General features: G+C 70.1%; 27 protein-coding genes and 2 pseudogenes (1 of these 29 running past the window's edge). 17 read left to right on the forward strand and 12 right to left on the reverse strand.

Annotated elements, in window-relative coordinates; all coding sequences use genetic code 11:
* Positions 1-51 precede the first annotated feature (51 nt).
* The 4 genes from ACWFRB_RS04060 to ACWFRB_RS04075 form a co-directional block, all read right to left on the reverse strand.
* Positions 52-621, reverse strand: a complete 570-nt coding sequence (locus ACWFRB_RS04060) for a hypothetical protein (protein WP_452639033.1) — start codon at positions 619-621, stop codon at positions 52-54.
* Between the two features lie 107 nt (positions 622-728).
* The gene (locus ACWFRB_RS04065; RefSeq protein ID WP_452639035.1) at positions 729-1445 is read right to left on the reverse strand and encodes a hypothetical protein; all 717 of its coding nucleotides are present in this window, start codon (positions 1443-1445) and stop codon (positions 729-731) included.
* Between the two features lie 1333 nt (positions 1446-2778).
* On the reverse strand, positions 2779-3735 hold the full coding sequence (locus tag ACWFRB_RS04070) for a LysR family transcriptional regulator (RefSeq protein WP_452639037.1): 957 nt from the start codon (positions 3733-3735) through the stop codon (positions 2779-2781).
* 50 nt (positions 3736-3785) lie between these two features.
* Positions 3786-4832, reverse strand: a complete 1047-nt coding sequence (locus ACWFRB_RS04075) for a tocopherol cyclase family protein (RefSeq protein WP_452639038.1) — start codon at positions 4830-4832, stop codon at positions 3786-3788.
* 249 nt (positions 4833-5081) lie between these two features.
* On the opposite strand from ACWFRB_RS04075, the gene ahpC reads away from it, so the two are divergent.
* Positions 5082-5645, forward strand: a complete 564-nt coding sequence (gene ahpC, locus ACWFRB_RS04080) for an alkyl hydroperoxide reductase subunit C (protein WP_027503297.1) — start codon at positions 5082-5084, stop codon at positions 5643-5645.
* 159 nt (positions 5646-5804) lie between these two features.
* Positions 5805-7403: an alkyl hydroperoxide reductase subunit F gene (gene ahpF / locus ACWFRB_RS04085; RefSeq protein WP_452639040.1), complete on the forward strand. Its 1599-nt coding sequence runs from the start codon at positions 5805-5807 to the stop codon at positions 7401-7403.
* A 33-nt stretch (positions 7404-7436) separates the two neighbouring features.
* Here the strand turns inward: ahpF and ACWFRB_RS04090 are convergent, their stop codons facing one another.
* The gene (locus tag ACWFRB_RS04090; protein WP_027503299.1) at positions 7437-7838 is read right to left on the reverse strand and encodes a PaaI family thioesterase; all 402 of its coding nucleotides are present in this window, start codon (positions 7836-7838) and stop codon (positions 7437-7439) included.
* A gap of 52 nt (positions 7839-7890) precedes the next feature.
* Between ACWFRB_RS04090 and ACWFRB_RS04095 the strand changes: the two genes are divergently transcribed.
* Positions 7891-8532, forward strand: coding sequence for an isochorismatase family cysteine hydrolase (locus ACWFRB_RS04095; RefSeq protein WP_452639042.1), 642 nt, complete (start codon positions 7891-7893; stop codon positions 8530-8532).
* 7 nt (positions 8533-8539) lie between these two features.
* On the opposite strand, the gene ACWFRB_RS04100 is transcribed toward ACWFRB_RS04095, so the two are convergent.
* Both ACWFRB_RS04100 and ACWFRB_RS04105 read right to left on the reverse strand, forming a co-directional pair.
* Complete coding sequence (locus ACWFRB_RS04100) at positions 8540-9400, reverse strand: class II glutamine amidotransferase (protein WP_452639043.1); 861 nt, start codon at positions 9398-9400, stop codon at positions 8540-8542.
* Positions 9401-9447: 47 nt separating this feature from the next.
* Positions 9448-10536, reverse strand: coding sequence for an agmatine deiminase family protein (locus tag ACWFRB_RS04105; protein WP_452639045.1), 1089 nt, complete (start codon positions 10534-10536; stop codon positions 9448-9450).
* A 216-nt stretch (positions 10537-10752) separates the two neighbouring features.
* Between ACWFRB_RS04105 and ACWFRB_RS04110 the strand changes: the two genes are divergently transcribed.
* Both ACWFRB_RS04110 and ACWFRB_RS04115 read left to right on the forward strand, forming a co-directional pair.
* The gene (locus ACWFRB_RS04110) at positions 10753-11868 is read left to right on the forward strand and encodes an agmatine deiminase family protein (protein WP_452639047.1); all 1116 of its coding nucleotides are present in this window, start codon (positions 10753-10755) and stop codon (positions 11866-11868) included.
* A 101-nt stretch (positions 11869-11969) separates the two neighbouring features.
* Positions 11970-12548, forward strand: coding sequence for a TetR/AcrR family transcriptional regulator (locus ACWFRB_RS04115; RefSeq protein WP_452639048.1), 579 nt, complete (start codon positions 11970-11972; stop codon positions 12546-12548).
* Between the two features lie 83 nt (positions 12549-12631).
* Here ACWFRB_RS04115 and ACWFRB_RS04120 read toward each other — a convergent pair.
* A pseudogene (locus ACWFRB_RS04120) lies at positions 12632-13790 on the reverse strand (DUF4436 family protein).
* Here ACWFRB_RS04120 and ACWFRB_RS04125 point away from each other — a divergent pair.
* From ACWFRB_RS04125 to ACWFRB_RS04145, 5 genes and pseudogenes are all read left to right on the forward strand, one after another.
* Positions 13732-15045 (forward strand): protein kinase domain-containing protein, encoded by a 1314-nt coding sequence (locus tag ACWFRB_RS04125; RefSeq protein ID WP_452639049.1) that lies wholly within the window; start codon positions 13732-13734, stop codon positions 15043-15045. The pseudogene ACWFRB_RS04120 and the gene ACWFRB_RS04125 sit on opposite strands and share 59 nt — an antisense overlap.
* A 108-nt stretch (positions 15046-15153) precedes the next feature.
* Positions 15154-15978 (forward strand): alpha/beta fold hydrolase, encoded by an 825-nt coding sequence (locus ACWFRB_RS04130; protein WP_452639051.1) that lies wholly within the window; start codon positions 15154-15156, stop codon positions 15976-15978.
* Positions 15979-16007: 29 nt separating this feature from the next.
* A complete protein-coding gene (gene mshA / locus ACWFRB_RS04135) occupies positions 16008-17363 on the forward strand; it encodes a D-inositol-3-phosphate glycosyltransferase (protein WP_452639052.1) in 1356 nt (451 codons plus the stop codon).
* Positions 17360-17869: a YbjN domain-containing protein gene (locus ACWFRB_RS04140; protein WP_452639053.1), complete on the forward strand. Its 510-nt coding sequence runs from the start codon at positions 17360-17362 to the stop codon at positions 17867-17869. Before mshA ends, ACWFRB_RS04140 begins: the two co-directional genes overlap by 4 nt.
* A 133-nt stretch (positions 17870-18002) precedes the next feature.
* A pseudogene (locus ACWFRB_RS04145) lies at positions 18003-19594 on the forward strand (AMP-binding protein).
* A 12-nt stretch (positions 19595-19606) separates the two neighbouring features.
* Here the strand turns inward: ACWFRB_RS04145 and ACWFRB_RS04150 are convergent.
* The gene (locus tag ACWFRB_RS04150; RefSeq protein ID WP_452639054.1) at positions 19607-20668 is read right to left on the reverse strand and encodes a DNA polymerase IV; all 1062 of its coding nucleotides are present in this window, start codon (positions 20666-20668) and stop codon (positions 19607-19609) included.
* A 48-nt stretch (positions 20669-20716) separates the two neighbouring features.
* Between ACWFRB_RS04150 and ACWFRB_RS04155 the strand changes: the two genes are divergently transcribed.
* Positions 20717-21484: a phosphoglyceromutase gene (locus ACWFRB_RS04155; RefSeq protein WP_452639208.1), complete on the forward strand. Its 768-nt coding sequence runs from the start codon at positions 20717-20719 to the stop codon at positions 21482-21484.
* Positions 21485-21560: 76 nt separating this feature from the next.
* On the opposite strand, the gene ACWFRB_RS04160 is transcribed toward ACWFRB_RS04155, so the two are convergent.
* A complete protein-coding gene (locus ACWFRB_RS04160) occupies positions 21561-23042 on the reverse strand; it encodes a cellulase family glycosylhydrolase (protein ID WP_452639055.1) in 1482 nt (493 codons plus the stop codon).
* Positions 23043-23406: 364 nt separating this feature from the next.
* Here ACWFRB_RS04160 and ACWFRB_RS04165 point away from each other — a divergent pair, with 364 nt between their 5' ends.
* The 4 genes from ACWFRB_RS04165 to ACWFRB_RS04180 all read left to right on the forward strand — a co-directional run bounded on the left by ACWFRB_RS04165 (position 23407) and on the right by ACWFRB_RS04180 (position 54165).
* On the forward strand, positions 23407-24726 hold the full coding sequence (locus ACWFRB_RS04165; protein ID WP_452639057.1) for a sensor histidine kinase: 1320 nt from the start codon (positions 23407-23409) through the stop codon (positions 24724-24726).
* On the forward strand, positions 24723-25412 hold the full coding sequence (locus ACWFRB_RS04170; RefSeq protein ID WP_452639058.1) for a winged helix-turn-helix domain-containing protein: 690 nt from the start codon (positions 24723-24725) through the stop codon (positions 25410-25412). The genes ACWFRB_RS04165 and ACWFRB_RS04170 overlap by 4 nt, the downstream gene beginning before the upstream one ends.
* 230 nt (positions 25413-25642) lie before the next feature.
* Positions 25643-53152 carry a non-ribosomal peptide synthase/polyketide synthase gene (locus ACWFRB_RS04175; protein WP_452639060.1) on the forward strand — a complete coding sequence of 9170 codons (27510 nt, stop codon included), beginning with the start codon at positions 25643-25645 and terminating at the stop codon, positions 53150-53152.
* Between the two features lie 2 nt (positions 53153-53154).
* Complete coding sequence (locus tag ACWFRB_RS04180) at positions 53155-54165, forward strand: alpha/beta hydrolase (RefSeq protein WP_452639061.1); 1011 nt, start codon at positions 53155-53157, stop codon at positions 54163-54165.
* On the opposite strand, the gene ACWFRB_RS04185 is transcribed toward ACWFRB_RS04180, so the two are convergent.
* Together ACWFRB_RS04185 and ACWFRB_RS04190 are read right to left on the reverse strand one after the other, a co-directional pair.
* Entirely contained in the window at positions 54162-54506 is a 345-nt protein-coding gene (locus ACWFRB_RS04185; RefSeq protein WP_452639062.1) for a hypothetical protein, read from the reverse strand. The genes ACWFRB_RS04180 and ACWFRB_RS04185 overlap by 4 nt on opposite strands.
* Positions 54507-54574: 68 nt before the next feature.
* Entirely contained in the window at positions 54575-55366 is a 792-nt protein-coding gene (locus ACWFRB_RS04190; protein ID WP_452639210.1) for a hypothetical protein, read from the reverse strand.
* A 66-nt stretch (positions 55367-55432) separates the two neighbouring features.
* Here ACWFRB_RS04190 and ACWFRB_RS04195 point away from each other — a divergent pair, with 66 nt between their 5' ends.
* Positions 55433-56386: a Ppx/GppA phosphatase family protein gene (locus tag ACWFRB_RS04195; RefSeq protein ID WP_452639063.1), complete on the forward strand. Its 954-nt coding sequence runs from the start codon at positions 55433-55435 to the stop codon at positions 56384-56386.
* Positions 56383-57671 carry the 5' portion of a hypothetical protein gene (locus ACWFRB_RS04200; RefSeq protein WP_452639065.1) on the forward strand. 88 nt of this gene lie beyond the right edge of the window, so 1289 of the gene's 1377 nt are visible here — the first part of the coding sequence; the start codon lies at positions 56383-56385; the stop codon falls past the right edge of the window. The genes ACWFRB_RS04195 and ACWFRB_RS04200 overlap by 4 nt, the downstream gene beginning before the upstream one ends.

Consider the following 57671-nt stretch of genomic DNA (forward strand, 5'->3'; position numbering starts at 1 on the left):
CACGAGGGCTGGGCGCCGAAGCCCGCAGTGTGGTTTCTGTCGCGAGCCGGCTCAGGAGCCGAACAGGGAGCCGAGGCTGCCGGCGCCGCCGGCCTTGACCGTGATCTGGGGGCCCTTGCTGCTGTAGTTACCTGGCCCGCGGGATCCGATGTATTCCATGCCGGAGTTGAGCTTGGCGCCGATGACGCAGTTCTCGCCGACCTTGTACTGGGCGGTGAAGGTGACGGGACTGGCCTGCGTGACGGTCGCCTGGTAGCTGGTGGCCATGAAGTCGGCGGCGATGAAACCGGGCTTGATATCGAGGTGGGGCTCGACCGGCTTGCCGTTCATCTTGGCCGAGTCGTAGACGTAGGTCAGACAGGCGTCGTGATAGTCCTTGACCCAGTTGAGTCGTTCCTCGACAGCCTTGGTTCGCTCGAACTTCGTTGTGACCGTGATGGTGTCGCCCACAGCGGGGGCGGCGTTGCTGACCCCGCGGGTGAACCGGGTGGACCCTTCGTCCCAGGTGACCGAGGCAGGGGCGGCGCCGGCGATGCCACCACCGAAGAGGGCCAAAGCGCCGACCGCGAATGTGGTTGCCGCGCCGGCGGCGACGCCGCGCGTGAGTGTTCGATGTGCCATGGGTATTCCCTTTCGGTGGCGCGGCGCCACGACGCCTACGCGTTCTGTTTTCAGGGGTGGTGCTCCGGCGCCGCGCTCGACCGCGGCGCCGGAGCGGGAGGCCGGCGCTAGCTGCCGGCGAGGTTCTTGATGATCTTCGTGAGGGTGTCGGCGGCGAAGTCCGAAGCCGAACCGGTGGAGCTGAGCTGGCCGCCGGAGGAGCCGAGACCGGCGCTGTCCGCGCTGCCGGTCGCGGCTTCGCCCGGGTTCTTCTCCCGCACGGTGAAGCAGGCGGCCAGGTCGGGTTTGGTCGTCCCGACGCCGACGGTGCCGCCAACAGCGGCGCCGCCGCTGAGGACGGACGCGCCGGTCTGGACCCCTGCCGGAACCGTGTAGGTGAACTCGGCGGTCACCGGGTTGCCGGAGTTGACGAACCACCCGGTGCTGCTCACGCGCCAGCTGCCATCCCCGTTCGGCTGCGGGGTGACGTTCTCGGTCTTCTGTCCCCCGGGGAGGTGGTAGGCAGTGACCTTGGCCGTGGGCGTACCGAAGCCGGCCGGCGGGAAGTCCGCGATGGAGTTGACGTACGGGTTCCCGATGCTGGTGGTTCCGACCACGATCTTGTAGGTGACCTTGGTCCCGGCGGCGGCCTCGGCGGCCGAGACGGACTTGTCGTAGGTGTGGGTGATCCCGACGGTGCTCCAGTCATTCTTCTGCGAGTGACTGGACTGCTGGCAGTCCGGGTTGGCGGCGTTCGCGGTGCCGACACCGACCCCGAGGAGGGCTGTCGGCAGTGTGGCGACCGCCGCGAGAGCTGCGATACGACGAGCGGATTTCGTCTGCATGGGGATTTCCTGACTTCTCTTCTGGTGCGGTCGGGCCGGCGGCCGACCGGGGTGGTTGTCACGGTGGCCGGGCGGTCCAGCCACCGTGTTCAACGGGTTCTCGACCACTCCGTGTCGCCGGTGGGGCAATGGCGATAGATCAAGAGAGGGGAGGTGGCGGCGCCGGTGCACCCTCGGGAGTGGCACCGGCGCCGAGCCGTCAGCTGAGCGAACCCAGCGTCTTGATGGCGTTGATGATGGTCGTGATCGAGTCGATCGCCGCAGACAGGTTGCCCATGATTTCTCCTTGATGATGTTGTGATTCCCTGTGACCGCAACGTGATGTGTTGCGGCGGAGTATTTTCTATCACACCGAATTGGCCTGTGTAAGGGGTTTGATCGGGAGGTTTTTCGGCCCGTGCATTTCGTTCTGTAACGTCGCGTATCAATAATGGCAATCGTTGATTGGAATTCATCGAGCGTTCATGGTTGCGCCCGGCGGGCTCGCTGCACGCCAATGGGACCGACGCCCCGCGTGTGAGCGGGAGGTCGGCCTTGCGTAGGAACTATGTGTCGTTGTTGCAGTTAGATGCCGATGCGTGGCGTTGGGGCAGCGGTTGGATCGAGGCTCAGGACCGCTGGGGTGGCGTAGCTCTCGGCAGTCCTGAGCACTGCCGCGTCAGCCCGGTGAATTGAATTCTAGATCGAGTCGACGTCGTTTTTTATGGCACCACTCCGGTATAGGTGAAGTGAACTATTCGAGATTCAATGAATTAAAGAACGCTCCCTGTGGGCACGTGCGAAAGCGCTATCAATCCCGGTCTCCGTCGTCTGGCCGAGATAGTGCTGTTACCTTCGGGGAGCGTTCAGTTCCCTGTCGCTCGCACGCCGCCGGATGCAGGACTGCGGGCGAGCGTGCTGGCGTTGCCGTCGCGCACGGCACGCGGATCGCCGCAAGCTCATTCCAATGGCCACCGGGCGCAGTCGATTCGGTGCGTACCCGTGGTGCAGTGGCCGCTGCGAACAAGATCGTCATCGCAGGCGACGCGGGTGAGGTCTCGGCCTCGTGCTGCCATGTTCCACCTCTTCCGCTGGGCGGGCGCCCAGGACCAACCCGCGCACGGCGGGTCCGACCGTGCTACCCGATGGGCGATGCGCGAAACGTCGCGCGGGCCGGATCGGCCGTTCGCGGGATTCGCGCGGGTCAACGCGCGGTCGCCAAGCGCAGGTCAGGTGGGACCGGCGCGTTCATCGGGCTGGACGATCCATACGGACGTCCAGCACCAAGAACCCTATGGCCGGGTGGTTCGGAAGTGAAACATCCATTTCTGCATGGATTGACAAGGTCCCGTTGTCAGTAGGGGATGAGGGTGGGCATCGTCCGCTCGTCGAGGTCCGGTTCTTCCAGCCTCTTGACCAGGTCGGGGCGCCCGTCGCGCACCTGGATGGCGGCGTCGACGAACGAGTGCACCAGGGCCGAGTCGGTGTCGCGCGGCCACGCAAGCGCGACCTCGCTCGGCTCGGCATCGGCGATCGGCAGGATCTTCACCCCTGGATACTGAACCCAGCGCGCGGCCGCCACCGTCACCACGATGCCGACGCCGGCCGCCACCTTCTGGCACTCCTCGAGCAGTGCCGTCGAGCGGGAGACGATTCGCCCGGGCTTTCCGCCTCTGTGTGCGTCGAACTCCCAGAAGGCATTCCACACCGGGTCGGTGGTCACCGCCCCGAACAAGAGCTCGTCGATCACGTCGGCCACCTCGACGCTGGTGCGATCGGCGAGGTGGTGATCGGCCCGCACCATCGCGACCAGCGGCTCGGTGAACAGGTGCTCGAAGTCGACACCGTCAGTCGTCAGCGGGCGCCGCACGAACGCCACGTCAACCGACCGGTCGTTCAGTCCGGCGGACGGGTCGTCGTAGTTGAACTGACGCATCTCGATCGTCACCCCGGGGTGCCGATCGCGGAACGCCGACATGATCGGCTCGGTCAGGGTCAGCGCCGCGCCCTCGAGGAACCCCAGCACCAGTCGCTGGTTCTCGCTGCGGTCCGTCGCGCGGGCGCGCTCGGCGGCGTCGTCCAGGGCCGCCAGCAGCGCGCTGGTGTCGTCGAGGAACACGGCACCTGCGGCGGTCAGGGTCACGCTGCGCGTGGTGCGGACGAGCAGCGTCACCCCGAGGCTCTGTTCCAGCTGCTTGATCTGCGCACTCAGTGCCTGCTGTGCGATGTGCAGTTTCTGCGCGGCGCGGGTGAAGCTCAACTCCTCTGCTACTGCAACGAAATAGCGAAGTTGACGCGTCTGGAGCTCCATGGCGGGGGAGTGTATGACCGATCCAGGTCCGTGTCACAAAAAAACGAAGGTCAGCGCCCCCGCCGCGGGGGTAGGGGTGGGGCGTCGGTCGCATCCGGTCGTGCTCCCCGCCGGTCCGCCTCGGCCCTGGCGCGCGCCAACCCGCCGTGCTCCAGCGCCGCCACAGCCGACTCGCCGCACCAGACCGTCCGGTGCCCCCGGCGGACCGTCACCGACATCCGCGCGCCCAGGTGTTCCAACGCGCCGGGGACGTTGCGCCGCTCGGCGGGCAGCGGAACCGGTAGGACGTGCGCGTCGCCGATCGTCCCGTGGCCCTCGATGTCCACGCTCCAGCGCGGGCTCCGGCCGCGGAGCGTCCAGTGCTCGTCGGTCACCTGGGCCCGGACGGGGGAGACCACCGGATCGCCGAGGCGCAGCAACCGTCCGTCCGGCAGCAGGACCACGACAGCGGTCACCTCGGTGCGCAGCGGTCCGGCGCTGACCTGGCCGCCCGCGAAGGCGACGCACACCCGCGGCTCCGCGAAGCCCTGCGCCTGGCCCCACCACCAGGAGTCGGGGAATCCGGCTCGGCCCCAGTTCTTCTCGGCGTACACCTGGGCACCGGTGAGGTCCCACTCCTCGCCGCCGAGCACCGCGGTTCCCTCGGCGCGCCCACCGAGCAGCCACGGGTGCCAGTACTGGTCGAGCGCCGGGATCGTCTGGAAGACGCTCGAACCGCCGAGGACCCGGCGTGGCCACGGCCTCGGATGGGTGATCCGCACGTCGAGCCCGGCGTCGGGACCGAGGTCCACCCGTAGTCGGTCGGGTTCGCCGCGGAACGCCTCCCCGGCGGCGGCGCCGAGCCGGTGGGGGTCGGCGGCCGCGACCGGATGCGCGGCGGTCCGCAGGAAGGCGCCCGGGTGCGCGGCCAGGCCCAGGGTGGCCCAGTTGCCGTCGGCGGCCCGGTTGATCCCGCACAGCGCGATCACGACCCGGCCCGACTCGGGCAGGGTGAACCGCCAGAAGTAGCCCTCCATGGCGACGCCGTGCGCGGCCAGGGGATCACCGAACGGCAGGTCGGCCCCGGTGCGGCGGTAGGCGTCGAGCAAGCGCGACATCGCTCAACGGTAGCCGGGGCCGACCCGATTGGTGGGCGGGTTGCGGCCGGGGCCGCTCCACCGCTGGCACGACCGATGGCTGTGGCATCGCTCACATTTCGGTGCGGGCTCGCGCTCCCGGAAGCGGAATCCAGCCCTTATAGCCGTCCGCTATCAATGTTCAAACTATCTTTGATTGGTCTGATCAATCGACGGTCGATAGTGTCGAAAACGGACATACCAACACACCGTTCACGAATGAGGCTATGCATGTCGCTGATCAACAAGAAGATCAAGCCCTTCTCCGCCGAGGCGTTCAAAGATGGTGCCTTCGTTAGCGTTTCCGACGAGGACATCAAGGGCAAGTGGGCCGTCTTCTACTTCTACCCGGCCGACTTCACCTTCGTCTGCCCGACCGAGCTCGGTGACCTCGCGGATCACTACGAGGAGCTGCAGCGCCTGGGTGTCGAGGTCTTCTCGGTCTCCACGGACACCCACTTCACGCACAAGGCGTGGCACGCGTCGTCCGACACGATCGGCAAGATCCGGTACGCGATGATCGGCGACCCGACCCTGCAGATCAGCACCGACTTCGAGGTGCTCCGCGAGAATCAGGGCCTGGCCGACCGCGGCACCTTCCTGGTCGACCCGGACGGCGTCATCCAGTTCACCGAGGTCACCGCCGAGGGCATCGGCCGCAACGCCTCCGAGCTGGTCCGCAAGGTCAAGGCCGCCCAGTACGTCCGGTCGCACCCGGGCGAGGTCTGCCCGGCGAAGTGGGAAGAGGGCGACGACACCCTCGCCCCGTCGCTGGAGCTCGTCGGCAAGATCTGATTCGTCGACGGTTGTCCGCACCGGTGGCACGGTGCCTACATCCCGTGCCACCGGCACCGTCCCCTCGTGCGGCTCACCCGCGCCTCGGCTCGAGCTGAGAAGTTCGCCGACTCCCGTTTCTTCCGGTCACTGTTCTGCCAACTTTCGGAGTAGACCCTCATGCTCGAAGCCTCACTCGCAAACCAGTTGAAGACGTTGCTCGAGAAGGTGATCCAGCCGATCGAGCTGGTGTCCACCCTTGATGACGGCCCGAAGTCCGCGGAACTCGGCGGACTCCTCGACGAGATCGCCGGCATGTCGGACCTGGTGAGCCACTCCCGCACCGGCGGCGACCCGCGTCGGCCGTCCTTCGCGATCCGCCGCGTCGGCACCGACGTCGAGGTGCAGTTCGCCGGCATCCCTCTCGGACATGAGTTCTCGTCCCTTGTCCTCGCGTTGCTGCAGGTCGGCGGCCACCCCTCGAAGGAGTCCGCGGACCTGCTCGCCCAGGTGCGTGACCTCGAGGGAGACTTCTACTTCGAGACCTACTTCTCCCTCTCCTGCCAGAACTGCCCCGACGTGGTGCAGGCGCTGAACCTGATGTGCGTGCTGAACTCCAACATCAAGCACATCGCGATCGACGGCGCCCTCTTCCAGGACGAGATCGACAACCGGCAGGTCATGGCGGTCCCGACCGTGTTCCTCAATGGCGAGCCGTTCGGCTCGGGCCGTATGAACCTCGAGCAGATCGTCGGCCAGCTCGACAACGGATCGGCCGACCGTACCGCCGCGGCCATCTCCGAGAAGGACCCGTTCGATGTGCTGGTCGTCGGCGGCGGGCCCGCAGGCGCCACCGCGGCAATCTACGCCGCGCGGAAGGGGATTCGCACCGGAGTCGTGTCCGAGCGATTCGGTGGCCAGGTGCTCGACACCATGGGAATCGAGAACTTCGCCTCGGTGCCCTACACCGAGGGCCCGAAGTTCGCCGCCGAGCTGGAGAACCATGTCCGGCAGTACGACGTCGACATCATGAACGTGCAGAACGCCGCGAAGCTGACTCCCGCCGCCTCCCAGCAGGGCCTGGTAGAGGTCGAGCTCGCCAGCGGCGCGCGTCTGCTCTCTCGCAGCGTGATCCTGTCCACCGGCGCGCGGTGGCGGGCGATGAACGTGCCCGGCGAGACCGAGTACCGGAACAAGGGCGTCACCTACTGCCCGCACTGCGACGGCCCCCTCTTCAAGGGCAAGCGTGTCGCGGTGATCGGAGGCGGCAACTCCGGCGTCGAGGCGGCCATCGACCTCGCCGGCATCGTCGCGCACGTCACGCTGGTCGAGTTCGACTCCGAGCTGCGCGCCGACGACGTCCTGCAGCGCAAGCTCCGCAGCCTGCCCAACGTCGACATCCTGCTCAGCACCCTGACGACCGAGGTGCGCGGTGACGGCGCCAAGGTCACCGGCCTGGCCTACACGGACCGCACGACCGACGCGTCGCACGCCGTCGACCTGGACGGCGTCTTCGTGCAGATCGGGCTGCTCCCCAACACGGAATGGCTCTCCGGCACGGTCGATCTGACCCCGCGCGGCGAGATCATCGTCGACGACCACGGGCGGACGTCCGTTCCCGGCGTATTCGCAGCGGGAGACTGCACAACCGCCCCGTACAAGCAGATCATCGTCGCCGCAGGAGCGGGCGCGACCGCGGCGCTCGGCGCATTTGACCACCTCATCCGTACCAGCGTCCCCTCCGATGCGGAGGCGCCGGTCGTGGTGGCCGCCCAGTAACGGCGTCGCCTGTACCCGCCGGGCGACGCCGGCTCAGAAGCCGGCGTCGCCGACCACGGCGTGCGACTGGGTGACCTGTGAGACGAGCCTGCCGTCGTCGTCGGTGAGGTCGATGGAGACCAGGATCGTCTTGCGGCCGACGTGCAACGGGCGGGCGGCGGCGGTGACGACGCCGCGGCGCACCTGTCGCGCATAGACAGCGTTCGAGGCCGTCGTCACCCGCGCGGCGCCCGACGGGATGTTCAGGAACGCGGACACGGCGCCGACGCTGTCCGCGAGGGTGGTCAGCGCCCCGCCGTGCATGATGTGGTCCGCGGTGGTGAGGTCCTCGCTCCACGCCAGCCGGCCGACGACCTCGCCGGGGGTCGCGGAGACCAGCTCGATTCCCGACTTCACCGCGAACGGCATGGTCGCCAGCAGCTCGTCAAGCTCCATGAATCGATGCTAGACCCGCCGTCCCCCGCCCATGGGCAGATACGGTGATGCCGTGAGCACTCTCGAGGGGCGCCTCGACCCCTGGATCGCCCCGCATCTGGCCGCCTCCGCCCTGCTCGTGGTCGACACCCAACGCGACTTCGTCGACGGTGGATCGAGTCCGGTCCCCGGAACCACGCAGGTGCTGCCCGCGATCGCGCGGCTGCTCGAGGCCTACCGGGCCACGGGGCGCCCGATCGTGCACATCGTCCGGCTCTACGCGGGCGACGACGTCGACCTCGTCCGCCGGTCCGCCATCGCCGCGGGCGCGCGGATGGCGAGCCCGGGCACCGTGGGGTCGCAGATCGTCCCCGAGTTCGGCGTCGCGGACCTCGATCCGGACGTGCTCCTGGGCGGCGGGCTGCAGCAGGTCACGCCGACCGAGGTCGTGCTGTTCAAGCCGCGGTGGAGCGCGTTCCACCGGACGGAACTCGAGTCGCACCTGCGCGAGCGCGGCGTCGACACCGTGGTGGTGGCGGGCTGTAACTATCCGAACTGCCCGCGGGCCACCATCGTCGACGCGAGCGAACGCGACCTCCGCGTGCTCATCGCGGCCGACGCGATCTCGGGCGTCGACGACCGGCACCTCGAGGAGGCCGGGCGGATCGGCGCGGTGCACGCCACGGCGACGGAGATCGTCGCGGCGCTGGGCTGAGGTCGATTCAGCGGCTCGCCTGCGACGCGGCGGCCGTCGCGCCGAGGTCGGCCAGCGTGAGCGGATGCGCGGGCGGGCGGTCGAGGATCACGGCGCTGTCGATGTTGAGCTCCGCGTCGACGTGCAGCAGTTCGCCGGACGCCAGCGACCGCCACGCGGGGTTCTCGTCCATCCGCTCGCTGGCCACCACGACCGCAGGCGCCGAGGCCAATTCGCCCGACCGGACCCGGACGGTGCCCGCCGGGCTGGCGTGCTCCAGGTGCCTGCCGGTGTCCGGCCCGCGACTGAGCACCAGGAGCTGGTGGGTGTCGGGGTAGCGCAGCGCCCACAGCTCCGTCGCGGTGGTCAGCACGATGTTGATGGCGAAGATCGGCAGGTGCTCGGCGACCCAGCGGGCGGCATCTGTGATGCCCGCGGTGACGTCGCCGCCGCGGCCGTCGATGTGCTTGGTGATCAGCGCGAAGAAGCGCTCGGAGTCGGTTTCGCCCGCGACCGCCGATCGGTACGACCCGAGCTCCTCGTCCAACCGCGGCAGGTCCTCGATCACGCCGTTGTGCGCGAAGATCCGCCCACTCAGGCTGAACGGGTGGGTGTTGACCATCGCGAGCCCGCCGGTGGAGGCGTGCCGGATGTGGGCGACGAAGGTCTCGGACCGGCGTTCCCTCGCCTCCGTCGCGAAGCTCGCATCCGCGTAGGCGGGCAGCGGTTGTTTCTCGACGAGCGGTTCGCCGTCGGCGGTGAAGGTGCCGAGGCCGGTGCCATCGGGATCGCGTCGACTCTGCACGGCCAGACTGTCCGCGGCGTCGAGTAGCCAGAACGTGGCCTTGACCCGTGACGGTGCGCTGGTCATCCCGAACAAGCGGCACATGCACCCACGGTAGTGCGTTTCGCGCCTGTGTGACGCCGGCAGTGCTTCTAGTTCTCGGGCTCCTGCTGGGTGGTGCAGTGGATGCCGCCACCACCGGCGGCGATGCCGTCGATGTTGATCTGCACCACCTGGCGATCGGGGAACAGCCGCCCCAGCGTGGCCCTCGCGGCCGAATCTGCTTCGAGGTCACCGAATTCCGGGGCGATGACGGCGCCGTTGCAGACGTAGAAGTTGATGTAGCCGGCCGCGAAGTCCTCGTCGTCGTGCGTCGGCCGGACGTGCGTCGGGCCCTCGATCACCTCGACCTGGAGGGCCCTGCCGCGCGCGTCGGTTTCCGAGCGCAGGATCTCGAGGTGGGTGTGGGTGATCTCGTGATCGAACGAGTTCGGGTCGGTGTCCAGACCGGCAACGACCACGCCGGGCCGGGCGAAGCGGGCGTAGAAATCGGTGTGACCATCGGTGATGTCGAAGCCCGCGATGCCGGGCAGCCAGATGATCTTCTCGAGCCCCAGCAGATACTCCAGTTCCTCCTCGACGTCCTTCTTCTTCCAGCCCCGATTGCGGTTGTTGTTGAGCACGCAACTCTCGGTGATGATGGCCGTGCCCTGGCCGTCTACCTCGATGCCTCCGCCCTCGAGCACCAGATCGGTCGGCAGTGACTCCACCCCCGCGTGGCGCGTGACGAGGTCTGCAACGCCGCGGTCGCGGCGGCACTTCTGCTTCCCGCCCCAGCCGTTGAAGTTGAAATCGACGCCTGCCCTCGTGCCCTCGCCCTTGACGAACACCGGCCCGGTGTCGCGCATCCACAGATCGTCGAGTTGGGCCTCGATCAACTCGACGTCCGCGCCCCCGATCAGGTGGCGGGCGAGATCGATCTCGTGTGGGCGCACCAGCATGGAGACGGGTTCGAATTGGGCGATCGTCCGCGCGATGCGCGCCAGGTCGTGACGGGCCTGCGACAGCAGATGCCGACCCCAGACCTCTTCGCTGGCGCCGAATGCCATCCAGGTGCGCTCGTGTCGATCGCCCTCGTCCGGCATCGCCCAACGACGCCCGTCGTCCTCGCTGTTGCCGGAATCTCCGAGGAACAGGGCGGCGAGCGCGTCGCCCACCTGTGCGAATCGGCCCATACCCATTTCATCTCTCCTGATGTCGTGCGCCCTCGAGGCGATTTTGTCTGACCATCACACCCTAGCCTTGACTGAAATTTTGGTCAGGATAGGATGTGAAACAGCAGTCGCACGAACCCCCAGGCGGCGCGTCTACACAGGAGCGGGACCCATGCCGGGCACCCTCGACAAAGATCACAGGCCCTCGGGTCGTGGCTGGGGGAGAACAGGAAGATTCACGCGATGCTCAGACGACGATTCCTGCAATCGGGCCTGGCAGTGGCAGGCGGACTGCTGGTAGTGGGGTGCACGGACGGCGGGTCCTCGGCAGACGGTGGTGGCGACGACGCCGACCAGCGCGAGTGGTGGATGCCAGAAGAGGGCGACCCGCACAAGCGGACCTGGATGGCATTCGGTGCGAGCGAGGAAGTCTGGGGCGCCGAGTTGCTTCCCGAGGTTCGGCGCAACCTGGCGACGATCGCGCAGACCATCGCGCAGTTCGAGGCCGTCTCGATGCTGGTGCGCCCCGAGGAACTCGACATTGCCCGCGGACTCGTCGGTCCCTCCGTCGAGCTGATCGAGGCCCCGCTCGACGATCTCTGGATGCGGGATACCGGCCCGGTGTTCGTGAAGGGGAACGGGGCGAAGGCGGGAATCGACTTCAACTTCAACGGCTGGGGTGAGAAGCAGGACTTCGACCAGGATGCGGGCGTGGCGGCCCTCGTCGCCGCGCGCGCCGGGGTCGAGTCGTTGCCCACCGACCTGATCCTCGAGGGCGGTGGCATCGAGGTCGACGGCGAAGGAACCGCGATCATCACCGAAAGCTGTGTGCTCAACGACAATCGGAATCCCGGGTGGTCGAAGGAGGATGTCGAGGAGGAGCTGGGGTATCTGCTGGGGCTCGAGAAGATCATCTGGCTGCCCGGCATCGCGGGCAAGGACATCACCGACGGCCACACCGACTTCTACGCCCGTTTCGCCCGTCCGGGCGTTGTGGTCGCCGGATACGATCCGGACCCGGAATCGTTCGACCACGACGTCACCGCCCGCCATCTGGAGATCCTCAAGGCCGCGACCGACGCGCAGGGTCGCGCGCTCGAGGTCGTGGTCCTCGATGCGCCGGGCACGGTCAGGCCGGAGTTCGAATCCGACGACTTCGCGGCCGGTTACATCAACTTCTACGTCTGTAACGGCGCGGTGATCGCCCCCGAGTTCGGCGACCCCGAAACCGACAAGGTTGCGAAAGAGGAACTGGAGCGTCTCTTCCCCGACCGAAAGGTGGTGCAGATCAACATCGACGGCATCGCCGCGGGCGGTGGCGGTATCCACTGCACCACCCAGCAGGAACCGGCGGACTAGAACCGATCGAGGATCGCTGGTCGAAATCAGGGGCGCCGGTTTCGACGTGGTGTCAGTGCGTCGAACCGGGCGGCCCGAAGGCGTCCGTAGAGTGAGGTGTCGTGGCAGACCGTCGAACACAGATCATGGAAGCAGCGGTCCGCGTGATCGCGCAGGACGGAGTGCGCGGCCTGCGGGTCGAAAAGCTCGCCGCCGAGGCAGGTGTCTCCACCGCCCTGATCTATTACCACTTCCAGGACAGGTCAGGGGTGCTGCGCAGCGCCCTCGACCACATCAACGACCGGGCCGAGCGCTACGCCGGCGACGCATCCACCTCAGCGGACCCACGGGCGCAGCTTGAACAGATGCTCCTGCTCGAGATCCAGAGCGCGCCCGAGGTGCGGGAGAACAGCATCGCCTGGGGTGAGCTCAGGGCGAGCGCCGTCTTCTCCGACGACCTGCGGGAGCCGCTTCGCGCAACCACCGAGGCGTGGGCGCGCGATGCCGAAACCCTCATCCGGCACGCACAGGCCGCGGGTCTGGCGAGCCCCGCGGCCGACCCTGCCGACGCAGGCGAGCGCCTCACCGCCCTGGTCGAGGGCCTCAGTGAACGCTGGCTGAGCGGCTCGATGACACTCGAGCGGGCGCGACATCTGCTCGCAGGCGCGATCACCGTGGAACTCGGCCCGGCCGCCTCGTGAGCACGACCGGCGTCGTGGGTCGGTGAGGCGAGGCTCGCGCTGCCGGTGGCCTTCGCCGACGGGGTCACCCGCCGGGTCGGACCTCAGCCCGGCCTCGATGGCGGCGAGATCGGATCGGGAGTGGGCGACTCGGCGGGTGGTTCTGCCCGCGCCCCCGCGATGACGGTGGCGATGACGCAGAGCGCGATGATCGCCTCGGTCCAGAGGAAGGCCATGTAATCCAGCAGTGACCCGATGGGCGGGGCTCCTGGCGCGGTGTTGCGGAAGGCGGCGAGGGCGAACAGCGTCGCAGCCATCCAGCCGAGGGCGGGCCAGACCAGGCCAAGCCGCCGGGAGGTCAGGAACCGGGTGCCGATCACGACGGCGATCGCGAGCGCCCACATGGCGGCCATCATGAAGATGGCGTAGATCAGAATGCTGTTCGAGCGGCCGACGCTGACCTCGAAGGCGGCGGTATCGGCGGTGTCGGCGACCTCGACGGTGGGGTGGAACAGGGCATCTCTGTTCGACAGTGTCGGTGACCGGGACCGGGCGATCGCCCTGGCGTGCGGCGAATTCGATGTCGGTCAGGTAGCTGTCGAAGGGGTAGTCGGTGATGGAGCCGCCGGACAGCGCGACCGGGACATCGACGGTGGTGACTCGTGTGTCCGCCCGAAATATCAAGTCTTGCTGGATATCTGGCGAGGTCAGGAGTGTGAGCTCCTCGTTCGGGCTGAGTCCGCCGTCGTCGCTGAGCGCGCCACGTGGCGTGACGAGGACTCGAAGTGTGAGTTCTCGCGCGGCCGCGTCCACCCGCTGTACCGAGGCCTCGATGTCGATCCTGTCGGCGGGTTCGGACGTTCCTGCGGCATAGGCGGTGTCCGAGTCGTGCCGTTCGCCGATCTGGAGCCAGATTCCCGCGGCTATCGCGGCCACCGCCGCGGCTGCCGTCACCGGCAGGAACAGACTTCTGCGACCCGAGGGCGGTTGCTTCGTCCGCATGAGCAGTTCTCCGCATTGTGGTGCTCGGTGACGGTTGTCGTGCCCCTCATCCTCGAACGGCATCGAGGGGTGACGACCCCGTTCGACTGCTACCCTGCGAGGGCAGACTGAAAATTCAGTCAGTGGCGCATGAAACTGAAGGGACGCCGCTGGGCAGAAACCCGATGGGTGTCGGGTGCGCTCATCGAGAGGGAGAAAGTACGTGGATGGAACCTCTTTTGGGCGGTACCGCCTGCAGGAGCTGATCGGCGAGGGCGGCATGGGGAAGGTCCACAAGGCCTACGACACCCTCACCGACCGGATCGTCGCGTTGAAGGTGCTGCACGAGCACACCGCCGCGGACCCGGGGTTCCGGGAGCGGTTTCGCCGCGAAGCGCACGCGGCTGCCCGCCTGAGCGAGCCTCATGTCGTCCCCATTCACCACTACGGGGAGATCGAGGGTCGTCTGTACCTCGACATGCGCATGATCGAGGGCACCGACCTGAAGACCCTCCTGGCCCTGCACGGGCCGATGCCCCCGGCTGTGGCAGTCTCCGTCGTCGAACAGGTGGCGGCCGCATTGGACGCCGCGCATGCCGCCGGTCTGGTGCACCGCGACGTCAAACCCTCCAACATGCTGGTCAGTGCCCGAGACTTCGTGTACCTCATCGACTTCGGTATCGCTCGATCCGCCCAGGACAAGGGCCTGACGAGCACGGGGGCCACGATCGGCACCTTCCACTACATGGCCCCCGAACGATTCACCACAGGGCAAGGCGACGCACGGTCCGACGTCTATGCGTTGGCCTGCGTGCTCCACGAATGCCTGACCGGCGCGCACCCCTACCCGGGGGAAAGTCTCGAGCAGCAGATCTCCGGGCATCTGACCGCGGCCCCGCCGCGGCCCAGCCAGGTCCGGCCCGGGGTGCCCGCCGGGTTCGACCAGGTCATCGCACAGGCAATGGCGAAAAGCCCCGACGACCGGTACTTCACCGCGGGGGGCCTCGCTGCGGCCGCGAAGCGCGCCCTTGTCGCCGAACCGCACACGAACACTGCGGCCACAGCGGTCATCGACCCCGGCACCGCCAGAACCGTGAACATCGGCAATCCTCGACGACCGAGGTCGTTTCCTGCGACCGCGCTGCTGCCGGGGAGGGACTCGACTTCACAACCGGGCGGTGGTTCCGACACCTCTGCACCGACTCCGGGTCGGCGGACGAGCACGAAACGGAAAGTCGGCCTGCTCGCGGCGGCGGTGGCGGTCGTTGCCGCGGGTGCAGCCGCGGTCGGCTACGCCGCCGTCGACGTCCCACCACCAGCCATGCCGGTCAACGCACGCCCGGCGCCCGTCGGCGAACCGGTTCGACCCATACCGACCCGGTCGGCAGCGGCCACCCCCACCCAGCCGACGAGACAATCGGTGCCGATCCCCGACCCCGGTGGCGACGCAGGCACGGACAGCGGTCTGCCCGCGCCCACATCGCCCGAGGACCACTACTACGCCGATCCCTACGCCGATCCCTACTACTTCGAGTAGGTCGCGACGCCACGGCCGTCTCCTGCCACCGCGAGAGGCCGGCCCGTCGAACCCGCCACCCCCAGGGCCGAAGGTCGGACTCCGCGCGGGGGGCGCAGAATGGCCGGCATGGCTATCCGGGAAACCGTCAGCATCGACGGCACGTCCATCGTCTACCGCGTCGAGGGTGACGCTGCCGCCCGTCCGCTGGTGCTGCTGCACGGCTGGGCGCAGTCGCTGCGGTGCTGGGGCGATGGCGTGCTCGACGCGCTCTCCGCCAAGTACCGCGTGATCGCCGTCGACCTGCGCGGCCACGGCTACTCCGGCGCGCCCGCCGACGGATACGACGACCCGAAGATCTGGGCGTCGGACGTCGAGGCGGTGCTCGCCGCCGAGCGCATCGAGTCCGGCGCGGTGCTGCTGGGCTGGTCCTACGGCGGCCTGGTGATCTGCGACTACCTCGCCGAGTTCGGTGAGGCCGCGGTGGATGCGATCGTGCTGGTCGGCGCCATCACCAGCATCGGGCCCGGGCAGAAGGGCGGCCGCGTCGGATCGTCGATGCGCGCGGCCATCCCGGCCGCGATGTCCGAGGACCCGCGCGAGTCGATCCGTGCGCTCGGCAGTTTCGGCACCGCCCTCACCGGCCCGGCCGAGGGCAAGGGCGTCGCCTCGCAGGCGCTGTTCGGGGCCAGCCTGTCGACGCCCCCTCGGGTGCGCGCGGCGCTTTTCACCCGCGCGGTGGGGCACGACGAGCTGCTCACGGGCCTCACCGTGCCCGCGCTGATCCTGCACGGCACCGCGGACACCGTCGTCGACGTCTCCGCCGCCAGGCACGCCGCCGAGCTGATCCCGGCCGCCACCGCGTCGTACTGGGAAGGCTGCGACCACGGGCCGTTCGTCGAGGACCCGCAACGCTTCGTCGCCGAGGTCAGCGAGTTCGTCGACGCGCTGTGACGCGGCCAGGGGGCTCGGCTTCGCCGCGCGTGATCGCCACAGGGCAAGATGGAGCCGTGACCCCAGCGCAGAATCATCGGTTGCGGAGGGTGGCCGTTCTCTCGGTCCACACCTCTCCATTGGCGCAGCCGGGGACCGGTGACGCGGGCGGCATGAACGTATACGTGCTCCAGACCGCGCTGCAGCTCGCCCGCCGGGGGGTCGAGGTGGAGATCTTCACCAGGGCGACCTCCTCCGCGGACGCACCGGTGGTCGAGGCCGCGCCTGGCGTGCTGGTCCGCAACGTCGTCGCGGGCCCGTTCGAGGGTCTCGACAAGCACGACCTGCCCACCCAGCTGTGCGCGTTCGCGGCCGGGGTGCTGCGCGAGGAGGCGCACCACGAGCCGGGGCACTACGACCTGGTGCACTCGCACTACTGGCTCTCCGGCCAGGTCGGCTGGCTGGCCCGCGACCGCTGGGGCGTCCCGCTGGTGCACACCGCGCACACCCTCGCCGCGGTCAAGAACGCCGCACTGGCGGACGGGGACGTCCCGGAGCCGGTCGCGCGCCAGATCGGGGAGCAGCAGGTGGTGGCCGAGGCCGACCGCCTGATCACCAACACCGCCGACGAGTCCAAGCAGTTGATCGACATCTACGGCGCGGACCCCGGCAGGATCGACGTGGTTGCCCCCGGCGCTGACCTGTCCCGGTACCGGCCGGGTGACCGCGCGGCGGCACGGGCCGAGCTGGGACTGAACCCGAACGAGCTGATCGTGACCTTCGTCGGCCGGATCCAGCCGCTCAAGGCGCCGGACGTGCTGCTGCGTGCCGCGGCCGCCCTGATCGAGCGTGAACCGGCGCTGCCGCTGCGGATCGTGGTCGTCGGCGGGCCCTCGGGTACCGGGCTGGACCGGCCCGATTCGCTGATCGACCTGGCCGCCTCGCTCGGCATCACCGCCAGGGTCACCTTTCTGCCGCCGCAGCCGCCCGAGCGGCTCGCGCAGGTGTACCGCGCGGCTGATCTGGTTGCGGTGCCGAGCTATTCGGAGTCCTTCGGACTGGTCGCGATCGAGGCGCAGGCCTGCGGGACACCGGTCGTCGCGGCCGATGTCGGGGGACTGGGGGTCGCCGTACGGTCCGGAGAGACCGGGCTGTTGGTGCCCGGCCACCGCACCGACGACTGGGCCGGTGCCCTGCACTCGCTGCTCGCGGATCCCGGCCGGCTGGCCGAGATGGCGCGCCGCGCGCCGCTGCACGCGGAGGACTTCTCCTGGGAGCACACCGCCGACGGGCTGCTCCAGAGCTACAAGCGGGCGAACGCCAGCTACCGCAGGCTGCCCGAACACGCGCCGCGCCGCGGCCGCGGACTGTGGAAGCTGCGCCGAATGGGGGGAGTGCGGGCGTGACCGACATCGCGAAGCTCATCGACGCCGAACTGGCCGAGCGGGAGCTCGAGTACACCCGCAAGGGCGAGGGTCAGTTCGTCGTGGAACTGCCCGGCGAGCGCAAGCTCAAGACCACCTGCCTGCTCACCGTCGGTGCGCACGGGGTCCGGGTCGAGGCCTTCGTCTGCCGCAAACCCGACGAGAACTTCGAGGGTGTCTACCGGTATCTGCTCCGTCGCAACCGCCGGCTGTACGGGGTGAGCTACACGATCGACAAGATCGGCGACATCTACCTGCTCGGGCAGATCTCCACCCATGCCGTCACAGGGTCGGAACTGGACCGGGTGCTCGGTCAGGTGCTCGAGGCCGCGGACGGCGACTTCAACACCCTGTTGGAGCTCGGGTTCGCCACCTCGATTCGGCGGGAGTGGGACTGGCGGGTCTCGCGCGGCGAGCCGCTCACGAACCTGCAGCCGTTCGTGCACCTGATGTCCGCTGACCAGGTCCGGGCTGCCGGCTCCGACTGAGGCGGGGCGCCCCGGTTCGGGGTAGGGTTTCGGCGATCCTGTGACGGCTGTCACAGGTGTGATAACTGTTTCTATCTGTCACAGTTACCTGGTTCGTCAACCCTGTCGCCGCACCACTCGAGGAGAGGCCCCCGTGAGCTTCAAGAGCCCCTATCCCGACGTCGAGATCCCGAACCTGAGCGTCTACGACTTCCTGTTCGGTCAGGTCTCGGACGCCGACCTGGACCGACCCGCGCTCATCGACGGCGGCTCGGGCGCGGAGACCACCTACCGCACACTCATCGGTCAGGTCGACGCCGTCGCGGGCGCGCTGGCTGCGCGCGGACTGGCCGTCGGCGACGTCGCCGCGCTGCATTCGCCGAACGTCCCGGCGTTCGCGTCCGTGTTGCACGGCATCCTGCGTGCGGGCGGCACGGCCACCACGATCAACGCCCTCTACAACGCCGAGGACATCGCCAAGCAGCTCACCGACTCCAAGGCGACGTTCCTCTTCACCGTGTCGCCGCTGCTGCCGCAGGCACTGGCGGCCGCCGAACAGGTCGGTATCCCGGCCGATCGGGTCATCGTGCTCGACGGCGCCGAGGGGCACCCGTCGCTGCGGGACCTGCTCACCCAGGGCGCCCCGGCCCCCGAGGTCAGCTTCGACCCGGCCACCCACCTCGCGGTGCTGCCGTACTCGTCGGGTACCACCGGCCGCCCCAAGGGCGTGATGCTGACCCACAGGAACCTGGTGGCGAACGTCTGCCAGATCCACCGCGGATGGGCATCAGCGCCGACGACCGGATCCTGGCCGTCCTGCCCTTCTTCCACATCTACGGGCTCACCGTGCTGCTCAACGCGGCGCTGTTCGAGCGCGCCACCCTGGTCACGATGCCGAAGTTCGATCTCGTCGAGTTCCTGCGCAACGCCTCCGAGCGCAAGTGCACCTACATCTTCGTGGCGCCGCCGGTGGCGGTCGCGCTGGCCAAGCACCCGCTCGTCGACCAGTACGACCTCTCCTCCGTGCACACCATCTTCTCCGGTGCGGCGCCGCTCGACGAGGAGCTGGGCAAGGCGGTGGCGAACCGGCTGAACTGCCGCGTCCGCCAGGGCTACGGCATGAGCGAGCTGAGCCCCGTCAGCCATGCGATCGCGCTCGAGGACGACCACGTCCCGCTCAGCTCGGTCGGCAAGCCGATCGCGAACACCGAGAACAAGCTCGTCGACCCGGCCACCGGCGAGGAGGTCGCGCTCCCGTCCGCGGGCGTCAGCGCACCGGGCGAGCTGTGGGTGAAGGGCCCGAACGTGATGGTGGGCTACCTCGGCAACGACGCGGCCACCGCCGAGACCCTCGACGCGGACGGCTACCTGCACACCGGCGACATCGCGACCGTCGATGCGGGGGGCGTCGTGTACATCGTCGACCGGCTCAAGGAGCTGATCAAGTACAAGGGCTACCAGGTGCCGCCCGCCGAGCTGGAGGCGTTGCTGCTCACCCACCCGCAGATCGCCGACGCGGCGGTGATCGGCGTGCTCGACGATGAGGGCGAGGAGGTCCCGAAGGCGTTCGTCGTCCGTCAGCCCGATGCCGAGCTCTCCGGGGACGAGGTCATCGCGTTCGTCGCCGAGCGGGTCTCGCCCCACAAGAAGGTCCGCATCGTGGAGTTCATCGACGCGGTGCCGAAGTCGGCGGCGGGCAAGATCCTCCGCAAGGACCTTCGTGCGAGCGAAGCGACGCGGGGTTAGGCGCAGCGCGAGCTAGCTCCCGGCGGAGGGCGGGGTCATCTCGAGCCGGACGCCGAGGAGCCGGACCTCGCGGTCGTGATCGAGTCGCTCGGTCAGCGCCGCGGCGGCGTCGGCGATCACCACCGGGTCCAGCGTCGGCTCGGCCAGGGGTGCCCCGGTGGTGTGGGTGTCGAACGGTGCGTACCGAACCTTCAACGTGACCCGGACCGCCGCTCGTCCCTCCGCCCGCAGGTCCTCGGCGACCCGCTCGGCGAGCAGACGCACCTCGGCCGCCACCTGCTCGGGGTCGGAGAGATCGTGCTGAAACGTCGTCTCCCTGCCGTGGCCGCGGGCCACGTAGGCCTCGGCGGTGACCGTCTCGCCGCCGAGGCCGAGGCCGAGCCGGTGCAGCCACGGTCCGGTGGTCGGGCCAAGGGCGGCGGCGAGCTCACCGTCGGTGGCGTCGGCCAGCTCGCGGACGGTGTGAATGCCGAGGGCGGCGAGCTTTCTCGCCGTCTTGCTGCCGATTCCCCACAGCGCGTCCGTGCCGCGATCGCCCATCACCTCGAACCAGTTGTCCGCGGTCAGGAGGTACACGCCCCGTGGCTTGCCGAAGCCGGTAGCGATCTTGGCGCGCAGCTTGTTGTCGCCGATGCCGACCGAGCAGTGCAGCTCGGTCGCCTCGAGCACGGCGGACTGGGCGGCGCGGGCGAAGCCGACCGGATCCTCGGTGGCGACGCCGAGGAACGCCTCGTCCCAGCCCAGCACCTCGACGACCGCGTCCAGCCCGCGCAGGGTGTCCATCACCCGCTGCGAGGCAGCGGTGTACGCCTCGCCGTCGACGGGGAGGAACACCGCGTCGGTGACCTCGCGCGTGGCGAGCCTGCGCGCGGCGACCCGCAGCGGCATCCCCGATCCGATCCCGAACTCGCGGGCCTCGTACGACGCGGTGGAGACCACGCCGCGTTCGGTGGGGTCGCCGCGCCCGCCGACGATCACCGGCAGGCCACGTAGTTCCGGGCGGCGCAGGACCTCGACGGCGGCGACGAACTGGTCGAGGTCGACGTGCAGCACCCATCGGTCGCGTGTGCCCATTCACTCAGTCTGCGTCCGGAGCCTTCCCCGTGTTGGGCGCATGTCAGGATTGTGGGCATGAGTACCGGAACCCTTGTGCTGCTCCGCCACGGCGAGAGCGAATGGAACGCCATGAACCTGTTCACCGGCTGGGTGGACGTGCCGCTCACCGACAAGGGCATCGGGGAGGGCAAGCGGGCGGGCCAGCTCCTCAAGGAGCACGACGTGCTGCCCGACGTGCTGTACACGTCCCTGCTCCGCCGGGCGATCAGCACCGCGAACATCGCCCTCGACGCCGCCGACCGGCACTGGATCCCGGTCGTGCGCGACTGGCGTCTGAACGAGCGGCACTACGGCGCGCTGCAGGGCAAGAACAAGGCCCAGACCAAGGCCGAGTACGGCGACGACCAGTTCATGCTGTGGCGTCGCAGCTACGACACCCCGCCGCCGCCGATCGAGGCGGGTACCGAGTACAGCCAGGACGCCGACCCGCGCTACGAGGGCCTCGACGAGGTCCCGCTGACCGAGTGCCTGCTCGACGTGGTCAAGCGCCTCATCCCGTACTGGGAGGAGACGATCTCCGCGGACCTCAAGGCGGGCAAGACCGTCCTGATCACCGCGCACGGCAACTCGCTGCGTGCCCTGGTCAAGCACCTGGACGGCATCTCGGACGAGGACATCGCCGGGCTGAACATCCCGACCGGCATCCCGCTGCGCTACGACCTCGAGGTCGCGGTGGACGGCAGCCTCACCCCGCTCAACCGGGGTGGCACCTACCTCGACCCGGAGGCGGCCGCCGCAGGCGCAGCCGCGGTCGCCAGCCAGGGCGCGAAGTAGCCCACCCCGAGTCCCGATGCGGGCCCGGCTCTCACGAAGAGCCGGGCCCGCATCGCACTGCGGGGGTCGAACCTGCTCAGGCCGGGGTGGCCAGCACCGTGACCCGATCCGCTCCAGGTGCGCTGCGCACCTCCATGACAGGCGCATTCGGGGCCGAAACGACCGAACCGCCGGTCACTGTCACCCGGTATCCGGACGGGTACTCGATTCTCGGCATCGCGATCGATGTCACGGCTCCCTGGCGGAACTGCCCCCTGCCGTCGGCACGGGACGTCGAGTACTCCACCCGCAGAGTCGACGTCGCGCGATCGAACCCGTAGGACAGCGGCGTCCCGGACACCAGACGCGGATGCGGCACGGCCAACGTCTTCACCTTGTTCCACCGGACGTTGTCCCCGGTCGGGGGCTTGGCGGGGTCGAGCACGATGGCCTGCCCGGCCTGGTCCTGGGTGGTCGGGTCATCGCACCCGCAGTACGCCCAGTACTGCCAGCCGACCATGTTCTTCGCGGCGCGATCAAGCGTCGCGATCAGGGTCTTCTCGTCGTCGGTTGAGCCGAACTCGGTGAGCAGCAGTCCGGCGCCGGTGGCGCTGGCATGGGCCTCGGCATGGGTGAAGACGGAGTCGTCGAACGGCCCGCACACGTCGCCCGATGCAGAGCCGGAGCCGCCGCTGAGCGCCGCGAACGTGCAGTAGTCGTGGAAGGACAACGCCTCGTTGGGATCCCCTGTGGTCCCGGGGTTCGGCGGCACGCCGGCGTTGGACAGTGAGAACGGCTCGTAGAACACCATCGTGGCCGGGTCCTGGGCCCGGATCGCCTTCGCGAGCCGGTGGTGCATCGCGGTGAGCTTGGCGTTCGCGGCCGCACAGTCGCCGACGATGCACAGTGGATAGGAGCTGCCCGGCCAGGGCTCGTTCAGCAGGTCGTAGCCCATGACACCGGTCGTTCCGCGCAGGTAGCCGGCGGTGTGGGCCCATGCCGCCGCGAATCGGTCCTGGATGCCGATCCCGCCCGGACCTGCCTTGTTCGCGAGGAAGTTGTCGTAGTTGGCCAGGAGTGCCGGCATCGCGAACTGGTTGTAGGGGAAGCCCAACTTCGGGAACGCGGGAAGCCCGTCGTCGAGCACAGCCCAGTCGGGTTGCCACTCGCCCTGGAACTTCTCGTTCGCCAGGTCCTGGTGCATGTCGATCAGCGTGGTGATGCCGTGCGAAGCCAGCACACCGACGGTGTTCTTGATCCGCGCCAAGTAGGCATCGTCGTAGACGCCGGGATTCGGTTCGATGGCCTTCCAGATAAGGCCCAGACGCACACTGTCAAACCCGTTGTCCGCGAGAAATTGTGCGTCGTCGTCGCCGAATCCCAGTGCGTCGGGTGCGTAAGGCGCGTGTTTGGCCACCATGTTGACGCCGCTCGTGATCAGCACCCGTCCATCGGAGTCGGTGATCCACCGACCCGCGTGCGTGGTACCGGTCGGTACCGAGGCCGCGCCGTTCGCTGCGGGGGGCGCGGCCGAGGCAGGGTGGAGCGATGCCGAACCGAGGGTCAGTGAGGCGGCCACGGCAGCCACCGTCAGCGTGTTCGCGAATGTGGCTCGGGTGCGAGATCGGAAGGAAGGCATGGTGAGGTCGGTCTCCTCGTGACGGCGGCGGACGAATTCCCGGCGCGGACAGCAGGATGAGTCGCGATTGCCGCTGAGGGGTAGGGGCCACCCTAGCTTATTGATAACGATTTCTGTCGCCATTAAAGTGGTGGCCGGCCAGTGGGGACTGCGCGGCGGAGATCGTCGCGGCCTCGGGGGCTCCGGCGGAGCGACCCAAACACCGGGTGAACAGCCGGAAAACAGGGCGCCGCGGGGCCATGACGTGCGGTGAAATGCCTCCACCCTGCGTCCGCCTGGCTTTACGCGACCGTACGATTGCGCTGTGAGTGTTGTTCAGGCCGTGCTCCTGGCCGTGGTTGCCGCGTTCGGCGGGTACCTGGTCGGCGGGGTCCTCGTCCCGTTCCTGAAGAACCGATTCTCCAGGCGCGAAGCCGAACAGGCCGGCCTGACCATGTCCCAGGTCCTCGACCTCATCGTGCTCGCCTCACACAGCGGCATCGCGGTGGTGGACCGGTTCCACGATGTGGTGCTCTTCAATCCGCGCGCCGAGGAGCTGGGCCTGGTGCGCAACCGCACGGTCGAAGAGCGGGCCTGGCAGGCGGCGAATCAGGTGCTGACGACCGGGGTGCCGGTCGAGATGGACCTGAGCATCAAGAACCCGGCCCGCGGCAGGAACAAGATCGCGGTGCGCGGGGTGGCCCGGCTGCTCAGCGAGCAGGACCGCCGATTCGTCGTGCTGTTCGCGGACGACGACTCCGAGCAGGTCCGCATGGAGGCCACCCGCCGCGACTTCGTCGCCAACGTCAGTCACGAACTCAAGACCCCGGTCGGCGCGATGGGCCTGCTGGCCGAGGCGCTCCTCGAGTCCGCCGACGATCCGGAATCCGTGCGGCACTTCGGCGAGCGGGTGCTCAGCGAGTCGAAGCGGCTGGGGAACATGGTCAGCGAACTCATCGCGCTCTCCCGCCTGCAGGGCGCGGAGAAGCTGCCCGACCTCGAGGTGGTCGACGTGGACGAGGTGGTCGAGGAGGCCATGCGCCGTTCGCGGCTCACCGCGGAGGCGGCCGGGATCACGGTCACCGCCGACCGGCCGAGCGGACTCGAGGTGCTGGGCGACCGGACCCTGCTCATCACCGCGCTGTCGAACCTTGTCGAGAACGCGATCGCGTACTCGCCGCAGGGTTCGCCGGTGTCGGTGAGCCGGTCCAGGCGGGGTGACAAGGTCGCGATCGCCGTCACCGACCGTGGGATCGGCATCGCGAGCGAGGACCAGGAGCGGGTGTTCGAACGCTTCTTCCGCGTCGACAAGGCGCGGTCCCGATCCACCGGCGGTACCGGACTCGGCCTCGCGATCGCCAAGCACGTGGCGGCGAACCACAACGGCTCCATCACGCTGTGGAGCAAGGTGGGCACCGGGTCCACCTTCACGCTGCACATTCCGTGGCACGAGGAACTCTCCGACGACGCCGATGACGCGCCGGCGAGGAGTGCGATCTCGGCTCCCGGGATCCAGCTCAGGTCCGCGCCGATCGCGGACACACCCCCCGCTGCGGACGAGACGTCCGCAGCGAACAAGACCGCATCGATCGATCACGAAGTGACGCAGCACGAGGCTGCGCCGAGTCTGGAGGCAAACCGGTGACGAATGTGTTGATCGTGGAGGACGAGGAGTCGTTGGCCGACCCGCTCGCGTTCCTGCTCCGCAAGGAGGGGTTCGAGGCGACGGTGGTGGGGGACGGACCGTCCGCCCTCGCCGAGTTCGACCGGTCCGGCGCGGACATCGTGCTGCTGGACCTGATGCTCCCCGGGATGAGCGGCACCGACGTGTGCAAGCAACTCCGGGCGCGCTCCGGCGTTCCGGTGATCATGGTCACCGCCCGCGACAGCGAGATCGACAAGGTGGTCGGCCTGGAACTGGGCGCCGACGACTACGTCACCAAGCCCTACTCGGCCAGGGAACTGATCGCCCGGATCCGGGCGGTGCTGCGGCGCGGCGCCGACAACGACTCAGACAGCGATGCCGACGACGGCGTGCTCGAGGCGGGCCCGGTGCGGATGGACGTCGAGCGCCACATCGTCCAGGTCAACGGCGACACGGTCATGCTCCCGCTCAAGGAGTTCGACCTCCTCGAGTACCTGCTGCGCAACTCCGGACGGGTGCTCACCCGAGGCCAGCTCATCGACCGGGTGTGGGGTGCCGACTACGTCGGCGACACCAAGACCCTCGACGTGCACGTCAAGCGCCTGCGGTCGAAGATCGAGGCCGATCCGGCCAAGCCGGAGCACCTGGTCACCGTGCGCGGGTTGGGGTACAAGCTGGAGGGCTGATCTCATTTGGAGAACAGCGCCAAAAGAGGTTGACTCGACTAAGAGGTTATGCAAACCTAACCGCTGCCAGTGAGCCGTTGACTGGTGTTGGGGCAGTGAATGTCGGATCCGGTGTCTGTCGTCAGACCCGGCCGATGCCGGGGGCGTCGCTGCCTCAATAGTCCTGTTCACCCTGTGTGGTGGCTCGCGTCCTGCCGACGTGAGCGCCCGCGCCCCACGAAGGATCTGTATTGGAACCGGCCGAGTCCGTCGCTGCCCCGTGTGCCCGTTTTGAGGGCAATGACGGAATTGTCGGGACCTCCAGTCCGTTTCCACTCTCTCCCGCTCAGCGCGGCATGTGGTTCGCGCAACACTTGGCGCCGGACGTGCCGCTCACCATCGCCCAGTACGTGGAGGTGGACGGTGCGCTGGACGTCGACGCGCTCCGGCGGGCCAGCCAGGCCGCGGCCCGTGAGTTCGGGACGGGCATGCTGCGGATCGTCGAGCTCGACGCCGAGCCACACCAGGTCGTCGACTTCGCGCTGAGCGACGACGTCGAGCACCTCGACTTCCGGTCGGAGGCCGACCCCGCTGCGGCCGCGCACGGGTGGATGCGCGCCGAGTTCTCCACGCCCCTCGACCTGCTCTCGGACCGGTTGATCAAGGCGGCCACCCTCCGCATCGGAGACGGCCACTACTACTGGTACTGCCGCATCCACCACATCGTCCTCGACGGCTTCGGCGCGATGACCTTCATGAACCGGGTGGCCGAGCTGTACACGGCCTCGGCCACGGGCGCCGGCGCGACCCCCGCGCTCGCGGGGGACCTGCGGGCGGTCGCCCTGGCCGAGTCGGAGTACCGGGAATCCTCGCGTTTCCTGCGCGACCGCGAGTACTGGACGGCCAAGGCGAACGGCCTGCCGCCCGCGATCAGTCTCGCGGGGCGGCCCGCGCCGGCCGTGGCGCAGTCGCGGGTCGTGGGCGGACCGGCGATCGAGGAGGGCCCGATACCGGGCCGGGCCGATTCGGCGTTCACCCCGACCGCGGTCGCCGCGATGGCGGCCTACCTGTCGCTTCTGACCGGGGCGCAGGACGTCGTGCTGAGCCTGCCGGTCTCCGCTCGCACCACCGCGCTGCTCCGACGCTCGGGCGGCATGGTCTCGAACGTCGTCCCCCTCCGGGTGCGCATCGCACCGGAGACCACCGTCGGCGAGCTGATCGCGGCGATGCAGCTGGAACTGACCGGTGCCCTTCGCCACCAGCGCTACCGGCACGAGGACATCCGGCGCGACATCGGTGCCACCGCCGAACGTGGCTTCTTCGGGCCCGCGATCAACATCATGAACTTCCACTCGGAGATCCGGCTCGGCGCGCTCACCGGGCGGTTCCACGTGCTCAGCACCGGGCCCGTCGAGGATCTGTCGGTCAACATCTACCCGGCCGTCGCGGGATCCAGTTCGCGCATCGACTTCGAGGCGAACCCGGACCTCTACAGCGAGCGGGATCTCGCCGGGCACCGCGGGCGCTTCCTGGCCCTGCTCGCGGAGTTCCGGGGCGCCGACCCAGAGCAGAGGGTCTTCGACCTCGGCGTGCTGACGGGAACCGAGCGCGCGTCCCTGGTTCCCGCGCACGGCCCCGAGGCGCCCGCGCCTGCGCTGCTACCCGACCTGTTCGCCGCCGGGGTGCAGGCCAATCCGGACGGGGCCGCGCTGTACAGCGGTGACCGCACCCTGACCTACCGGGAGCTCGACGCGCAGGCGAACCGGCTGGCCCGCGCGCTGCTCGCCCGCGGCGTCGGACCAGGCGACTTCGTCGCGGTGTCGCTGCCGCGGTCGATCGAATCGATCGTGGCGGTGTGGGCGATCGCGAAGACCGGCGGCGCGTTCGTCCCGGTCGACCCGACCTATCCGGCGGAGCGGATCGCCCACATGGTCACCGATTCGGGCGCCGCGATCGGGATCACGGACCGGGCGGGCGAGGTCGCGCTGCCGGGCCCGGTGGACTGGCTCTCGCTCGATGATCCGGATCTCGGGGCGGAGTACGCGCTGCTGCCGGAGGGACCGGTGACCGGCGCCGACCGGCCCGCGCGGCTCACCGCCGCACACCCGGCCTACATGATCTACACCTCCGGGTCGACCGGTGCGCCGAAGGGCGTCGTCGTGACGCACGCGGGCCTCGCGCCCTTCGCCGCCGCGGCTCGGCCGGAGCTGGGTGTGAACACGCGATCGCGGGTGCTGCGGTTCTCCTCGTCGAGCTTCGACGCGTCGGTCTTCGAGATGGTGCAGGCGTTCAGCGCGGGCGCCGCCATGGTGATCGCTGCGCCCGAGGTCTACGGCGGCGCGGACCTGACCGCGCTGCTGCGGTCCGCACGCGTCACCCACATCATCTCGGCGCCCGCCGTGCTCGGGACCGTCGATGCCTCGTCGCTGGACGCGCTCGAGGCCGTCGTGGTCGGCGGCGACGTCTGCCCGCCGGAACTGGCCGACCGGTTCGGCGCCCGTTGCCGCTTCTTCAACACGTACGGTCCGACGGAGTCGACGATCATCATCACCTCGAGTGGCGCCCTCGTGGGTGCAGCCGAGGAGGCCGCGGAGGCTCGGGCCGTCACCATCGGCTCGCCGATCCAGGGTGCGCGGGCCGTGGTCCTCGACAAGTGGCTGCGCCCCGTCCCGGCGGGTGTGCCCGGCGAGCTGTACCTCGGCGGGCCCGGCCTGGCCCGCGGCTACCACCGCAGGCCCGACCTGACGGCCGCCCGCTTCGTCGCCGACCCGTTCGGGGGACAGGGCGACCGGCTGTACCGGACCGGCGACGTGGTGCGCTGGGAGCGCGGCGATGATGAGCGGTTCGCGCTGGAATACGTGGGGCGCAGCGACTTCCAGGTTCAGGTGCGAGGGTTCCGCATCGAACTCGGCGAGATCGACGCGGTGCTGTCCGCGCACGAGTCGGTGGACTTCGCCATCTCGGTTGCCCATCAACGGGATCCCGGCGGTTCGGTCCTCGTGTCGTACGTGCGGGTGCGGCCGGGGCATCCATTCGATGCCGCCGCTCTCGCCGCCTTCGCCGGGGACTTCCTGCCTGCGCACATGGTGCCGTCGCTGATCATCGCGCTGGACGCGGTGCCGCTCACACCCGCGGGCAAGGTGGACCGTGCCGCGCTGCCCGATCCGGACTTCCGTTCGGGCGCGGTGTCGTTCCGTGCGCCCTCGACCGCAGCCGAACAGGTGATCGCGGCCGCCGTCGCCGCGGTCCTGCACGTCGAGGCGGTCGGTGTCGACGAATCCTTCTTCGCCATGGGCGGCGACAGCATCATCGCGATCCAACTGGTCTCGCGGGTCAAGGCTGCCGGTCTGCTGATCACGCCCCGCGAGGTGTTCGAGCGCAAGACCGTTGCCGCGCTCGCCGAGGTGGCCCGCCGGGCCGACGACGAGCAGCGCGTCCGGTTGGCGGAGTTGCCCGGCGGTGGAGTCGGCTCGCTGCCGCTGACGCCCATCGCCAGGGGCGTCCTCGAGCGGGGCGGCAACATCGATCGCTTCTATCAGGCCGTCGCCCTCACCGTCCCAGCCGATCTCGACGAGGAACGCCTACGTCGCGTCGTCGGCGCCGTCGTCGACCACCACGATCTGCTTCGTTCGCGCCTGGACGGGGGCGACCTCGTGGTCGCGCCCGCAGGCGCCGTCGCGTCCGAGGGGATTGTCAGCAGGGTGCCGACCGCCACCCGGCCGGAAAGCCGGGAGTTCGACGCCGAGGTCACCGCGCAGTGCGAGGCCGCGGTCGGCAGGCTCGACGCGAGTGCCGGGGTGATGCTGCAGGTGGTCTGGGTCGACCCGGGTGCCGCGCCGGGCCGGATTCTCCTGGTGGCGCATCACCTGGTGATCGATGGGGTTTCCTGGCGAATCCTGGTTCCCGACCTCGCCGTGGCGTGGGAACAGGTCTCGGCCGGTCAGGCGCCCGCGCTCGCGCCGGTGGAGACATCCGCTCGCCGCTGGGCCCACGGCCTCGCCGAGGCGAGCGCGCGGCCCGAGCTGCTCGGAGAACTCGACGCCTGGCGCCGCATCCTCGACGGGCCGACCCCGCTGCTGGGTTCGCGCCCCCTCGACCCCACCGAGGACACGGGCGCCACCGTGCTCCGGGTACCGGTCGAGCTCTCGCCCGAGGTGACAGCCACCCTGCTCACCACGCTGCCGACGATCTACCGGGGCGGCGTCAACGACGGCCTGCTCACCGCGCTCGGTCTGGCCGTCGCGGCCTGGCGGCGCGGAACCGACGGCGAGGGCACGTCGCTGCTGCTCGCCCTCGAGGGGCACGGTCGTGAGGAGGATCTGCTTGCGGGGGCGGACCTCTCGCGCACGGTCGGCTGGTTCACCACCAGTTACCCGGTTCGGATCGGGCTGGACGGGGTCGACGTCGACGCCGCGCTCGCGGGGGGACCGGCCGCCGGCCGTGCGATCAAGGCGGTCAAGGAGCAGCTGCGCGGGGTGCCGGGCAGCGGTGCGGGCTTCGGGCTGCTGCGATACCGGCGCGAGGACACCGGTGCGGCGCTGGCGCAGTTCCCGGCACCGCAGGTGGGCTTCAACTACCTCGGCCGGATCGGCACCGCCGAACTGCCTGCCGAGCTGCGCGAGCGCGGCTGGATCCCCGTCGGCGACGCAGGCCTGAACGACGGCAGCGGCGCCGGGATGCCGGTGTCCCTTGCACTCGACATCAACGCGGTGGTCAGCGACGGCCCAGCGGGCGAGCAGCTCTCGGCCACCTTCGCTTTCCCGGCCGGGGTGCTCACGGAGCCGGAGGTGTCGGCGCTGGCGGGGCTGTGGCGCACCGCGCTCGAGGGGCTCGCCGCGCACGCGACGAGTGCGTCGGCGGGCGGGCTCACCCCCTCAGATGTGTCGCTCGTCGCGGTGGACCAGGCACAGATCGAGGCATGGGAGCGCAGCTCCGGTGCGCTGGAAGACATCTGGTCTCTCGCCCCGCTGCAGTCCGGTCTGCTCTTCCACGCCGGACTGATGGCCGACTCGGTCGACGTGTACACCGGTCAGATCGTGCTCGACCTCGGCGGTGAGGTGGACGCGGCCCGACTGGGTCGCGCCGCCGAGCGGCTGCTCGAGCGTCACGCGGCCCTGCGCGCCGGATTCGTCTACGACGCCGACGGCACTCCCGTCCAGCTGGTGCGGGCGACGGTCGACGTGCCGTGGCGCCAGGAGGACTGTGCCGCTGAGGTTTTCGGTGACCATGTGCGTGCGGTCGCCGAGGCGCAGCGGCTCGAGGCGTTCGACATGGCGGCGGCCCCGCTGCTGAGATTCGTGCTCGTCCGTTCCGATGCTCGCGCGTCACTGGTGATCACCAACCATCACATCCTGTTCGACGGCTGGTCGATGCCGCTGTTCGTCAAGGACCTACTCGTCCTCTACGCCACCGATGCGCCGCTGCCGATCCCGGCACGCCCCTACCGGCGTCACCTCGAGTGGCTCGCCGAGCGGGACCGAGAGGGTGCGGTCGCGGCGTGGACGCGTGCACTCGACGGGGCAACCGAACCGACCCGGCTGGCGGCCGGGCGGCCCGAGACCCGGTCGACCCCGCTGGAGACGGACGTCCCGGTGCCGGCCGAGCTCGCGGGCGAGGTCGCGGCCCTGGCCCGCGGCTGCGGCGTCACCGTCAACACCGTGATCCAGGCCGCGTGGGGAATCCTGCTGTCCGGCTACCTGTCCCGCGAGGATGTCGTATTCGGCGCGACCGTCTCCGGACGTCCGGCCGAACTGCCCGGAGTCGAGGAGACGCTGGGCCTGTTCATCAACACCATCCCGGTCCGGCTGCGGTTGACGGACACCGACACGGTTGCCACCCTGCTCGACCGGCTGCAGTCCGAGCAGGCGCGCCTGCTCGAGCACCATCACCTGGGAATGACGGAGATCCAGGCGGCGGCCGGGATCGGCGTGGACTTCGACACGCTGACGGTGTTCGAGTCCTACCCGATCGATCGGGCGGGATTCGACGAGACCACCGACATCGCCGGCATGCGGGTGCGCGGCATCGACGTCGCGGACGCCACGCACTACCCGGTGACGCTCGTGACGGTGCTCGAGCCCACCCTGCGGCTGACCCTCGAGTACGCGCCCGACGCATTCGCGGGCGAGGAGATCGACCGGATGTCCACCCGGCTCGCGGGCGTGCTCGCCGCGATGACCTCGGATGCCGGGCTCGCGGTCCGCGACCTCTCCCTGCTCACCGCGGGCGAACGCGAGCTCACCGTGCGGGCATGGAACGACACCGACCGCGACCACGACGACGCGACGTTGCCGGTGCTGCTCGACGCTGCCGCGGCCGGCACCCCTGACGCCGGCGCGCTCACCTTCGCGGGCCACACCGCCACTTTCGCCGAGTTCGATGCGGACGTGAACCGCCTTGCCCGCTGGCTGATCTCACGCGGGGTCGGCCCGGAATCCGTGGTCGGTGTGGCGATGCGCCGCTCGGCCGAGCAGATCGTCGCGATCCACGCCGTGGTGCGTGCGGGTGGTGCCTACCTGCCGATCGACCCGCAGCATCCCGAGACCCGCAACGCGTACGTGCTCGACAATGCCGCGCCCGCACTGGTTCTGACTGCAGGTGACGCGCTCGCCGGACACCCCACGGTGGTCCGGGTCGAGGACCTGGAGCTGTCCTCGTACGACCACGGCCCGATCGCCGACGCCGAGCGGACGGCTCCACTGCTCGCCGATGACATCGCGTACGTCCTCTACACCTCGGGCTCGACCGGCAGGCCCAAGGGCGTCGCCGTCACGCATCGCGCGATCGTCAACCGGCTGCGCTGGATGCAGGACAGTTACCCCATCGACGGGTGTGACGTGGTGGTGCAGAAGACCCCCGCCACCTTCGACGTCTCGGTGTGGGAACTGTTCTGGCCGCTCGCGACCGGGGCCCGGCTCGTCGTGGCCGAGCCGGACGGGCATCGGGACCCGGGATACCTGTCGGCATTGATCCGCGACGAGGGTGTCACCACCGCGCACTTCGTCCCGTCCATGCTGGAGGTCTTCCTCGAGCACGGCGACACCGCGGCGTGCGGATCGCTGCGGCAGGTGTTCGCGAGCGGAGAAGCGCTGCCCCGTGCCGCCGTGGTGCGCTTCCACGAGCGGCTCGGTGCTCACCTGCACAACCTCTACGGCCCCACCGAGGCCGCCGTGGACGTGACCTTCCACGAGACCGACCCGGCGCCGCCCGGCCCGGTGCCGATCGGCGCCCCGGTGTGGAACACGCGGGTGTACGTGCTCGACGCGCGGCTGCGCCCGGCGCCGATCGGGGTCGCAGGTGAGCTCTACCTCGCAGGAATCCAGCTGGCCCGCGGCTATGTCGGCAGGCCCGACCTCACCGCGGACCGGTTCGTGGCGAACCCGTTCGCGGCGGGGGAGCGGATGTACCGCACCGGCGACCTCGTGCAGTGGAACATCGCGGGCGAGCTGGAGTACCTGGGCCGCACCGACTTCCAGGTGAAGCTGCGCGGACAGCGCCTCGAGCTCGGCGAGATCGAGGCTGTGCTGCAGTCCGCACCCGGCGTCGCGTCGGCCGCCGTCGTTGTGCTCGGCACCGGAGAGACCGCGAGGCTGGTCGGCTACGTCACCACCTCGGGCGCCGAGCAGCCGGACCTCGACGCCCTGGCCGCACACGCGGCGGCCGAGCTGCCCGCCTACATGGTGCCCTCGTCCTTCGTACCGCTCGACGCGATGCCGCTCGGGCCCACCGGCAAGCTGGACCGCCGCGCCCTGCCCGAGCCCGTGTTCGCCGCGACGGCCTTCGAGGAACCGCGCACGCCTGCCGAACGCGCCGTGGCCCGGATCTTCGCCGACGTGCTCGATCGCGAGCGGGTCGGCGCCACCGACGGTTACGTCGAACTGGGCGGCAACTCGCTCACCGCGACAAGGGTGATGGCCCGGGTCAACGCCGAATTCGGCACCGGCCTCGGCGTGCGGGAACTGTTCGACGCGCCAACCGTTCGCGCCCTTGCGGCCGCCGCGACCGTCGCCAGGCGCGGCACCGCGCTGCCGGAACTGGTCGCGGGAGAACGCCCGGACCCGCTGCCGCTCTCGCCTGCCCAGCATCGGATGTGGCTGCTGAACCGATTCGATGCCGCCTCGGGCGCCTACAACATCGCGGTGGCGCTGCGGCTGTCCGGCGACCTCGACCCGGCCGCGCTCGCGGCCGCCGTCGCGGACGTCGTGGACAGGCACGAGGTGCTGCGCACCGTCTACCCGGACACCGGACACGGTCCGCGGCAGGCGATCCGCCCCGCCGCCGCGTCGATTGGCGGCACGGCCGCCGCGTCGATTGGCGGCACCGCCGCCGACCTGACGCCGCGGCCGACCGACCCCGACGAGGTGACCGTCACCGTGACCGCACTGGTCGCCGCCGGTTTCGACGTCACAGCCGAGGTGCCGCTGCGGGTACAGCTGCTGCGGGTGACCGAGCACGATCACGTGCTGGTGCTGGTCGTCCACCACATCGCTGCCGACGGCTGGTCGATGCGTCCGCTGGCCCGGGACGTGATGGCCGCGTATGTCGCCCGTGCGCAGGGCCTGATCCCGGCCTGGTCGCCGCTTCCCGTGCAGTACGCCGACTATGCACTGTGGAAGCGCGAGGCGCTCGGCGCCGAGCGCGATCCGTCCTCGCGCGCGGCGCGGCAGCTCGCGTACTGGACCGGCGCCCTCGCCGGCCTGCCCGAGCGACTGGAGCTGCCAACCGATCGCCCGCACCCCACGGTCGCCTCGCACCGCGGCGCGACCATGGACTTCACCCTCGACCCCGAGATCCACACGGCCGTAGCCGAACTCGCCCGCGCACACCGCGCAACCACCTTCATGGTGTGGCACGCGGCGTTGGCCGTGCTGCTGGCGCGATTGTCCGGAACCGCCGACATCGCGATCGGCACCCCCGTCGCAGGGCGCGGCGAGCAGGGTCTCGACGACCTGGTCGGCATGTTCGTCGGGACCCTGGTGCTGCGCACGCCCGTCGACGCTGGCGCCGCGTTCACCGATCTCCTCGACGCGTGCCGGGACACCGACCTCGACGCGTATGAACACGCCGACCTGCCGTTCGAGCGGCTTGTCGAGGTGCTCGCGCCTGCCCGCAGCACGGCGCACCATCCGCTGTTCCAGGTGGTGCTCTCGACCGACGATGTCGCGGAGACGAGCCTGGAACTGCCGGGGATCACCGCAACCGCACTGCCTCTTGACGCCGCGATCGCCAAGTTCGACCTGCACGTGGCGGTCGCGGGCGACCGGGTCACCTGGACGTACGCCACCGATCTGTTCGACGCCGACACCGTCGCAGGCCTCGCGGGCCGGCTCGGCCGGATCCTGCGGGCCGTGGCCACCGATCCGTCCGCGGTCGTCGGGGACATCGATCTGCGCGTCGAGTCCGAGCGGGCGGAACCCGCCCCCACCGAGGCGATCCCGACCCGCACCCTGCCCCGGATCCTGCGTGACGCTGTCGCGGCCGCGGGGGGCGGCACCGCGTTGGTCGGCGCCGACGGCGCGCTGTCCTACCAGGAGCTCGACGCCCGGTCGGACCGCCTCGCCTGGGCGTTGATCGGTCGCGGTGTCGGTCCGGAAACCGTTGTCGCGATGGCCGTCCCGCGGTCCGAGCGCTCGGTGCTCGCGGTGTGGGCCATCGCCAAGACCGGGGCGGCCTTCGTGCCGGTCGACCCGACCTATCCGGCCGAGCGGATCGCGCACATGCTCGCCGACTCCGGCGCGAGACTCGGGCTGACCGACGCGGGCACGGTCGACGCGTTGCCGGTGACGGTGGACTGGCTGCGGGTCGACGACGACACCGACGGCGGAAGGCCCGCACTCTCGGACGCTCCGATCACCGATGCCGACCGCACGGCGCCGTTGCTGGCGCATCATCCCGCCTACGTCATCTACACATCCGGGTCGACGGGCGTGCCCAAGGGCGTCGTCGTCACCCATGCGGGTCTCGCCGCGCTCGCCGCCGAACAGGTGCAGCGCTACCGGCTCGACAACACCAGCCGCACCCTGCATTTCGCATCGCCGAGTTTCGACGCGTCGATCCTCGAACTGCTCATGGCCGTCGGTGCCGGCGCCGCGATGACCGTGGTGCCGTCCGGCGTGTACGGCGGGGCGGAGCTGGCCGCGGTCATGCGCGAGACGGGCGTGACGCACGCCTTCGTGACCCCGGCGGCGCTGGCCACCCTGGACCCCGCCGCGCTGCCTGAGGTGCACACCGTGATCGTCGGCGGCGATGCCTGCGACCCGGCGCTGGTCCGGCGCTGGGCGCCGGGTCGGCGGATGTTCAACGCCTACGGGCCCACCGAGTCGACCGTGGTGGCGACGCTGTCCGGGCCGATGAGCGCGGGCGATCCGGTGCGTATCGGCGGACCGATCCGGGGCACCACCGCGCTGATCCTCGACACCCGCCTGCACCCGGTGCCCGGCGGTGCGATCGGCGAGCTGTACCTGGCGGGCGAGGCCCTCGCCCGCGGCTACCGGGGCCGCGCGGGGCTGACCGCCGAGCGCTTCGTCGCCGACCCCCACGGCTCGGGCACCAGGCTGTACCGCACCGGCGACCTGGCCCGCCGCGGCCGCTCGGGGGAGCTCGAATACCTGGGCCGCACAGACCATCAGGTGAAGGTGCGCGGGTTCCGGATCGAGCTCGGCGAGATCGATGCCGCCCTCTCGTCCCACACCGACGTCGAGTTCGCGGTCACCGTCGCGCATCGCGCCGAGTCCGGGACGACCGCGCTCGTCGCCTACGTGACGGCGGCGGGTGAACTCGATACCAGCGGCCTGCTCGCGCACGTCGGACGGCTGCTGCCCGCGTACATGGTGCCCGCCACCGTGACGGTGCTCGACGAGATCCCGACCACCCCGGCGGGCAAGGTCGATCGCCGAGCCTTGCCGGAGCCCGTGTTCGACGCCGCCCCGCACATCGAACCCCGCTCCGCCGCCGAGCGACTCGTCGCTGCCGTCGTCGCCGAGGTCCTCGGCGCCGATAGGGTCGGCGCACTGGACGATTTCTTCACCCTCGGTGGCACCTCGCTCTCCGCGACGCGGGTGATCGGCAGGCTCAACGAGACCGCGGGCACCGCGCTCGCCGTGCGGACGATCTTCGAGGCACCGACCGTCGCCGCGCTCGCGGTCGAGTTCGAGGCGGCCGAGCGGACCGAGCGGCCCGCGCTGGCGGCAGGACCGCGCCAGGAGCGGATCCCGCTCTCGCCCGCGCAATCGCGGATGTGGATCCTCAACAGGTACGACCCAGAGTCCGTCGCGTACAACATCCCGTTGGTGCTCCGGCTGACCGGTGAACTCGACACCGACGCGCTGGGCGCGGCGGTCCGTGACGTCCTCGAGCGCCATGAGGCGCTGCGCACCGTGTTCCCCGAGGACGCCGACGGACCCGTCCAGCGGGTTCTCGCCGCGGACGAGGCGCCGCTGATCCTGACCCCCTCCTCCGTCGGCGACGAGGCCGGACTCCGCGCGGCCGTGTTGGCGGAGCTGTCAGGAGGATTCGACGTCACCACGTCGATCCCGCTGCGTGGCAGCCTGTTCCGGCTGTCCGATACCGAGCACGTGCTGGCGGTCGTGGTGCACCACATCGCGGCGGACGGTGCGTCCATGGCACCGCTTGCGCGTGACCTGGTCGCCGCCTACACGGCGCGGGCCGCGGGATCGACGCCTCGGTGGGTTCCGCTGCCGGTGCAGTACCCCGACTACAGCCTGTGGCAGCACCGGCTGCTCGGCGACGAGGCCGACCCGGCCTCGCGCGCCGGGGAACAGGCTCGGTACTGGCGTGACCGGCTCGCCGGTGCGCCCGAACTGCTCGAGCTGCCGACGGACCGTCCCCGGCCGGCGATGGCGTCGCTGCGCGGTGACACCACCGCGTTGCCGCTGGACGCCGAGCTCACGGCGGCGCTCGCCGCACTCGGTCGCGAGCACGGGGCCACGCTCTTCATGGTGGTCCACGCAGCGTTGGCCGTGCTGTTGGCGCGCCTGGGCGCCACCGACGACGTGGTGGTCGGTACCCCGATCGCAGGCCGCGGGGAGCGGGCGCTCGACGACCTGGTCGGAATGTTCGTCGGCACGCTCGCCCTGCGCACCCCGGTCGACCGCGGACGCGGCTTCGGGGATCTGCTCGGGCGGGTGCGCGAGGGCGACCTGGCCGCCTACGAGAACGCCGATCTGCCCTTCGAGCGACTGATCGACCTGCTGCAACCGGTCAGGTCCCAGGCATACGCCCCGATATTCCAGGTGGCGCTGTCGCAGGAGCAGGACGGTCTCACCGAGCTGGCCCTGCCGGGATTGACCATCGCGGCAGAGGATCTCGGGATCGTTCCTGCGAAGTTCGACCTCCAGCTGACGCTGCGTTCGGAGGCGGGGACCGAGCTGCCGACCGCGATCGTGTGGACCTACGCCACCGACCTGTTCGACCGAGCCACCGTGGACACCTTCGCGGCGATGCTCGGACGCATCCTGCGCGCCGTCGTCGCCGACCCGTCCGTCGTGGTCGGCGACATCGACCTGCTCGGTGACGGCGCCGCGACAGGCGCTGCGGCGCTGTCGGGTCCGCAGGCCGTTGCCGCGCGGACCCTGCCCGAGATCGTGACCGCGGGCGTCGGCCGGGGCGAAACCGCGCTGGTGTCCGCGGCGGGCGAGATGACCTACGCCGAGCTGGACCGCCGCTCGAACAGGCTGGGGCGGGTGCTGATCGACCGCGGCGCCGGCCCCGAGACCGTCGTCGCGATCGCCTTGCCGCGCACCGCCGACGCGGTCGTCGCGATGTGGGCGGTCGCGAAGACCGGCGCCGCTTTCGTGCCCGTCGACCCCACCTATCCGGCCGAGCGGATCGAGCACATGCTCACCGATTCCGGTGCCGCACTGGGGCTGACCGATGCGGTCACCGCGTCGGGTCTGCCCGGTTCGGTGCACTGGGTTCCCGTCACCGACGCACCGGGGGAGTCGGACGCGCCGATCGCCGACGTCGACCGGATCCGGCCGCTGCGCGCCGGGCATCCCGCGTACCTGATCTACACGTCCGGGTCTACGGGAATGCCGAAGGGCGTCACCGTGACCCACACCGGCCTGGCCGCCTTCACCGCGGACGCCAGGCCGGAGCTGGGCACCGACGCGTCCTCGCGGGTGCTGCGGCTGTCCTCTGCCAGCTTCGACGCTTCGCTGTTCGAGATGATCCAGGCGTTCAGTGCAGGCGCGACCATGGTGGTCGTCCCGCCGGAGGTGACCGGGGGCGACGAGCTCACCGAGCTGATGCGCGCCCAGCGGGTGAGCCACGTGCTCACCGCACCTGCCGCGATGACCACCGTCGACCCCTCGGTGCTCCCCGACCTGCGGACCGTCGTGGTCGGTGGCGAGGTGTGCCCGCCGCAGCTCGTAGAGCGGTTCGGCCCCGGGCGCCGGTTCGTCAACAGCTACGGCCCCACGGAGACCACCATCGTCGTGACGATGGGCGGCGCGTTGTCCCCCGGCGACCAGATCTCCATCGGCACACCGCTCGACGGCGCCCAGGCTCTGGTACTGGACCCGCGGCTGCGGCCGGTACCCGGCGGTGTCACGGGTGAGCTGTACCTGTCGGGCCCCGGGCTGGCCCGCGGCTATCACGGCCGCCCCGCGCTGACCGCCGAACGCTTCGTCGCGCACCCGTCGGTCGCGGGTGAGCGCCTCTACCGCACCGGGGACCTGGTGCGCCTGACGGCGGGCGAGCTGCACTACGTCGGCAGGGCCGACGCGCAGGTGAAGCTGCGCGGCCTGCGGATCGAACTGGGCGAGGTCGAGGCCGCGCTCTCCCGGCATCCCGGCGTGCGGGTCGCGGCGGCCACCGTGCACCGGCACCCGACGCTCGGCGAGCAGCTCGTCGGCTACGTCGTCACGGTCGACGGCGGGCTGCCCGACGCGGCCGAGATCCTCGCGGCGGCGTCGGTGGTGCTGCCGCGCGCACTCGTCCCTGCCGCGGTGGTGGCAATCGAGCGCCTGCCGCTGACCCCGGCAGGCAAGGTGGACCGGAAGTCGCTGCCCGCGCCGACCTTCGAGTCCCGAGCCGACTACCGCGCGCCGTCCACCGAGGCAGAACTCGTGGTGGCGAGGGTGATCGCGGAGGTGCTCGGAGCGGAGCGGGTCGGCGCCGACGACAGCTTCTTCGACCTCGGCGGGAACTCGCTGTCGGCGACCAGGGTGATCGCGCGGCTGCGCGAGCACGGCGCCGCCGCGCTCGGCGTGCGCGCGCTGTTCGATGCGCCCACCGTCGCAGGACTGGCCGCCGCACTCGATGCGGCCGCCACCGACCCCGGTGCGGCCGCACCTCTCCTGCGGGCCCGACTGCGCCCCGAGCTGATCCCGTTGTCCCCGGCGCAGAACCGGATGTGGTTCCTCAACCGATTCGACACCGCGTCGGCGGCGGACAACCTGCCGTTGGCGGTTCGCCTGTCCGGCGCCCTGGATGCCGCCGCGCTGGAGGTGGCGGTCCGCGACGTTCTCGAGCGGCACGAGTCGCTGCGCACCCGGTACCCCGATTCCGGGTCGGGACCGCATCAGGAGATCCTGCCCGCCGCGTCGATCGACCTCGACCTGTCACCGGTAGCGGTGACGGAACAGCAGGTGCTGCAGCGGATCCTGACGCTCGCGTCCGATGGATTCGATGTCGCCGTCGAGGCGCCGCTGCGGGCCGCTCTGTTCGTCATCGGACCGGACGAGCACGTCCTGACGGTTGTCGTCCACCACATCGCGGCCGACGGATTCTCGCTCGCACCACTGGTCAGGGACGTGATGGTCGCGTACGCGGCCAGGTCGGGGGGAGCGGCGCCGCAGTGGCCTCCGCTCGCGATCCAGTACGCCGACTACAGCCTCTGGCAGCGAGAACTGCTCGGCGACGAGAGCGATCCCGGTTCGGAGATCACCCGGCACATCGACTACTGGCGGGCCGAGCTCGACGACCTGCCCGACCTGCTCGCGCTGCCGGCCGACCGCCCACGGCCGTCGCGCCAGTCCTACCGCGGTAGCGAGTTCCACTTCTCGATCGCCGCCGACACCCACCGGCGGCTGCAGGAGCTGGCGACCGCGCGCGGCGCGAGCCTGTTCATGGCGACACACGCCGCCTTCGCGCTGCTGCTCGGACGGCTCTCGAACAGTGCCGACATCGCGATCGGTTCGCCCATCGCGGGTCGGGGCGAGGCGTCGCTGGACGATGTCGTCGGCATGTTCGTCAACACCTTGGTCCTGCGGACCCGCATCGACGGGGGCGAGAGCTTCGAGGAGTTGCTCGGCCGCACGCGCGAGTCCGACCTCGGGGCGTTCTCGCACGCGAACCTGCCCTTCGAGCGGCTGGTGGAGGTACTCGATCCGAACCGATCGACCGCCAGGCATCCGCTGTTCCAGGTGGCGCTGTCCTTCCAGAACCTCACGCCGACCAGCTTCACCCTGCCCGGGCTCGAGGTCGCCCAGATCGAAGCGGATCTGCAGGCGGCGAAGTTCGATCTGCACCTGACGATGACGGAGCGGCCCGAGGGCGGAATCGCCGCATCGCTGACGTACGCGACGGATCTGTTCGACGAGTCGACCGTGGCGGGGTTTGCGGAGCGGTTCGTTCGGGTCCTGGAGACGGTGTCGTCGGATCCGACCGTCGTGGTCGGCGACGTCGACGTGCTGGGCGACCTGGAGTGGCGTGAGCTGGTCGAGGCACAGAATCTGACCGGGCACGACGTTGCGGACGAGTTGTTGCTGGACGGGTTCGGTGCCAGGGCGGTGGCGACTCCGGACGCGGTTGCGCTGGTGTTCGAGGGTGAGTCGCTGACGTATGCGCAGTTCGCCGCGCGGGTGAACCGGTTGGCCCGGTTCCTGATCGGCGAAGGTGTTGGCCCGGAATCGTTGGTGGCCTTGGGAATGCGCCGTTCACTCGATCTGGTGGTCGGGATGTACGCGGTGCTCGCCGCCGGTGGCGGGTATGTGCCGGTGGATCCGGATCATCCGGCGGAGCGGATCGGGTACATCCTGGACGCGGCCGATCCGGTGTGCGTGTTGTCCACCGAGCGAGACGGTTTCGAGGTGGCGGGGGAGAGGTCTGTCTTCCTGATCGACACCCTCGATCTGGCCGGGATCGACTCCTCTCCCCTCGCTGATTCGGAGCGGCGAGCGGCCGTGCTCCCGGATGACCTCGCATATGTGATCTTCACGTCGGGTTCGACGGGCAGGCCGAAGGGCGTCGCGGTCTCGCATCGGGCGATCGTGAACCAGATCGCCTGGATGTCGGACCAGTACGGTCTCGACGCGTCGGACGTGTACCTGCAGAAGACCGCAACGACGTTCGACGTCTCGCTGTGGGGGTATTTCCTGCCCCTGTGGGCTGGCGCGACACTCGTTCTCGCGACCGCGGACGGGCACCGGGACCCGGCCTACCTTGCCGGCGTCATCCGGGAGCGAGGTGTGACGGCCACGGACTTCGTGCCGTCGATGCTGTCGGTCTTCACCGCGGCCGTGTCCCGTGCGGACCTCGTTTCGCTGCGCCACGTGTTCGTGATCGGTGAGGCGTTGCCCGCGGCAACCGTTGACGACTTCACTCGTGTCTCGGGTGCGCGGGTGCACAACCTGTACGGACCGACCGAGGCGGCGGTGTCGATCACCCACGCCGACGTCACCGGGGCCACGGCGGGTGGTTCGGTGTCGATCGGTGTGCCGGAGTGGAACTCGCGGGTCTACGTGCTGGATTCGCGGCTGCACCCGGTGTCCGCGGGTGTGCCGGGTGAGCTCTACCTCGCGGGCGTGCAGCTGGCCCGCGGCTACGTCGGTCGGGTGGATCTGACGAGTGACTGTTTCGTGGCCGACCCGTTCTCCACGTCCGGTGAGCGGATGTACCGCACCGGCGACCTGGTGCGCTGGAGCGGCGACGGTGGCCTGGAGTACATCGGTCGCACCGACTTCCAGGTGAAGTTCCGTGGTCAGCGGATCGAGTTGGGTGAGATCGAGACGGCGCTGCAGTCGCACGAGGGTGTGCTCGGTGCCGCGGTCCTTGTCGTCCCGACGGCAACGGGGGATCGGCTGGTCGCATACGTGGTCCCCGCGCCGGGCGTGGTTCTCGACGCCGCGGACCTGAAGGCTCATGCCTCCGCCTCGCTGCCGAGCTACATGCTGCCCGAGGCGATCGTGCTGCTCGGGGAGTTCCCGCTGAACACCTCCGGCAAGCTGGACCGGAAGGCGTTGCCCGCGCCGGTGTTCGAGGCGAAGTTGTTCCGTGCTCCGTCCACTCCGACCGAACGGGTCGTGGCGGAGGTGTTCGCGGAGGTCCTCGGCGCCCCGCGGGTCGGTGCCGACGACGACTTCTTCGCGCTCGGCGGCAACTCGCTGGTCGCGACGCAGGTGGCGGCACGACTGTCCCGGGCCCTGGACGTGCCGGTGCCGGTGCGCGAGTTGTTCGAGGTCCCAACGGTCGAGGCGCTGGCCGCGCGGCTCGCCCCCGGTGCGGGGACCGGTGCCAGGCCCGCCCTGGTCGCGGGGCCCCGGCCGGACCGGATCCCGCTGTCGCAGGCGCAGTCCCGGATGTGGTTCCTCAACCGGTTCGACCCCGAGTCGTCGGCGTACCACATCCCGGTGGTCTTGCGGCTGTCCGGCGAACTCGACGTGGCGGCGCTGCAGGCCGCGGTCGCGGACGTGGTGGCCCGGCACGAGGTGCTCCGCACCGTCTACCCGGACCACGATGGGTCCGGACACCAGGTGGTGCTCGCCGCCTCGGCGGGCGCCGCCCCGCTGACCCCCGTGACGGTCACGGCGCACGAGTTGGCCGAGACGATCGGCACGCTGGTGCGCACCCCGTTCGACGTGACCGCAGAGGTCCCGCTGCGGGCGCGGCTGCTGCGCGTGACAGAGGATGCCGACCACGTGCTCGTCGTCGTGGTCCACCACATCGCCGCGGACGGCTTCTCGACCGGACCACTGGTCCGGGACGTGGCGCTGGCCTACGCCTCCCGTGCCAACGGGACGGCGCCGTCCTGGGCGCCGCTGCCCGTGCAGTACGCCGACTTCGCGCTGTGGCGCGCGGCGGTGCTCGGCTCCGAGTCCGACCGGGACAGCGTGATCTCGCGGCAACTCGACCACTGGCGCACCGCGCTCGCGGGTTTGCCTGATGTGCTCGAACTGCCGCTGGACCGCCCGCGTCCCGCGGTCGCGTCCAACCGCGGTGCCACCCACACCCTCACGCTTGGGGCCCCGCTGCACAGGGCGATCGAGTACCTGGCCCAGGCACACGGCGCCACTGCGTTCATGGTCGTGCACGCGGCACTGGCAGCATTGCTGGCGCGGTTCTCCGGGACCGAGGACATCGCGATCGGCACCCCGATCGCCGGTCGAGGTGAGGCCGAGCTCGACGACCTGATCGGCATGTTCGTCGGCACCCTGGTGCTACGCACGCGGGTCGACGCGGGCACCGAGTTCGCGGAGCTGCTCGGCCTGGTGCGCGAGAACGACCTGGCCGCATTCGACAACGCCGACGTGCCCTTCGAACGGCTCGTCGAGGTGCTCGATCCGGTTCGCTCGCAGTCGCATTCACCCCTTTTCCAGGTGAGTCTCACCTACCAGAACATGGTCCACCCGGAGCTCGAACTCGGGGACCTCCGGATCGCACCGCTCGACCTGCCGCTCGACACCACGCAGTTCGACCTCGACGTCGTGTGCGTGGACGCCAGGGACGAGGCCGGGCGTCCGGCGGGTCTCGATCTGCACCTGACCTATGCGACGGACTTGTTCGACGCCGCCACCGCGGCGCGACTCGGCGACGGATTCGCGGTCCTGCTCGCCGCCGCGGCCGCCAACCCGCGAACCGCCGTTGGCGACCTCGACGTCGAGGACCCCGCCGCCCGCACCGCCGCCCACGCTTCCTGGAACGCGACCGCGCGGCCCGCCGAGCCCACGACCCTCGCGGATCTGCTCGCCGTCCGCGCCGCCGACAGCCCCGAGGCGACGGCTGTCGTGTTCGAGGACGAGCGGCTCTCGTACCGCGAGTTCGACGCCCGCGTCAGCAGGCTGGCCCGGCACCTGATCGAGCGGGGGGTGGGCCCGGACACCCTGGTGGGACTGGCGACCGAGCGGTCGGTGGCGATGCTGACCGCGATGCACGCCATCGTGCGGGCGGGCGGCGCGTACGTGCCGATCGATCCCGAGCACCCGGCCGACCGGATCTCCTACGTGCTGGAGTCGGCGGCGCCTGCGCTGGTGCTCACCGACAGCAGGCACCGGTGCGTGCTGCCCGAGACGGTCGAGTGCCTGCTCCTGGATCAGTTGGAACTCGATTCCGTCGACGACGGGCCGGTCACCGACGACGAGCGGAACGCGCCGCTGCGACCGGAGCACATCGCGTACGTGATCTACACGTCCGGCTCGACGGGACGCCCGAAGGGTGTGGCCGTGTCGCATGCCGCGATCGTGAACCAGTTGGGTTGGCTCGCGGACGAATACGACGTGACTGCCGTCGACCGGATCATGCAGCGGGCGCCGTTCACCTTCGATGTCTCGGTGTGGGAGTGCTTCCTGCCGCTGACGGTCGGTGCCCAGCTCGTGATCACCCGGCCGGGTGGGCATCGGGAGCTGGACTACCTGGCGTCGATCATGCGTGAGCACGGGATCACGATCGCCGAGTTCGTGCCCTCCGTCTTGGCGGCGCTGATCGCCGAGGGCGAGGGCGGCGCGCTGTCCTCGCTGCGGCACCTGTTCGCTGGCGGCGAGGAGCTCACCCCCGAACTCGCCGCGCAGCTGGGGCAGTGCACCACGGGCGCGGTCCACAACACCTACGGTCCGACCGAGGCCGCGATCACCACCACGTTCCACCAGATCGCCGGTCCGGTCACGGGTTCCGTGCCGATCGGTCGGCCGGTGTGGAACACCAGCGCCCACGTGCTCGACGCCCGGCTGCGGCCGGTGCCCGTCGGCGTTCCTGGCGAGCTGTACCTGGCCGGGCACCAGCTCGCCCGCGGCTACCACGGCCGTGTCGACCTGACCGCCGACCGCTTCGTGGCCAACCCGTTCGAGCCGGGTGACCGGATGTACCGCACCGGCGACCTGGTCAAGCGGAGCCGGGACGGCAGCCTGATCTACCTCGGCCGCACCGACTTCCAGGTCAAGATCCGCGGTCTGCGGATCGAGCTCGGTGAGATCGAGTCGGCGCTCGCCGCGCAGCCCGGGGTCGCGCAGGCCGCGGTGTCTGCCGTCGACGACCGCTTGATCGGGTACGTCGTCGGGGCGGGAGCGCCGCCCGACCCGTTGGTGCTGACGGCTGCGCTCGCCGGGCGGTTGCCCGGGTACATGGTGCCTGCCGCGATCCTGGTGCTGGACGAGTTCCCGCTGGCCACCGCGGGCAAGCTCGACCGGAAGGCGCTGCCGCGGCCGGTGTTCGAGGCCGCGGAGTTCCGGGCACCGACCACCGAGTCCGAGATCCTGGTCGCGGCGGTGTTCGGCGACGTCCTCGGTGCCGAGCCGGTCGGCGCGGACGACAGCTTCTTCGACCTCGGTGGCAACTCGCTGTCCGCGACCCGGGTGATCGGGCGGGTCAACGCGGCGACGGGCGCCACTCTGGCACTGCGCACCGTGTTCGAGGCCCCGACCGTCGCCGCGCTCGCCTCGGTCGTCGACGCGGCGCGGCGCACCGACCGCCCCGCACTGGTGGCGGTCCCGCGCCCCGACCGGATTCCGTTGTCGTTGGCCCAGACCCGGATGTGGTTCCTCAACCGGTTCGATCCCGAATCGGCGGCGTACAACATTCCGCTGGCGATCCGGTTGACCGGCGAGCTGGACGCCCTGGCGCTGCGGCAAGCCGTGCTGGACGTGCTCGAGCGGCACGAATCGCTGCGCACCGTGTACCCGGACGACGGCCAGGGTCCGGTACAGGTGATCCTGCCCACCGATGCGGTCGCGATGGACCTGGCTCCCGTCGACGTCTCGCCGGACCAGCTGTTCGACCGGGTACTGGACGTCCTCGGCCGGGGCTTCGACGTCACCGCCGCAGTGCCGATCCGCGGCGTCCTGCTGCGCGATGCCGCGGCCGCCGACGTGCACGTCCTGGTCATGGCCGTGCACCACATCTCGGGCGACGGGTTCTCGACCGGCCCCCTGACCAGGGACGTGATGCTCGCCTACGCCGCACGCAGTGCCGGCAGGACTCCGGTGTGGCAGCCACTGCCGGTGCACTACGCGGACTTCACGCTCTGGCAGCGCGCGGTTCTGGGGGACGAGAACGACCCGGATTCGCTTGCCGCGCACCAGCTCGGGTACTGGACGCGAACCTTGGCAGGCCTGCCCGACGTGCTGGAGCTGCCGCTGGACCGTCCGCGTCCGCCCGTGGCATCGAATCGCGGCGCCGCGCACGCATTCACCGTCGATGCCGACGTGCACGCGGGGGTCGAGGCACTGGCACGAGATCACGGCGCGACCCCGTTCATGGTCGTGCACGCGGCGCTGGCTGCGACGCTGTCGCGATTCGGTGCGGGCACGGACATCGCGATCGGTACCCCGGTGGCCGGCCGCGGCGATGCCGCGCTCGACGACCTGGTGGGCATGTTCGTCGGCACGCTGGTGCTGCGCACCGAGGTTCGGCCGGACGCCGGCTTCACCGAGTTACTCGGACGGGTTCGCGAAGGCGACCTCGCGGCCCTCGACAACGCGGACATTCCGTTCGAGCGGCTCGTCGAGGTGCTCGACCCGGCGCGCTCGCAGGCGTACTCGCCTCTGTTCCAAGTGAGCCTGGCGTTCCAGAACCTCGATGAGACCGAGCTCGAGCTCGGTGGCCTGCGGATCGAGGCGCTCGAGTCGCCGGTGTCGGTCACCCAGTTCGACCTCGACGTCGTGTGCGCGGACCGCCGCGACGACCTCGGTAGGCCCGCGGGCATCGAAGTGCACGTCACGTACGCAACGGACCTGTTCGATCCGCCGACCGTGCGGAGGATGGCGGACGGGTTCGCGAGGCTGCTCGCGGCTGCGGTCGCGGACCCGACCGTCGCGGTGGGCGACGTCGAGATCGAGGACCCGTCGGTGGGTGCGGCCACGCTCGCATCGTGGAATGACACCGGCCGTGTGCTCCCGCCGGGGACCCTCGTGGACCTCGTCGACGCGCAGGTCGCCGCGCACCCCGAGTCGACTGCCGTGGTGTTCGGCGGAGAGTCGCTTTCCTATCGGGAGTTCGACAGCCGGGCGAACCGGTTGGCGCGTCTGCTCGTCGAGCGGGGCGTCGGGGCCGACACCCTGGTCGGCCTCGCCGTCGAGCGTTCCTTCGAGATGCTCGTCGCGATGCACGCCGTCGCCAAGGCGGGCGGCGCATACGTGCCGATCGACCCGGAGCATCCGGCTGAGCGGATCGCCTACGTGCTGGAGACCGCGGATCCGGCGCTGGTCCTGACGGTATCGGAGCACGAGCACGTGCTGCCGCAGCGGACCCCGCGGCTGCTGCTCGACGGGCTCGACCTCGAGAGGTACGACGCGTCCCCGGTCACGGACGCGGATCGCCGCGGGCCGCTGCGCCCAGCGAACACCGCCTACGTGCTGTTCACCTCCGGTTCGACGGGACGCCCGAAGGGTGTGGCGGTCTCGCATGCGGCGATCGTGAACCAGTTGCGTTGGCTCGCTGACGAATATGACGTGGATTCGGGGGACCGGATCATGCAGCGGGCCCCGTTCACCTTCGACGTGTCGGTGTGGGAGTGCTTCCTGCCACTGACGGTCGGTGCCCGGTTGGTGATCACCCGTCCTGGTGGGCATCGGGAGTTGGACTACCTGGCGTCGGTGATGCGCGAGCACGGGATCTCGGTGGCCGAGTTCGTGCCGTCGGTGTTGTCGGCGCTGCTGGCGGACGGGCAGGGGGACGCGCTGAGCTCGTTGCGACACCTGTTCGCGGGAGGCGAGGAGTTGTCCGCGGAGCTCGCGCAGTCCCTACACGGGCAGTGCGGCGGTGCGATCCACAACACCTACGGCCCGACCGAGGCCGCGATCACCACCACGTTCCATCAGATCGCCGGTCCGGTCGCCGGTGCGGTGCCGATCGGGCGGCCGGTGTGGAACACCACCGCGCACGTGCTCGACGCGCGGCTGCGGCCGGTGCCGGTGGGTGTCGCGGGTGAGTTGTACCTCGGTGGCGCGCAGCTGGCGCGCGGCTACCACGGTCGGGTGGATCTGACCGCGGAGCGTTTCGTGGCCGACCCCTTCTCACCGGGGGCCCGGATGTATCGCACCGGCGACCTGGTCAAGCGCGGCCCGGGCGGGAGCCTGATCTATCTGGGTCGCACCGACTTCCAGGTGAAGATCCGTGGGCTGCGTATCGAGCTCGGTGAGGTCGAGGCGGTGCTCGCCGCACAGCCCGGGGTCGCCCAGGCCGCAGTGGCCGTGTTCGACGACCGGCTGATCGGCTACGTCGCGTCGGGTAGGGCGGACATCGACACCGAGGAGCTGCGTCGCGCCGCGGCGGAGGCGTTGCCGTCGTACATGGTTCCGGCCGCGATCGTGGTGCTCGAGGAGTTCCCGCTGAGCTCGGCAGGAAAGCTGGATCGGAAGTCCCTGCCGCGCCCGGTCTTCGAGACCAGGGCGTTCCGGGAGCCGCAGACGCTGGCAGAGGTTCTCGTCGCGCAGGTGTTCGCGGATGTCCTTGGCGTCGACCGGGTCGGAGCGGACGACAATTTCTTTGATCTGGGCGGCAACTCGCTGTCTGCCACGCGGGTGATCGGTTGGGTCAACGGGGCGATGGGTTCGGCGCTGGCGCTGCGCACTGTTTTCGAGGCGCCGACCGTCACCGCGCTCGCTGCAGCCGTTGAGTCCGCGAGCCGCTCTGACCGTCCGGCCCTGGCAGCGGTTCCCCGTCCGGAACGGATCCCGTTGTCGCTGGCGCAGACCCGGATGTGGGTGCTCAACCAGCTCGCGCCCGAGTCGGTGGCCTACAACATCCCGCTGGCTATCCGGCTCAGCGGCGACCTGGACGTCGATGCTCTCGGTGCGGCGGTCCGCGATGTGCTGGAGCGCCACGAGTCGCTGCGAACCGTGTACCCCGACGACGGGGACGGACCGGTCCAGGTGGTGCTGCCTGCCGAGTCCGTCGATCTCGACCTGACCCCCGCGGAGATCGACGCCGACTCGCTGCGCGGCGCGCTTGTGCGGGTGATGGCCGAAGGGTTCGACGTGACCGCGGCCGTCCCCCTGCGCGGTCGGCTGCTGCGTGTGCGCGGCACCGAGACCGAGTACGCGCTGGTCATCGTCGTCCATCACATCGCGGCCGACGGCATCTCGATGGAACCGTTGGCCCGGGACGTGATGGTGGCGTACGTTGCCCGCGCCGCCGGGCAGGAGCCTTCGTGGGCGCCGCTGCCGGTGCAGTACGTCGACTTCGCGCTCTGGCAGCGCGCCGTGCTCGGTGACGAGTCGGATCCGGAGTCGGTGGCGGCGCGGCAGATCGGGTTCTGGAAGCGTGCGCTGGCCGGGCTACCGGACCTGCTGGAGCTGCCGACGGACAGGCCGCGGCCCGCGATCGCCTCGCACCGCGGGGACTCCGTGCGCTTCGAGTTGGACCCCGACACTGTCGCCGCGGTGGCGACGCTGGCGCGCGCGCACGGCGCGACTTCGTTCATGGTGTTGCACGCCGCGTTCGCGGTGCTGCTCGCCCGGCTGTCCGGCGCCGGGGACATCGCCGTCGGTATCCCGGTCGGTGGCCGCGGTGAGGCGGCCCTGGACGAGCTGGTCGGGATGTTCGTCGGCACCGTGGTGTTGCGTGCCCGGGTCGACCCCGCGGAGAGCTTCGAGACGACGTTGGGACGGATCCGGGAGGGTGATCTCGCGGCGCTCGGGAACACCGACATCCCGTTCGAGCGGCTCGTCGACGTGCTCGCCCCGGTGCGGACGCAGGCGCACTCGCCGCTTTTCCAGGTTGCGTTCGCGGTCGAGCACCGCGGTGAGACCGCCTTCGAGCTACCGGGACTGACCGTGTCCGCCTTGCCGTTCGAGGCGCACGCCGCCCAGTTCGACCTCGCGCTCACCCTCGCGGAGGGCGAGGAGGGCGAGGCCATGACCGGTGGCCTCACCTATGCCACGGACCTGTTCGATCGCGCCACGGTGGTCGCGATGACGGAGCGGTTCGTGCGGGTGCTCACCGCGGCGCTCGACCGGCCGCAGACCGCTGTCGGAGACCTCGAGCTGCTCGACGATGCAGAGATCGCCGCGCTCGCGCCGGTGCGGGGGCTCCCCGCGGTCCCCGCGGTCACGCTGGCCGGGTTGGTGGAATCCGCGGTGCGGGCGAACCCCGACGGGATCGCGATCAATTGGGAGGGATGCGAGTACAGCTACCGGGAGGCCGACGAGTGGTCGGATCGGTTGGCGCGGGAGTTGGTCGGTCGGGGTGTGGGTCCGGAGGATTTCGTGGCGCTTGCCCTGACCCGGTCGGTGGAGTCGGTGCTGGCGGTGTGGGCGGTCGCGAAGACGGGTGCGGCGTTCGTGCCGGTGGATCCGACGTATCCGGCGGAGCGGATCGAGCACATGGTGTCGGATTCCGGTGCGGTGCTGGGTATCACGCGGTCGGGGGAGGACGAGGGTCTGCCGGGGTCGGTGGCGTGGTTGACGTTGGACGATCTGGACCTGGACGTGGAAACGGCCGGGCCGGTCGTGCTCCCCGAGGTTTCGCTCGCGAGCCCGGCGTACATGATCTACACCTCGGGTTCGACGGGGAAGCCGAAGGGCGTGGTGGTCACCCATGCCGGTCTGGCGAATCTGGCGGCGCAGCGGCGTGAGCACTATCGGGTGACGGCGGATTCGCGGTTCCTGCACAACACCTCGCCGAGTTTCGACATGGCGGTGGGCGAGATGATCTCGGCGCTGTCGGCGTCCGCCACCCTGGTCATCACCCCGCCCTCGATGCTCGGGGGTGATGAGCTGTCCGAGGTCATGCGTGAGCGACGGGTGACGCACGCGCTGATCACGCCCGCCATGCTCTCGTCGATGGACCCCGCCGGGCTGACGGACCTGCGGGTGCTCGGCGTCGGTGGCGAGGCGTGCAACGCGGAGCTGGTGGCGCGGTGGCAGCCGGGCCGGACCATGCTCAACGGATACGGGCCAACCGAGGCGACCGACATCTCCACCGTCGGGGACCTGCGCGACGGCCACGCGGTGACGATCGGTGCGCCGGTACGGGGCTTCGAGGCGATGGTGCTCGACGGCCGCCTACGGCCGGTCCCGGTCGGGGTATCCGGCGAGCTGTACGTCGCCGGCCCGGCTCTGGCCCGTGGCTACCACCGTCAGTACGGTCTCACCGCTGAGCGCTTCCTTGCGAACCCCTATGGCGAGCAGGGTGATCGGATGTACCGCACCGGCGACCTGGTGCGGTGGACGGTCACAGGCGAACTGGAGTACAGCGGGCGCAGCGACCATCAGGTGAAGATCCGCGGGCATCGGATCGAGCTCGGCGAAATCGATGCGGTCCTGCAGAACCACGAGGACGTCGACTTCGCTGTCACGGTCGGCCGACGGATGGCGTCCGGTGATCAGGCGCTGGTGTCGTATGTGGTCGCGCGGGAGAATTCGGAACCCGACTCGGCCCGGATCACGGCATTCGTGTCGGAGTTCCTGCCTCGGCACATGATTCCGGCGGCGGTCGTGGTGATCGACTGGGTTCCGATGACACCGACCGGCAAACTGGACGAGAAGGCATTGCCCACACCGGAATTCGGCAGCGTGGCGGTCGAGTATCGGGAACCTGTCAGCCCCACGGAGGTCGCGGTCGCCGCCGCTTTCGCCGCCGTCCTCGGAGTCGAAAGGGTCGGCGCTGACGACAATTTCTTCGACCTCGGTGGGAACTCACTCTCCGCGATGCGGGTGCTCTCGTCCCTGCGGACCACGGTGTCGGCTCCGGTGTCGCTGCAATGGCTGCTGATCGGCCAGACCCCGGCGTCGATCGCGGCGCGGATCGACGCGTCTGACGGGCTGACGGTGGCGTCGGAACTCGATGTTGTGTTCCCGATCCGCCCGTCGGGGGAACCGGAGCCGGTGTTCTTCGTCCACCCGATCGTCGGGTTGTCGTGGTGCTACACGGGATTCGCTCCCCACATCAGTTCACGGCCGCTGTACGGACTGCAGACCCCCGGGGTGCTCCGTGAGGAGCGCGAACCCGGGTCGATCGACGAACTCGCGGCCCGATACCTGCAGGAGGTCCAGCGCATCCAGCCGCAGGGCCCGTACCACCTGGCCGGATGGTCGCTCGGCGGCGTGATCGCCCAGGCGATGGCGGTCGAACTGCAGACGGCGGGGGAGCGGGTGGACTCGCTGGTGCTCCTCGACAGTCATGCCGTGGCGGACGGCGAGTCGGGCGAGCCGCTGTCCGTGGGCGACCTGATGGCCGGGCTGGGCGTCGGGGCGGATGCGGTCGGGGATCTCGACCCGACAATGTTCGACGCCGGGGAGTTCGACGCCGCGGCGGTGCTGGACCTGCTCGACGAGGGTGCGCTCGGCGGACTCACCCGCGAACACGTACGTCGTTTGCTGGCCGCCGCGCAGCGCAACGATGCCATGATGAGCCGACACCGCCCTGGAGTGTTCGATGGCGACGTGCTGTTCTTCACGGCCGCGGCCGATCCGGCGGGTGCCGCGGATACCTGGCGCCCCTTTGTGACCGGTGAGGTGGTCGATCACCCGGTTCTGGTCACGCACTGGCAGATGACGTCCCCATCGGCGATCGAGGTGATCGGTCCGCTCCTCGGTGACCACCTCGACAAGACCATCCATGAAGGCCTCAGAACGGAGAGCGACAGTTGAGAATGCGTGACGCAGTGGCGGCAATCGCTTTGGCCACGGCGATGGGACTCGTCGGTGCGCCGGTCGGGGCGGCGCTGGAGAACGCCGCCATCGAGACCAACGGTGGCGGCGCGCTCGACCACATCGAGAAGGTCAGCGATCGGCGCTGGAACGTCTTCGTGCACTCGCCCTCGATGAACGAGGTGGTGGAGCTGCAGGTGCTCCGCCCGGCGGACACCAGCGCCCCGCGCCCGACGCTGTACATGCTCAACGGCGCGGGCGGTGGCGAGGACGGCGCCAACTGGATACGTCAGACCGACATCGTCGACTTCTTCGGCGGCAAGGACGTCAACGTCGTCATCCCCGTCGGCGGGTACATCAGCTACTACACCGACTGGCGCCGTGACGACCCGGAGCTCGGCCGCAACCAGTGGCAGACGTTCCTCACCCAGGAGCTGCCGCCGGTGCTCGACGCGGCGCTCGGTGCCAACGGCGTCAACGCGATCGGCGGGCTGTCCATGTCGGCCGGCTCGGTTCTCGACCTGGCCATCCAGACGCCCGGGCTCTACCGCGGCGTCGCCTCGTACAGCGGCTGCGCGATGACCAGCGACCCGGTCGGGCAGGCGTTGGTGCGCGTCGTGGTCGAGGGGGCGGGCGGCGGCGACACCCGCAACATGTGGGGCCCCACCGACGACCCGGAATGGGTCCGGCACGACCCGTACGTCAACGCCGAGAAGCTGCGCGGGCTCGAGCTGTTCATCTCCAGCGGAAGCGGGCTGCCCGGCCCGTTCGAGGAACCGGGCGCGACGCGGCCCGCCGCCTCACCGCCGCTGGAGGACCAGATCGTGGTCGGCGGGGCGATCGAGGCCGCGACCAACCACTGCACCCAGCGGCTGGTGCAGCGACTCGGCGAGCTCGGGATCCCGGCCGAGGTCGACCTGCGGCCGACGGGCACCCACTCGTGGGGATACTGGCAGGAAGCCCTGCACCGATCGTGGCCGGTGCTGGCCCGCGCGCTCGGGCTCGAGGGCTAGAAGGGGTTGTAGACGTAGATATCGCGGATCGGGTTGGCGAGCAGCTGGAGGTCGTGCGCGACGTTGTTCGTGTCGTACTGCTTGCACTCGTGGATCGAGACGTAGTGGCCGTCGCCGCGGCACTCGATCTTGCGGGTGGCGCCGTACGGGCTCAGGATGATCGGCTTGTAGGTGTTCGGGCCGACCAGCGCACCGGGATCCAGGGGCGCGACGAAGTAGTCCGTCCGGTCGCGGACCGCGTTGAAGCCGTACGGGTCGTCAGGGGAATCGGCGGACGCCATCGGTGCCATCGCCAGCATCGTGCCAACGGCCACCGCGGCCGCACCAAGCAGTCGGTTCATGATCGCTCCCCTCATCGGTCCCGCTCATCGGGTACCCATGTGGTGGATCGAGCGGCCGCGGCAGGCCGTTACTCTTCGACGGCCGCCTTGGCTTGCGCGGCGGTGGTCGCCGGGTGCACGGCGATCAGGCCGAGTCCCGCGCGGCGACGGCAATGCTTGGCCAGCTCCTCGTAGGCGGGCGTGCCGAGCAGTTCCTTGAGCTCGGGGGCGTAGCTCTGCCACACCGGCTTCGAACCGACGTGCGCGTCGGGCGATCCGGAGCAGTACCAGTGCAGGTCCTCGCCGCCCTCGCCCCAGCCGCGTCGGTCGTACTCGGTGATCACGGTCTTGAGGATCTGCACGCCGTCCGGCCGCTCCACCCAGTCCTGGGTGCGACGGACGGGCAGCTGCCAGCAGACGTCCGGCTTGACCTCGAGCGGCTCGATGCCCTTGCGCAGCGCCATCGAATGCAGTGCGCAGCCGATCCCGCCCTCGAATCCCGGCCGGTTGAGGAAGATGCAGGCGCCCTGGTACCGCCTGGTGCGCAGCGCCGGCTCGTCGTCGAGGTCGTCCTCCTCGACGTAGCCCTTCTTGCCAAGGCCCTTCTCCATGAACTGCCAGTCACGCTTTGTGAGCAGCTTCACTGACCGGTCGAGCTTGGCCTTGTCGTCGGAATCGGAGAGGAAGGCGCCGTGCGAGCAGCAGCCGTCGTCCGGACGTCCCGGCACGGTGCCCTGGCACGCAGGGGTGCCGAACACGCAGGTCCAGCGCGAAAGCAGCCAGGTCAGGTCCGCCACGACGAGATGTTCGGCGTTGGCGGGGTCCACGAATTCGATCCACTCGCGAGGGAAGTCGGGGTCGACTTCCTGCGTCGGCTCCATCTTCGAATCGGGCGTGGTGTTGCCTGCTGTCACAAGTCTCGACGGTAGACCCAGTACCGTGGTCACGTGCGGTTAGGGGTACTCGACGTCGGAAGCAACACGGTTCATCTACTCGTGGTGGATGCCCACAGGGGCGCTCACCCGACGCCGATGAGCTCCACCAAGTCGACGCTGCGGCTCGCCGAGAACACCGACGACCGCGGGGACATCACGGTGTCGGGGGCCGACAAGCTGGTCGCGGCGGTGCGGGATTTCGCGAGCATCGCCACGACTTCCGGGTGCGGGGAGCTGATGGCCTTCGCCACCTCGGCGGTCCGCGACGCCAACAACTCCGAGGCGGTGCTGGCCCGCGTCCGCGACGAGACGGGGGTGGCGCTCGAGGTGCTGTCCGGCGTCGACGAGGCCCGGCTGACCTTTCTCGCGGTGCGGCGCTGGTACGGCTGGAGCGCTGGCCGGATCCTGAACTTCGACATCGGCGGCGGCTCGCTGGAACTGACCGCGGGCGGCGACGAGGACCCGGACGTCGCGTTCTCCCTCCAGCTCGGTGCCGGACGGTTGACGCGTGACTGGTTGCAGGCCGACCCGCCCGGCAAGCGCAGGGTGGCGGTGTTGCGCGACTGGCTCGACGCCGAGCTGGTCGAGCCGGCCAAGGCCCTGCGTGCCGCGGGCGCCCCGGATCGGGTCGTCGGGACGTCCAAGACGTTCCGGTCCCTGGCCCGACTCACCGGGGCCGCGCCCTCCGCCGCCGGGCCCCGGGTACAGAGGACACTGACTGCCAGCGGTCTGCGTCAACTGATCGCTTTCATTTCTAGGATGACGACGTCGGACCGCGCAGAATTGGAGGGTGTGAGCTCGGACCGATCGCAGCAGATCGTGGCGGGCGCACTGATTGCGGAGGCAAGCATGCGGGCACTGTCGGTGGACTCGCTGGAGATCTGCCCCTGGGCTCTGCGTGAGGGGCTGATCCTGCGGAAGCTGGATACCGAGATGGGCGGAGAACTAGTGGTGAGTGCGCGATGAGCGAAGGATCCGAGGACACCGGGCAGGTCTCAGTTGCCGAGCTGCTCGCCAGGAACGGCCAGCAGGTCGAGTCCCGCGGTGGACGTCGTCGCAGGGGAGTGGCGGGTGGCGGGATCAGCGTCGCCGAACTGACCGGCGAGATCCCCGTCGTCAGGCCTCCCGAGGACTCGCGGCACACGATCCCCGAGGTGCCCGAGGTAGCCGTCACGCCGCCCGCGCCCGTTGCACGGCCCGAACCCGTCGCACCCCCCGCGCCCGAGCCGGTCGCGCCGCCCGCACCGGCCGTCACCCCGTCGCCTCCCGCTCAGCCCCGGTCCCGGCGCGCAGACCGGACTCCGGTGCCCTCGGTCGTCGCGCGGTACACCGTCCCCGAGAGGGAGCGCCCGACGATCCCGCCGGTCCCCGAGCCTCCGAAGGCCGAGGAGCCGAGGGTCGAGGCACCGAAGTTCGAGGCTCCGAAGGTCGAGCCGAAGTTCGAGACGCCGAAGTTCGAACGAGTCGCCCCCGTCACACCGACCCCAGCGCCTGCGCCCCCCGCGCCTCCTGCCCCCGTGATGCCGTCGCAGTACCGCGTGACCGCGGCGCCCGAGGTCACGCCCCCTGCCGCTGCGGCCGCCCTGCCGCCGCAATATCGGTCCGGCGCCTTCGATCAGGTCGACGCCAAGCCCGCGCAGGCCGACAAGCCGAAGACCTCCATGCGCGCGCCGATCGCGGAGCAGCCGAAGACCGCGGCCATGCCGGTCGCGGAGGTTCCGTCCGCCCCGCGTCCCGCCTTCGTCCCTTACACCCCCATCCGTGAGCCTGCGCTGCTGTCCGGGTCCAGCCTCGAGGGCGACCTCATGCGGCAGGCCAGGGCCGCGGGCACCTCCCGTCGCGAGACGCTGGAGGAGGCAAGGGCGCTGGTGCACGTCACCGGCGAGATCCCGCGGATCGTGGTGCCGAAGACCTCTACATTCAAGGAACAGGCCCTCAGGGAATCGGCGCCCGAGGACCCGGTGCGCGACAGCGCGGCGCGCGAGGACTCGGTGCCCGGGCCCGCGGAGTCGGAGGATCTCGCGGATCGGGAGCCGGACGTCGCGGTCGAGGACGCGCCCACCGAACGAGACGACAAGCACGCGGCCCGCGAGTGGGCGGTCTTGATCGGTCAGGGCATCGTCGCCCTGCTGGTCGGTGGGCTGCTGTTCAAGGGCTTCGAGAAGCTGTGGGACGTGCTGCCCTGGGTGGCGCTGGTCCTCGCGGTGCTGGTGATCGCCGGCCTGGTGGCGGTGGTCCGGATCCTGCGGCA

Source organism: Rhodococcus sp. NPDC055112, assembly GCF_053607505.1.

Bases quoted from the DNA above. Each gene is read 5' to 3' on its own strand.
- ACWFRB_RS04060 (WP_452639033.1), bottom strand. From the start codon at position 621: ATGGCACATCGAACACTCACGCGCGGCGTCGCCGCCGGCGCGGCAACC.
- ACWFRB_RS04065 (WP_452639035.1), bottom strand. From the start codon at position 1,445: ATGCAGACGAAATCCGCTCGTCGTATCGCAGCTCTCGCGGCGGTCGCC.
- ACWFRB_RS04070 (WP_452639037.1), bottom strand. From the start codon at position 3,735: ATGGAGCTCCAGACGCGTCAACTTCGCTATTTCGTTGCAGTAGCAGAG.
- ACWFRB_RS04075 (WP_452639038.1), bottom strand. From the start codon at position 4,832: ATGTCGCGCTTGCTCGACGCCTACCGCCGCACCGGGGCCGACCTGCCG.
- ahpC (WP_027503297.1), top strand. From the start codon at position 5,082: ATGTCGCTGATCAACAAGAAGATCAAGCCCTTCTCCGCCGAGGCGTTC.
- ahpF (WP_452639040.1), top strand. From the start codon at position 5,805: ATGCTCGAAGCCTCACTCGCAAACCAGTTGAAGACGTTGCTCGAGAAG.
- ACWFRB_RS04090 (WP_027503299.1), bottom strand. From the start codon at position 7,838: ATGGAGCTTGACGAGCTGCTGGCGACCATGCCGTTCGCGGTGAAGTCG.
- ACWFRB_RS04100 (WP_452639043.1), bottom strand. From the start codon at position 9,400: ATGTGCCGCTTGTTCGGGATGACCAGCGCACCGTCACGGGTCAAGGCC.
- ACWFRB_RS04105 (WP_452639045.1), bottom strand. From the start codon at position 10,536: ATGGGTATGGGCCGATTCGCACAGGTGGGCGACGCGCTCGCCGCCCTG.
- ACWFRB_RS04110 (WP_452639047.1), top strand. From the start codon at position 10,753: ATGCTCAGACGACGATTCCTGCAATCGGGCCTGGCAGTGGCAGGCGGA.
- ACWFRB_RS04130 (WP_452639051.1), top strand. From the start codon at position 15,154: ATGGCTATCCGGGAAACCGTCAGCATCGACGGCACGTCCATCGTCTAC.
- ACWFRB_RS04150 (WP_452639054.1), bottom strand. From the start codon at position 20,668: ATGGGCACACGCGACCGATGGGTGCTGCACGTCGACCTCGACCAGTTC.
- ACWFRB_RS04180 (WP_452639061.1), top strand. From the start codon at position 53,155: ATGCGTGACGCAGTGGCGGCAATCGCTTTGGCCACGGCGATGGGACTC.
- ACWFRB_RS04185 (WP_452639062.1), bottom strand. From the start codon at position 54,506: ATGAACCGACTGCTTGGTGCGGCCGCGGTGGCCGTTGGCACGATGCTG.
- ACWFRB_RS04190 (WP_452639210.1), bottom strand. From the start codon at position 55,366: ATGGAGCCGACGCAGGAAGTCGACCCCGACTTCCCTCGCGAGTGGATC.